Below are 57,671 nucleotides of genomic sequence, written 5' to 3'. Positions count from 1 at the left end.
GGTGGAACTGGGCCCGCTGGGAACGCGAGATCGACGCGATGGCGGTCCACGGCGTCGACATGCCGCTCGCCATGGAGGGGCAGGATTATGTCTGGCGCAAGCTATGGCGCGAACAGGGGCTGAGCGAGGCGCAATTGGCCGCGCATCTCTCCGGCTCCGCCTTCCTGCCATGGCAGCGCATGGGCAATATCGAGGGCTAATCCCATGCACAATGCTACCCTTGCGTCAGCCGCCGGAGTACTCGCCGGTATTGGTGCCCATCAAGCTGGAGTGCGATCGGCAACGGGTGGGTGATATTGGGCGATGATGACCCAGGAACGGACGTTCGGTGGGTCATATTTTTTTCCCAGAAGCGGACGCTCGTTCATCGCGTTCTACAACGACGTCACAGTGGCCGTTGGGCACGTTATCCGCCATTCGACCCCGAGTGACTTTTCTCCACCGAAATTGATTCCGCTAGCAACCGCCACGACAGGCAACGTTCTGCAAGTCTCTGTTCTGAGCAATCTTGCTTAATTACACCAAAGCCCCAGCCACAGAATCGCGCCACCCGCCGGAGAAATGTCTCCGCGTGCCGGCCTAATGATCAGCTGCAGAAGTCGAAACGTCGCCAGGTGTGATACTCCGCTATTGCACCAACGACATGGCGCGGTAGAGTTCCAGCTCAAATTGGGGGATCACGATGCTCGAACTTGCTGGCGTGAGCCACGTATACGCGAACGGGACACGCGCGCTCGACGACGTGTCCCTGTCGGTTCCCACCGGCATGTTCGGCCTCCTCGGCCCGAACGGCGCAGGCAAGTCGACGCTGATGCGGACGGTGGCGACTTTGCAGACGCCGACCGCCGGCAGCATCCGATTCGACGACGTTGACGTGATCGCCCAGCCGGAGCGTCTGCGTGAAACGCTTGGCTATCTGCCGCAGGATTTCGGCGTCTATCCGCGCGTCTCTGCCTATGACATGCTCGATCACATGGCGGTGCTAAAAGGCGTCGCCTCGCCGGCGGATCGGCGTGCGACGGTGGAAACGCTCCTCTCCCAGACCAACCTTTGGCAGCATCGCAAGAAAGCGATCGCCGGTTTCTCGGGCGGGATGCGCCAGCGGTTCGGCATCGCGCAGGCGCTGATCGGCAACCCACGCCTTATCATCGTCGACGAGCCGACCGCCGGTCTCGATCCCGAGGAGCGCAACCGCTTCCTAAACCTCCTAGCCGAGATTGGCGAGAACGTCGTCGTTATCCTATCGACGCACATCGTTGAGGATGTCGCCGACCTGTGCCCGCGCATGGCCGTGCTTGCCGCCGGCCGTATCCAGCTCGAAGGCGCCCCGCTCGAACTGATCGCACGTGCCCGCGGCAGCGTGTGGGCGAAAACGATCGCGCGCGACGACATGGCGGTCGTGCGTAGCACGCACGAGGTCATCTCGACCCGCCTGTTCGCCGGCCGCACCATCGTCCATATCCTCGCCGATCAGGATCCCGGCGACGGCTTCCACCAAACGGATGGCGGGCTGGAGGACGTGTACTTCTCCACGCTCGCCCGTTCGCGCCGCACGCCGGGCGTAGCGCCCGTCCCCTTCCCCGTCGCGGGCTGAGCGATCATGTTCGATGCCATCGCCCGCTTCGAGCTGCGCTACCAGCTCAGGAACCCGGTTTTCTGGGTCGTCTCCATCCTGTTCTTCCTCTTGACCTTCGGGTCGATGACGATTGATCAGATCCAGATTGGCAGCGGTGGCAACGTGCACAAAAACGCAGCCACCGCGCTCGCACGCACGCACATCATCATGTCGCTCTTCTTCATGTTCGTGACGACAGCGTTCGTCTCGAACGTGGTCGTGCGCGACGATGAGAGCGGCTTTGGATCGATGGTCCGCTCGACCCGCGTCACCAAGGCATCTTATCTACTCGCCCGCTTTCTGGGGGCCTTTGCAGCCGCAGCGATCGCCTTCCTGGTGGTGCCGCTTGCGATCTGGCTCGGCTCGATGATGCCGTGGGTCGATCCCGAGACGCTGGGTCCCAATCGGCTCGGCGACTATCTCTATGCCTATGCGCTTCTTGCGCTGCCCAATCTGTTCCTGACCTCATGCGTGTTCTTCGCGGTGGCGACGATCACGCGGTCGATGACCTATAGCTATCTCGCGGTCATCGTCTTCCTAGTCCTATATTTCTCGCTCGTCGGGATCGCGACGGCAAAACCTGAGCTGCGCGAGACGATCGCCTATCTGGAGCCGTTCGGTGTCGGGGCCTTCAGCTGGACTACACGCTACTGGACGGCAGCCGAGGCGAACTCGGCCATGCCCGCCTTCGCCGGCATCCTGGCGGTCAACCGCCTCGTCTGCCTGCTGTTCGGTGCCGTCGCGCTGGCACTGGCCTATGCCCGCTTCTCGTTCAGCGAGCGCGGCGTGTCGAAGCGACGGCTCCGCCGCGAACAGCGCCGCGCCGCCAAGCTCGCCGCGCACAGCCCCTACACCGTATCGGTGCTGCCGCCGGCCACCCCCGCAAGCGCCCGTCGCGCGCAACTGATCGCCCGCACCCGGTTTGAGATGGCGCTGATCTTCCGCAGCCCCGGCTTCGTCATTATGGTGCCGATCGGCCTCGCCAATGTGATCGCACGACTATTATTCTCCGGCGAACGTTACGGTACGCCGACCTGGCCGCTGACATTCTCGATCATCGACCTGCTGACTGGCGCGTTCGCGGTCATGCCGCTCATCATCGCCATATATTATGCAGGTGAACTGGTGTGGCGCGATCGCGAACGCGGCATGAACGAGATCATCGATGCGACGGCGTTGCCCGGCTGGGCCTATATGCTGCCCAAGACGCTGGCGATCACCGCCGTGCTCGCGACGACCTTGGTCCTGTCCGCGCTGGTCGCGATCGCCGTGCAGCTGTCCCGTGGCGTCACCGACGTGCATACTGGCGAATATCTTGCCTGGTATATCGCACCCCTGGCGGTCGATTTCGGGCTGATCGCGGTACTTTCGGTCTTTGTGCAGGCGCTCAGTCCCAACAAATATATCGGTTGGGCGGTCATGGTCGTCTATTTCGTCGCGACCAGCATCTTCACCACCATCGGCTGGGATCACCCGCTCTATCTGTACGGCTCGACCGGAACGATGCGGCTGTCAGACATGAACGGCGACCAGATTGGCGGCGCGCGCGGCTGGTGGCTTAGGCTGTACTGGGCCGGCTGGGCGCTGGTCCTGGGCGTCTGCGCGCATCTGCTCTGGCGGCGCGGCACCGACGTGAAGCTCGGCCACCGCCTCCGCCTCGTGCCGCGGCGGTTGGCCGGCGGGCCGGGTATTCTGCTGGTGACGGCACTGGTCGTGATCGTCGCGACCGGCACCTTTGCCTATCGCCAGATGGACATCCTCAACACCTATCGCAGCGAACCCGCGCAGGAGGCGCGTCAGGCTGCGTATGAGCGAAAATATTATCGATATGCGTCGCTGCGCCAGCCGACGCTCACCGCGATCCGCCTCGATGTCGCGCTCCACCCCGCCGAGCGGCGGATGACGACGACGGGGCGTTACGCCTTCATCAATGACACCGGGGCGCCCTTGCGCGACGTCCATCTGCGGATGCAGGACGACAAGACCCGTCTGGTCGCGGTCGTCGTGCCGGGCGCACGGCCGGTGATGGTCGACGACGATTTCCAGTACCGCATCTACCGGTTCGACCGGCCGCTCGCACCGGGCGCGACCGGCACGATAGACTTCCGTACCGCGCGGGCAGTTCGCGGCTTCACCGCCAACGACGACGATGTCCGCCTCGTTGGCAATGGCAGCTTCCTCAACAACCGCGAATTCGCGCCCGTGATCGGCATGGACCGGACCGGGCTGCTCCAGGACCGCACCAAGCGCCGCAAGCAGGGCCTCCCCGCCGAACTCCGGCTGGCGAAGCTCGAGGATCGCTCGGCGCAGTGGCGCAACTATGTCCACGCTGACTGGGTCCGCTCAGACATCACGCTGTCGACCGACGCCGATCAGGTACCGATCGCGCCGGGCCGTAAACTCTCCGACGTCACGATCGGCCAGCGTCGAACCGCGCGCTTCGTCTCGGATACGCCGATCCTTGCCTTCTTCTCGGTCCAGTCGGCGCGCTATGCGGAAAAGGCGAAGATGGCTGACGGAGTGCGGCTGTCGGTTCATTACGATCCGAAGCACGCCTTCAACGTCGATCGGATGCTTGCCGCTATGCAGGCCGCGCTCGGCTATTACCACGCGAATTTCGGCCCTTACCAGTTCGACTATGCCCGCATCGTCGAATATCCCGGCTACTCCACCTATGCACAAGCGTTCGCCGGCACGATCCCCTATTCGGAGAAGATCGGCTTCATCGCCGATGCCCGTAGCCAGGACCGCATCGACTATGTCACCTACGTCACAGCGCACGAACTGGCGCACCAATATTGGGCACACCAGATCATCAGCGCCGACATGCAAGGCGGCACGATGTGGGTGGAGACGATGGCGCAATATTCCGCGCTGATGGTGATGAAGCGGCTCTACGGCCCCGAGAAGATCCGCCGTTTCCTCAAATACGAACTCGACGACTATCTGCGCGGGCGTCGTGCCGAGGCGGTGGAGGAGCTGCCGCTGGAGCGCGTGGAGAACCAGGCATATATCCACTATAACAAGGGCTCGCTGGCGCTCTATCTGCTGCAGGACCGGCTCGGCGAGGATCGCGTCAACGCGATGCTCGCGGGGCTTCTCGACCGCTACCGCTTCCGTGGCCGCCCCTATCCACGATCAACCGATCTCGTTGCCAGCTTTGCCGCGCTCGCGCGCACGCCAGAGGAACGGACGCTGGTCGCCGACCTGTTCGAGCGCATCACCCTTTGGGACTTGAAGGCGAAGGGCGCCACGACGCGACGCCTGCCCGATGGCCGCTGGGAGACGTTGCTATCCGTCGACGCAGCCAAGTTTGTCGCAGATGGCAAGGGTAACGAGACATTGGTCCCGCTCGCTGGCCGTTTCGATATCGGTGCCTTCGTCGCGCGTCCGGGTTTCGGCGATTTCTCGCGCGCCGACGTACTTGCCATAGAACGGCGCCCGATCCGGGGCGGCATCCAGCAGGTACGGATCATGACCGCCCGTAAGCCTATGTTCGTCGGCATCGACCCCTATAACAAATATATCGATCGTAACGGCGATGACAATGTCGTGAGCGTAACGGGATGACGTTTGTAAAAACTCACAAAAGCGTTGTCTTATCAGCACGGCGGCCGATTTGACCCAGGACCAGCCATTAGACACGTGCCGATCGTGTCCAGGTTTCTGCCGTTCGTTCACATTGGCACGTGCTGATCCCCTTTTCCGTGACTGCCCCCTCAGTGCTCAATGTTTTAACGCGGCCAACGTCCTGGCGATGGCGGCCTTATCGCGCATTTCCCGCTCGACATTCTGTTCAAGCTCGCCAGCCAATGTTTGCGTGACCTCTCGCGCGTCGGGAAACTCCTCGCCTAGGGCGGCCAGCACCTTGAAGGTGCGTATCGCGACCTCCTCCTCACCCGAGCCCTCTCGGATGATCGGCGCGAAGCCGGCTCGAACCAGGTCTTCTACCGACGGGCGCTGTACATATACTGGCGGCAGATCACCGTCCAAGGCCACCTCTTTCGCAGGCAATTCGTTCAGGGTGCGAAAGATCGCATTGAGTACCTCTATTGCAGTACCGGGATCGTTGGTGGCGGGGGCAAGCGCTCGTCCTGCGATCTCTCCCAATGCGATGAGGCCAAGCCGGGGATCATGATCGAAATCGCGGTGCCGCTCGATCATGAAGGCCTGCGCCAATTCGCAATCCTGTTCGTCCTCATCGCGCCCGACCACATGAAGGAGCGGCCGCCCAGTGTGCACCAACGTGCCTGGAATGGCCGCTACATGAATGACCATGCCGGAGCGCCGCGCCAGCGCCGCAAGACGGTCGAAGTCGATATGCGTCACATAGCCGATCGTATCGGACAGGACCGGTCGTGCGTCGTTCGGGATTGGTATCGCCGGTCTTCCCCCGCCATGGGGGTTTTTGGCAAAAGCCATCATCGCAGAGCGCGCCGCATCCTCGACCCGGTCGATCACGTCCGACATCCGGCCGAAGGCCGCGAGATGGGCAATCCAGCGTAATAAGGTCACGACCACCAGCGCCACGAGGAGAACGGTGGCGATCAGCAACAGCACGCGCCCCTGCCCGCCGTACAACCGCGTCTGCAAGCCGATGATGCCGACAATCGCGAAGATGAACGCGCCGAGAAACGTCGAAAGCGCATTTTGCGACATGCGGTCGGAGATCAGCAATTGCGTCGCACGCGGGGTAGCCAATTGGGTAGCCGACGAATAGGCGCTGACCATCGCCGTCAGCGAGAAGGTGGTGACAGCCAGCATCGACGAGGCGATGATCTCCAGTACCGTGCCGACCGCATCCTGCCCGATGTCGCCGGTAAAGTGGTACGGCACCGCGCGCGCGACGATCCCTGCAAAGGCAGCCACCAAGACGCTGGCGGCGCTGATAAGCGCTGCCCGGAACCAGATTTTTCGGGCGACACGCCGGACGAGCCAGCTGATGCGAGCCTTGGAGATCACCGGGCCTTTCCGTCCTTTTTGCAATCGATAGGACCTAAATCGAAGACGATCGTTATGGGTCCTTCACCCGGACACGGGCATCCAAATCGATTGAGGCACGGGGGCATGACGTGGGGGTGAACGGAGCGACCAGCAGGCGTCAGCGGGCGGACTCCTCGAATGTGCTGCGCTGGTCGGTTCTTTCGTGGCGGACGGTGCGCAGCGGCATGCGCGACGACTTCGGCATCGCGGCCAGCTCGATCGCTTTTGCCGCTTTCCTCGCAATGATCCCGTTGATCGGCCTGATCGCTGGCGCTTACGGCTTTTTCGTCCCCGCCGAGACGGTCGCGCGCAATCTGTCGACATTGACCGCGATCATGCCGGTGGATGCGCGGCCGATCGTGTCCAGGGGCCTGCACAACGCACTGGCGCCCAACCGGGGGTCGGTCGCGGCCTTCCTCCTGTCGATCGGCATCGCGCTGTTCAGTGCGCGTCGCGCCGGACGGTCGCTGCTCCACGGCATCAATCTCGCCTATTGCGTTGAACGGGAGCGCCAGGGCTTGCGCCGGCAGCTCGTGTCGACGGCGCTGGTGCTCTGCTGCTCAGCGCTCACGTTGACCGCCTTGGTGTCGCTGTCCGTGCTAGCGTTCCTGCAAAGCTATGTGCCCGATGGCCTGCCGGGCGCGCGTCTCGTCTCCACTATCACACTCTTCGGCTCGCTGACCCTGGGTGCGGGCGCAGGGCTGATCCTGATCTATCGTTATGCCCCTGCAGCGGACCAGAGGATCCCGTGGCGCCGCGTCTTGCCGGGCACGATCGCCGGCGTGACGATGTGGCTAGTCGCGACGACACTGTTCCGTACCTATGTCGCGCATGTTGCGCGGTTCGACGACACTTACGGTTCGCTTGCCGCCGTGGTGGTGCTGATGCTGTGGCTGATGGTCTCGGCATGGGCGCTGCTGCTCGGCGCGCGGCTCAACGCGGAGGCGATGGCTGCCTCCGGTATCAGCATCGAGGAACGACGCGAATGACCCAGGATCCGGTACAGGACCGCTACCGCCAGCGTATGCTGACGATCATCGTCGCGATCCTGCTGATCGGAGCGCTCCGGGCAGGCTTCGCCGTCATTATGCCGATCGCCTTCGCCGCGATCATTGTCGCCGCCTTGTGGCCGCTCAAGCGCTGGTTGGCGCGCTTCATGCCGTCGTGGATCGCCTATACGCTGACGCTCCTGTCGCTGATCGCCATCCTCGTCGCTTTCGCGGCGGCGGTGTACCTGTCGATCGGGCAGGTCATCGGGGCGATGTCGGCGCAGTGGGCGGGGCTCGAAAAAGTCTATACGCGGCTCGCGGCCTGGGCCGCCGATCGCGGTGTGCCGATCGCCGGGACGCTCAATCGCCAGCGCATCACGGCGATGCTGCAGATGCTGGCGAGCGGTGCCTATGCCTTCGTGACCTATGTCGGGTTCATCGGCATCGTCGTGATGCTCGGCCTGCCCGAGGTGCCGCGGCTGCGGCGTCGCTTGTACGAGATGTGCGAAGGTCGTGCGCGCCGCGACATGTTGGAGGTGAGCGAGGAGATATCGGGTCAGGTCCGCCGGTATCTCAGCACGACCCTGGCCACCAGTATCCTGACCGGTGTCGCCTCCGCCCTATGGTCGTGGATGACCGGGCTGGAGCTCGCGCTGGTATGGGGTATCCTCAACTTCCTCCTCAATTTCGTGCCCGTAATCGGCAACATTGTCGGCATCGTGCCGCCCGTGCTGTTCGCCTTCGTGCAGTTCGGCGGGTGGCAGATGCCGGCCTTGGTCTTCGTCGGCTTCGTCGTCCTGCAGATGACGATCAGCAACGTGATCTACCCGCTGCTTCAAGGCAAGCAGCTGTCGCTGTCACCGCTGGCGATCATCATCGCGATGACGTTCTGGAGCTGGGTCTGGGGTATCGCCGGCGCATTGATCGCGGTGCCGCTCACCGCCGCGATCGTCATCATCTGCGGCCAGTTCGATCGCAGCCGATGGATCACGAAATTGCTGTCTGCTTAAATTAAACGACGAGGGCGGTGGCGCCAGAGACTCAATTCCGAGCGTTCGCAGCGAGCAGGTGGTTTTCCTAAAGTGGGCGTTCGTTCGTCGGGCATTCCTGGAATCTAGCCTAGGCTATTTGGCGCCGTCAGACGCTCCCAGTTTACGAAGGCGAGACCACGGCGCGCCGTGTCGTCCAGGTCGACGGTCTCGAGGAAGCGACGTGGCTCGCCGCCCGGTCGGTACTGGTATGGGAAATCGGTCGAGAACAGCAGACGATCGGGGCCGACGATATCCAGGCACTGCCGCAGATAGGCTTCACTCCACATGCCGCTGCCGGTAACGTAAAGGTTGCGGCGGGCATATTCATTCAGCGATTGCTCAAGTTCGAGGGCTCGGCCCATCACAGCCGACGTCCGCTCGAGGTAGAACAGCACCACCTCGCCCCAATGACCAAGGATGATCTGCAACGTCGGCAGCTCGTCGAAGACACCCGCCGCCGCCAGTCTGACCCATTCCAAGCCTGCCTCATAATGCCAGCCAAGTCCAAAGGCGGCGAGTGCCAGATCCGCCATCTCATTGATCCCGGAATAGTTGGACGCGCGTACCTCCGGTGTCGGCGTTTGGGGATGGATGAATAGAGGAACGCCCAGTTCTGCAGCTTTCGCCAGCATGGCCCGCAGCACGATATGATCGAGATGCCGATCGCGTGTACGGCCGCAGAGCAGCGCGCCCTTCAGCCCTAGCTCTTTCACGGCGCGCTCCAGCTCGCGGGGGGCGGCATCTGGATCGGATGTCGGAAGAGCCGCGAATCCCCGGAAGCGCGTAGGATGACGCGCGCATGCATCGGCAATCAGATCATTGACGCGTCGAGCAGACTCGACCGCTGGTACAGGCTCGAGGTTGTGTAGACCCGGCGTGGTAAGGGACAGCACTTGGACATCGACGCCCTGCTCGTCCATCAGCGCCAAGCGACCCTCTCCAAGGTCCGCCAGACGCTCGCCCGTTACACCCCCGTCTGCGATAACGGATACAGGGTCATGTGGAGGCGGTGCTGACGCCCAAGCGTCACGAACATCGTGCGGCAGGACATGTTCTTCGATGGCGATCAGGCGCATGGACGTCTCGCATATGCTCGAGGGCAACCGTTAAATCCGCTGCTCGGTTTCCTGATGCAATACCGCTTATTGAACGGGATGATGAGCCCGGCTGCACAGGAGGTCGCCCAACGCCTGGATTGACCCATATGTCGGCCATTCAACGGCGCGCGGCCCCCTCCCGAAAGCGGACGCTCAATAATTGCAGCCTGGCCGCTGCTTGCTCAGCTAGCGTCACCTCACCGATCTGCATTCGTCAGACCTTTGATGACGATCGCTGTCCCCTTTGGAGGCCGGGGGGATACATTGTGCGTGGTCCTGCGAAAGAGACTCGACGCGAGATGATTGGCGAGCCGTAGCTCCAGCCGTGGCATTGACAAGTCGTCGAACCACGACCGATCAAATCCGGAAAATGGCCTTGAGAACGGCATGACGGCGCCATCCATCAGGCCGCCGTGGTACCGCAGAGCTGACCGCCAACCCTAGCCTGCCTCAACGACCGGCCTGATCGACGCGTGACAGGCTCGTTGCAAATCGCTTGCAAGTCAGACAGCTAGGCTCATACATTACGATTTAATGACATTTACCATCCCCGACACCTCACGGGACCGTCGGATAGAGGATCCGACAAATCTCTGGATTGTTCATCCAGCGGCACGCTTTCTTGTGCCTTGGTTCATCGCGCGCGGAATCTCGGCCAATGCCGTTTCCCTGGCCGGGCTGGCTTTGGGCACATCGGCCGCGCTGGCCTACAGCCAGTGGGAAATATGGCCTTTTGCCGTTGTCGGCTTGCTGCTGTCCGTCTGCTGGCTTGTCGCCGACGGAATGGATGGGATGATCGCGCGGGCCACAGGCACCGCCAGTCCGCTCGGACGCGCGCTGGATGGGTTGTGCGATCATGGCGTTTTCGTCCTGATCTATGTTTCGCTGGCCTTCTCCATCGGCACGTTGGAGGCTTGGGCCTTGGCGGTCGCCGCAGGCATCGCACATATGGTCCAATCCAATATGTACGAGAGCGAGCGAGCCCGCTTTCACCGGCGCCGGGATGCGGTGGCAAAGATCGTCAGCCCTACACCGAGCCGCAATCCGCTTGTCCAACTTTATGATCATTGCTGGGGATTATTGGATCGCGTTGCGGCGCGGTTCGACCACGCGCTGGGGCAGCACCAAGCTCCCTCTGAGCTCGCGGCGACATATGCCACCCTCGCCGTCAGGCCCATGCGGCTGATGAGCCTGCTATCCGCCAATGTGCGGGTCTATGCCATTTTCCTTGCCTGTCTTTTTGGTAATCCACGCCTGTTCTGGTGGTTTGAGCTTATCCCACTGAACATCATCCTCATCCTTGGACTTTTCCAGCATCGCACCGTCGAAAATCGCCTCACAGTGCCGGAAAATTATTTCCCAGACATAGAAGGAAGCAAAAGGTAATGCCGGCCATTAATATTGCCATTGTTGGGGTAGGCAACTGCGCCAGCTCTCTCGTGCAGGGGCTTTCCTATTATCGCGAGGGTGCAAACGAAACGGTCGGTCTCATGCATTGGGACTTGGGCGGGTATAGGCCGACCGATATCCAAGTCGTTGCAGCTTGGGATATTGACCAACGAAAAGTCGGCAAGGACGTAGCAGAGGCAATCTTCGCCAAGCCCAATTGCACCACCGTCTTTTGCGAAACCGTGCCTCCCACGGGGACCAAGGTGCAGATGGGGCATGTTCTTGACGGCGTCGCCGAACATATGTCGGATTATGACGATCATCGGACATTCCTGCTCGCGCATGAAAAGGAGGCGTCCAAAGCGGAAGTGGTCGCTGCCCTGCGCGAGACCAAGACCGATGTGCTGATGAACTATCTGCCGGTGGGTTCGCAGGCCGCCAGTGAGTTCTACGCCGAATGCGCGCTCGAGGCGGGTGTGGCGTTTGTGAACAACATTCCCGTATTCATCGCCAGTGACCCCATATGGGCGGACCGCTTCACCGAGGCTGGTGTCCCGATCATCGGCGACGACATTAAGGCGCAGCTCGGCGCCACCATCGTTCACCGCGTGCTCACCGATCTGTTCGCCAAGCGGGGCGTCAAGCTGGAGCGGACCTATCAGCTTAATACCGGCGGCAACACCGACTTCCTCAACATGTCCAATCATCGCCGCCTTGCCTCGAAGAAAATCTCGAAGACCGAGGCGGTGCAGTCCGTCGCTGCGGAGCGGCTGCACGACGACAATGTTCATATCGGCCCGTCCGACTATGTACCCTGGCAGAATGACAACAAGATCTGCTTTCTGCGGATGGAAGGGACGATGTTCGGCGGTGTGCCGATGAACATCGAGTTGCGCCTGTCCGTCGAGGACAGCCCGAACAGTGCGGGCGTCGCCATCGATATGATCCGGTGCGCCAAGCTGGCGAAGGATCGCGGCTTGGCCGGGCCGATCGACGCGGCCTCGGCGTATTTCTGCAAGCATCCGCGTATTCAGATGACCGATGACCTTGCGGCGCAGGCGGTCGACGAGTTCATTGCCGTAGCGGCTGAATGATCGAAACCGGTATTGTTCTCGCGGCAGGCGAAGGATCCCGCCTTCGCGCTGTCGCCCCGCTCAAGCCGCTCTGCCGCGTGGGCGGGCGGACACTGCTTGCCCATGCCGTGTCCGGCATGGCGCAGGCGGGGCTGGCTCGGACGGTCGTGGTCGTCGGTTATGAGGCCGAGACGATCGAGGCCTATGTCGCGGCGGAAAATTGGCCGATCACAGTCGAAACCGTCCGGGTAGAAGATCATCGCTATCCCAACGGCTCGTCGTTGCTCGCAGCGGAACCATTGCTGTACGGTGAGGAGGCGATCCTCGCGATGTGCGACCATCTCGTCGAACCGGAATTTTATCGGCGAATGGCTCATGCCGATACGGGGGGCGGCGCATCGCTCGGGATCGATCGTCGGATCGATCACGATTGGATCGATCTTGACGATGTGACGTGCGCTCAGACGGATGGCGAACGCTTGATCGGCATTGGCAAGGGTCTCGCGGTATATGATTGCTTCGATACGGGTGTCTTCGCTGTGGGCAAGGGTCTGTTCGACGCACTCCGGGGATTGGACAAGCCCTCTCTAACCGAAGGAATGCGGCGCCTGGCATCCGACCGTACTGCTGGCATCCGCGATTGCAGCGATCTTGGATGGATCGATGTTGACGATGAGCGGGCATGGCGCATTGCAGAAACGTGGCTCACCACAAGTCGTCGCAGCACAGGCAACGCTTAAAATAAGCACAAATAGCGGTCCCGCCAAGCCGCCTGCCGCATTCGGGCTAAAACGAAAGTACAAATGAAGCACTATCGCAGGACATTCAGATAGTCTGTCCCGATCATCGAAGCTGGGATTGTCTATCTAGTCGCAAAGTTTGGGGCTCTTTTAATGCAGGGGTCAGGGGACGTTCGGATGGCAGCTTCCATCAGATTCAGACGTTCGGCCCGGCATATGTGAACGACAGCATCTGGTTGTAAGCTGCCGTGACTGAAATGCCGAAAGCATGACCCAATTTCAGTCATGCACGGCCGCTGAACGACGTGCCTAAATCTGCCGTTCGTTCATCCCAATTTGACGAACTCGCAGCTCGATCAGCGCATCCCGTTACGATCTACTTTTTTGTCGCTGTTATCAGGCGTTCCCAGTTCGCGAATGCGAGGCTACGGCGCATCGCCTCATCGATAGCCACGGTTTCCAGAAAACGTCGCGGCTCGCCACCCTCGCGATATTGATATGGGAAGTCTGTCGAGAACAGCAGGCGCTCGGGACCGACAATATCTAGGCACTGCTGAAGATAGGTAGCACTCCACATACCGCTGCCGGTGACATAGAGGTTGCGGCGTGCATATTCGATCAGCGACTGATCGAGATCGAGAGCGCGCTCCATGACGGCGGATGTGCGCTCAAGGTAGAACAGCACCACCTCGCCCCAATGGCCAAGGATGATCTGCAGCTCCGGCAGTGCGTCGAAGACGCCGGCCGCGGCAAGGCGGATCCATTCCAACCCCGCCTCATAATGCCAACCAAGGCCAAAGGCGGCGAGCGCGAGATCGGCCCGCTCGCCGATCCCCGCATACTGGGCCGCACGCACCGACGGTGCCGGTGTCTGGGGGTGGATGAAAAGCGGCACGCTGAGTTCCGCGGCCTTGGCGAGCATGGGCCGCAGCGCCGGATGGTCGAGGTGACGGTCCCGGGTGCGCCCACACAGCATAGCACCCTTGAGGCCGAGGTCATTCACCGCGCGCTCGAGCTCGCGCGGAGCGGCATCGGAATCAGCCGTCGGCAGGGCTGCAAAACCCTGGAAGCGGGTGGAATGGCGAGCGCACGCATCGGCAATTCGGTCGTTCACGCGCTGCGCCGTCTCGACAGCCGGTCCTGCCTCCAGATTGTGAAGACCGGGCGTGGTCAATGAAAGCACTTGGACGTCGACGCCCTGCTCATCCATCAAGGCGAGACGACCTTCACCAAGGTCCGCCAGACGTTCGCCCGTGATCCCGCCATCGGCGATGTCCGATACGGGATCATGTGGTGGAGGAGCGAACGCCCAGGCGTTCCGGACAAACTAGGGCAAGACATGTTCTTCGATGGCGATCAGGCGCATGGACTACCCACATCAGCTATGGTGGCGAACATCGCGGTCGTGTCAGCTTCTCGGTAGCGCGTAGGCGAGCGTGTAATCGCCGTACCGGGTACCCAGAGCGCCGTGTCCGCCCGCGGTGATCACGACATATTGCCGCCCGTCGCGCCCGCGATAGGTCATCGGCGTCGCCTGCGCGCCCGCTGGCAGCCGCGCTTTCCAAACCACCTCGCCTGTGTTGAGGTCGTAAGCACGGAGATACTGGTCCGTCGTCGCCCCGATGAACGCTAGGCCACCCGCGGTGATGATCGACCCGCCGAGGTTCGGCACGCCGGTCTTGATCGGCACGCCAAGGTGGGATCCGAACAACCCGGTATCGCGCGCGGTGCCAAGCACCTTCTTCCACAAGATGCGGCGCGTGTTCAGATCGACTGCGGTCAGATGGCCCCAAGGCGGCGCTACGCAGGGCGCCCCGAAGATTCCCACCCATGCCTTTACTACCGCGACGTAGGGGGTGTTGTACTGGGTTTGCAGCTGCGCCTGCATGGCGTTCTCACCGCCCTGCTTCTGCTTCATCATCGGTGCCACGCGCGGATCGTCGCGGCGCATCAGCCACAGCTTGAACGGCATCTCCATGGTGTTGACGGTCATCACCCCGCGGACGGGATCGACCGCAGCGCCGCCCCAGTCGGTCACCCCGTCGAATGCCGGATGTCCGATGATCGGGTTCAGCCCCATCGGCTGGTAGATGCCGGTGCCCTGCGCGCGGCGGATGTCGATGCGGCAGAACAGCTGGTCGATCGGCGTCGCGCCCCAGGTCGCGGTTTCGGTCGGTGCCGCCGGGGTGAAGCTCGGCATGCCGGTCGAGAAGGGCTGGGTCGGTGAGACCCGCACGCCCGGGGTGGCACCGTCAGTGCGCACCGGCCGTTCGGTGATCGCAGCGAGCGGCGCGCCGGTCAGGCGGTTGAGGAAGAACACCTGCCCCATCTTGGTGGTCTGGATCAGCGCGGGGATGACCTGTCCGTTCGGAGCGCGGTAATCGAACAGTGAGGGCCCGATCGGCAGATCCATGTCCCACATGTCGCGGTGAACGAGCTGCCGCGTCCAGCGCAGCTTGCCGGTCGCGACGTCAAGCGCGACGATCGACGAGCCGAACCGGTCATCGAACGGCCGGCGATAGCCGATCCAGTAATCGGGCGAGGCATTGCCCGTCCCCAAATAGACGAGGCCGTTGGCGGCATCGGCGGTGATTGCTCCCCACACATTCGGCGTGCCGCGGGTATAGGTCTGTCCTGCCCGCAGCGGCGCGATCGCATCCTGCGAACGGCCGACGTCCCAGGCCCAGACCGGCGCGCCCGACACCGGATCATAGGCGCGCACGACGCCCGATGGGATATCGCGATTGACGTTGTCGATGATCCGCTCGCCGATGATCAGGCGATTGTTGACCACCACGGGGGGTGTCGTACCGATCTGATCCGACGGCTTCGAGGTCCCCATGTTGGTGCGCAGGTCGATCGCACCGCCATTGGCGAAGCTCGGGCACGGCCGTCCGGTATCGGCATCGAGCGCGACCAACCTTGCGTTGAATGTGGGCGCGAAGATGCGGCGCGGGCACGGCGTTCCCATCGGCGCTTCGAAATAGGTGACCCCGCGGCAGACCAGATAGTTGTTGCCAGCGATGGCTGCGTCCTCGTGCCAGCTCCACTTCGTCTTGCCGGTGGTCGCGTCGATCGCCTGGACGAAGGAGTGCGGCGTGCAGGTATAGAGCGTGTCGCCGATGTGGATCGGCGTCGCCTCGGAATGATACTCTCGCTTATGTTCCTGGGTCTCAGCCGCCATCGGCAGGTCGCCGGTGCGCTGCGTCCAGGCTAGCTGCAGCCGCCCGACATTCTGAGGCGTGATATCGGCCAGCGCGGAGTAGCGGCGCCCTGACAACGTGCCGCCGTAATCGCGCCAGTCGCCGTCGGCTTCGCCGATCGGCGCCGGCGCGATCGAGGGTACGGCTGGTGCGTTCTGCGCTTCCACGCCGTCACCATGCAACACCAGCCCAGCTAGGCCTGCCACGACCAGCGCCGCTGCGACCGCGGGCACGGCATGCGCGCGTGATCGCCAGGACCGCGCTCGCCAGCCCGTCAGCAGCACAAGAATCAGCAGCACCGTCGGCGCGACTACGCGAGGCACCAGCTGTAGCCCGTCGAGCCCGACCTCCCACAGCGCCCAGACCAGCGTCGCGACCCAGATGGCGATGAATAGCCAGCGCCCCAGCGGGCTGCCCCGCCCAAGCAGCGCACCGCTTGCCACCATCGCGATGCCGACGATGAGGTAATAGGGCGACCCGCCGATCGATGCGAGGACGGCGCCCGCCACCGCAAAGAAACCGCCGAGCAGGGCGATCACCCATGCCAGCACCACCCGATAGACCCGCGCCATCTTCTTCCCCTTCACGTCGTCTTGGCTGAACGCGTAGAACGGGCGGAAGTCTCAGAGGGAGAGCCCCGGCACGTGGCCATCCTTGCTCATTGTGCGGCTCCCGGCTCCATGATCCAGCTTCAGTATCTGCGCTGGATCGAGCGATGGCGTTGGCGATCGTGAACCTACGAACGCAACCGGCTAGATGACCCAGAAACGGCCGCTTAAGGCTGCCAAGCCGCTTCCCGCTTTCTGCCATTTGTTCATCTCGCGATAGCCGATCACTCACATCAAGGCTGGATGCTTGAATGTCCTCAAATGTTAAGAGCGGGCAGTTCACCTGCGGGTACGCAGATGGCGCTAGCCGATGTCGCGGCGGACCGCCTTTGCCAAAAACCATGGTTGAGCGGGAAGCCGCTAGGCTTCCCGAAACCTCCCCTGGCAGGGGAAATGGGAAGGGTAGACGTGTTTCAGTGTGGGGCGACTGTCCTACATCGAATGAACAGCTAGGCTATCTGCTGGAGCCTCGATACGATCGAGCATCCCGTAATCGCGGACGACGCTGGCGACCCGCAGCCGATAGTTCGTGAAGATGCCTGCTCGCCCTTGCGCCTGCGTGGCACGGTGCGCGAACGTGTTTCGCCACTGTTGAACAGCCTGCTCGTCCCGAAAGAACGAGAGCGACACCATCCTGTTTGGCGTGGACATACTTTGAAAGCGCTCGACTGACAGGAAGCCGTCGATCGTTTCCAACTCGCCGCGCAATGCAGCGGCGAGCGCAAGATACTGGTCCGTTCGCCCCTCGGCCAAATCGACCTCGAAGATGACAGCGATCATGGTTTTACCAGCGGCGCATGGGGCGTCGAGGCAAGTCTGAGGAACATCCGATCCTCGTGCAGGATGAAGCGTTCCCGCTTCGCGAACTCGTAGTTGCTTCGGCCAAGGGGATCATCGCGCAGTCGCGCACGGTAACCCTCGTAGGCGGCGAGGTTTTCGATGTTGTAGAGGCCATAGGCTGTGGTCGCCGACCCCTCATGAGGGGCGAAATAGCCGATCAGATCGGCCCCGCAACGCGGGATTGCTTGCCCCCAGTTGCAGGCATATTCCTCGAACGCATCGACACGAAAGGGGTCGATTTCATAGCGGATAAAACACGTAATCATGAATGGCCTTCCGGTGTTGCCGTGACCGGGCCTTCATAGATCGCGGGCTTTGGGCGATGCTTCGATCGGCATCGAACCATTACGGAAGCCGCATATGCGAGGACGTGTGCAACGAAACCCGCTTCGGGTGAGAGATAAATGCTGACTACGACCGGAATTGCCGAAATCGCCGCCCTGATCGGCGATCCTGCCCGAAGCGCGATGCTGGTGACGCTGATGGACGGGCGCGCGCTGACGGCGACCGAGCTGGCCGACGTTGCGGGGATCACCCCCCAGACGGCGAGCAGTCACTTGGGGCGGATGACGGAGGCGGGGCTGCTGGCGGTCGAACGGCAGGGACGCCACCGGTATCATCGGCTCGCCTCGGTGACCGTCGCCACCATGATCGAAAGCATCATGGCGGTCGCGGCCGAACCCGCGAACCTTGCAAACCGCAAAGTAAGGACAGGCCCTCGCGATGCCGCAATGCGACGCGCCCGCTCCTGCTACGACCATCTAGCTGGCAGCATCGCCGTAGCTGTCGCTGATCGCATGGGTGAGCGAGGCTACATCACCGATCTGGCTGATGGAGGCGAGCTATCCGCCGAAGGAATCATGTTCTTCCGATCGATCGGTGTTGATATCGATACGGCACTGAACCGCACGACGGCGCGCAGGCTGTTTTGCCGCCCCTGCCTCGATTGGAGCGAACGCCGCCCGCACATCGCCGGGACGGTCGGTGCAGCCCTCCTGAATGCGTGCATCGAACAGGGCTGGATGCGACGCAACGATCGCTCGCGGATTATCTCGATCACGAGGGCCGGAGCGCTGGCGCTCAACGTCAACTTCGGTATCAAACTAACCGAACAATAACCGGCTGTGTCGTTCCCGTTTGGGAACGACCAACAAGACGGCCTGCGCCGTCTCGTTTGGGATGGTTTTTCGAAAATGCAGAGGCAATGGAATATGTGGGCGCCGCCTGTCGGCTGGCGCAGCATTCTGATGTTGCAAAGGAGCTTTTGCGAATGCGCGTTGAGCCGGTCCACCCCTCTGATCCGATGGCGCTACTGAACCGCTCCGGGTTTGCCGGAGGCCATTGGATGTGAGTCACGCTGCCATATCGATGATGTTGGCGGCAGCATAGAATTGCTCTTCGGCTTCGGCAGGCGGGATGTTGCCGATGGGTTCTAGCAGCCGGCGATGGTTGAACCAGTCGACCCATTCCAGCGTGGCGTATTCGACGGCCTCGAAGCTGCGCCAGGGTCCGCGCTTGTGGATCACCTCGGCCTTGTAGAGGCCGTTGATGGTCTCGGCCAAAGCGTTGTCGTAGCTGTCTCCGACGCTTCCGACCGACGGCTCGATGCCCGCTTCGGTGAGGCGCTCGGTGTACTTGATGGACACATACTGGCTGCCGCGGTCGGAGTGGTGGACGAGGCCGCCACCCCGAAGTGGCCGACGGTCGTGCAGTGCCTGCTCAAGCGCATCAAGGACGAAGCCGGCATGCGCGCTCTGGCTGGCGCGCCAGCCGACGATCCGGCGGGCATAGGTGTCAATGACGAAGGCGACGTAGACAAAGCCTGCCCAGGTCGCGACGTAGGTGAAGTCCGACACCCAGAGCATGTTCGGCGCCGGCGCACGGAATTGCCGGTTTACCCGGTCGAGCGGGCATGACGCCGTCCTGTCGCTGACAGTGGTGCGCACCGGCTTGCCGCGGATCACGCCGGCCAAGCCCATCGTCCGCATCAGGCGGGCAACGGTGCAGCGGGCGATGTCGAACCCCTCCCGCCGCAGCTGGCGCCAGACCTTGCGCACGCCGTAGACGCGGAAGTTCTCCTCGAACACGCGGCGCACCTCCAGCCCGAGCGCATCATCACGCCGAGCCCGAGCCGACCTCCTGGTCGGCTCAATCCTTCTGGCTGCATGCGCATGGTAGGTGGATGGGGCGATCGGCAGAACCCGGCAGATCGGCTCGACCCCGTACACCTCACGATGCGCGTCGATGAACGACACCATCACCTCGCTCGGCGGTCGAGCTCCGCCATCGCAAAATACGCCGACGCTTTCCTGAGTATCTCGTTGGCCTGGCGCAGCTCCCGGTTCTCGCGTTCCAACGCCTTCATCCGGTCGGCAACATCGCTCGGCACGCCGACACGCGTGCCGCTATCGACCTCGGCCTTCTTCACCCACTCGTGCAGAGTTTGGCCGGCACAGCCAATCTTCGCTGCAATCGACACCACCGTTGCCCAGCGCGACGGGTGATCCTTCTCGTGATCCAGCACCATCCGCACGGCGCGCGCGCGCACCTCAGGCGAAAACTTGTTCGTGGTCTTGCTCGTCATAGCCCCTTCCTCTCAGGAGTTGGAGCCTCCGACAAACCCGGCGCGGTTCACTACAGCTACTCGATCAACTTTCGGTCACGCTGGCTGGTATAACCGGAGATAGCGGGAGATCGTCATTCGACCCCTACGATGTAGAGGGAGCCGGGGCCTCGTTTGTACTGGCGTATGACGCACAGGGTAACGCTCTGGGGTGCGGGGCATATCGACCGCTTCAGAAGGGCGTGGCGGAGTTAAAGCGGATGTTCGCCATTCCGGCAAGTAAAGGGGTGGGATCAGCTATTCTAAACGATCTTGAAAGGAGAGCAGAAGCCGATGGCTATCGCGAGTTGTGGCTGGAAACACGATTGGTAAACAGCCGCGCCGTTAAGTTCTACGAGAGGAACGGCTACCATCGCATTCCCAACTTTGGCAAATATGTTGGACGGCCTGAGGCAGTCTGCTTTTCGAAGACCTTGGGACGGGAAAGCGTTATGACGGCATAAAGCGCCAACTGGACACATCCTATGGTGATGCCATGCCGATCGTCACTCTCGACTGGGAACCCGTGACGGGAATCCCGCAGCGCCGATCGGGCTGACGGCCGCCTGCGGGGCCCACTTTCCCGAAATCTATTCGAATGCATTTTCCCGAAACTATAGGGCGAAGGCGGAGTAACGGGAAAGCCGCTCCCCATCCCAAGCAGTGCGTTTCGAGAACGCAATCGACGCGGTGAGCGACCAAGATCGTCCATGTCGCGATCACTCGCTCAACCGCTGTGAAGACCCACATCCGGTCATTCGCGCCGTCTTCATCGCTTCCCAACTTCAGACGTTCGTTCATGTTCGGAGCGGGAGTCTTGCAGCCAGCATCAGCGCGGGCCAGGCGGTCGTGAGCTGTCCCGAAAAGGATGGTGAAATGGGAAGGCGGGCAATTCTGATCCTCTCCCGTTGTACGCTTGGCGTACAACGGGAGAGGATATGTCGTTAGGACTGATGCAGAACTACGTCGAATCCTTCCTCGGGCGCTGGCGGGACGAAATGCTTAGTGAATAAGGCGAAGTCGTCATCGCTCACGGTAAATTCGTGCGTACCGTCGCTATTTCGCTGACTTAGCCGGGATTTGCAGACTTCATCGGGCACGTCGAGATAGTGGAGTTGATGCCGGCACCCCGCATCTTCAAACAAGGATTGCATCCACGCCCGGCTTGCAGGTGTGTTAGCGGGGAAGTCCAAGACAACCGAAAGACCTGACCGTAGTAGGTCAACAAGATGCGCGCTCATTGCTTCTCGCAGACGTGTCGCGTTGCGAACATAATCAGCGAGGCTATTTTGCTCGTCGGGGTACAAGCGAGCCAACCAGTGATCTTCCTTCACAACGACCGTATGGGCCTGCTCCCCCAAGGCACTCGTAAGCGTGGATTTCCCAGCAGCGATTTTACCGCACACAAGGTGCAGGGTTGGTTGTTCCCAAGACATATTTCCAAAAACCTTCGCGGATGCATGCAGCATCATTAAATTCACAAGCGGATAGACCCGGCCCGACGCATCAAGCCGGGTGGTTAATTCGTCCGCTGTTCGCAATGGCGATGTGAATCACGAAAGGCATTGCATGAAGATGCCAGTCCTTATGGCGGTAGTCCAGCGTGGAACGGCATCCGAGGTCGCTGGTCGCCCCCACCATGTTGCGGCTCCCGATTGGGAACGGCGATCGAGACCGGCGAGGCTTTCCCATTGGGATCGGGAAATGGGAAGGGCCAAAGCCCCCCCCACATCGTCGATTGTCGCACAAATCAGCTCAAATCCACGATCCGCGTCAGCAAGCCTTCCCTGATCGTCATGAATGATGCACCTCGCATGGCGACCGGTTCACCGGCCTTCATAGAGTCAAGATCGACAGCCGGGGTGCCGGTCCAATCCACCTCCATTGCGACACGATCACCATCAACAACTGCGTTGGTGATGGTCTGATGGCGGGTCGCGAACATCGTGGCCGCTTGTTCCGCAAGTTCGGCGAAGGCTGCCCGACCCTTGATCTTCATGCTTTGTCCCGAGTTTGATACGTTTTCGAACACAACATCGTCGCCGACACATGCCACCAGCGCGGCTGCGTCCTTACGATTGTACGCATCGATGTAGCGTTGGATGATTGCAGGTAGCGTCACAGCTATCGCCCTTCTTCCAGGAGCGCGGAGCCTGTCGCCATTACGTTTGGCAAGGCAGCTCCCGCTTCAAACTGACAATGCCTGTCGGCATCGGTTCACTCGGACGGACCCGACCTGACGTATCAGGCCGGGTTATTAAATCGTCCGCTGGTCGCTACCGCGATGTGAACAACGAAGGTCATGCGAGCAGTATGCCTGTCTTTATGAGATTGTCGAGCCGGCAACGTAACCGACTGCCCTTCCCGATTGGGAACGGCGATCGAGACCGGAGAGGCTTTCCCATTGGGATCGAATATCGGGAATTGCCTGTCCGCCTAATTCGGCAGCGGGTTCGAACGAGAGTGCTTCTCCCTAGACGCCCATGAACTTAGCAGCAGAACAATGACGCCGATTGAGATCATACAGTCCGCTACGTTGAAAATCGCGAACGGTCGCCACCCACCGAAGTGAAGATCAAGAAAGTCAACAACATGACCGAGGCGGGTTCGATCTGCTATGTTACCGAGGGCGCCGCCAAGAATTAGACCTAAGCCGACCCCATTGATTGGATCGCAGTTCATCAAGAGCCATATGGCGACGCCACCCGCAATAACGCTTGTGAACGCAACAAGCGCCCAGCGTGCAAGGTCGCTATCAGCTTGAAGATAGCTTAACGAAACGCCGTAGTTCTCGGCCCATCGTAGGCTAAAGAATGGGATAAGATCGATGACTTCGCGCGAACGAAGCGCGGCAGGATACGTTACTAGCCACTTTGAAATTTGGTCAAGGAGGAATGCCGCTACCGCAACGGACATTCCTACAAAACGTGTGCTGACAGCCCGCCCCGTATTCATTTGTTCACCCAGCAGCCGCGTGTGCGCTTTTACGAAAAAGGTATGGCGTCATAGCTCAAGCTCAACGGGCCGTCATCCACCCCAAAACGAACGACCAACGAGACGGCCGGCACCGTCTCGCATGGGATCGAGAATTGGGAATGGCGTGAAAGCCTATCTGACGCCAAAAAGGGGCCAGCGTCACGTACTGAGGCAGTAACAGTGTTGGCATTTATGGTTTGGGTTTTGCTAGCGGCCTCGGACCCAGCAGGGGCCAGCCTGACTATCGACGCGAATAGCCGTAGCATCAGAAAGGATGCCCGCCCTCTGTTGCCGCATATAGGTGGCCGGGTTGCTACCTCGCCACAGGAGTTTCCCACCCCAAAGGATTCATGGGCATATTATCACCAGTGGCCTGCTGTATATTGGGAGGCGGCCTTCGTCGGCGATAAATTGTTGCTAAAATTCGACGATGACAAAAATGAGTATCGGCTGACGATTGATGGCACCGCATTTCGATCGATCCCGCAGCCCGGCCGGGTGGAGCTTCTAGTCAAAGGGCTGGGGCCGGGACGCCACCATGTGCGTCTCGATAAATTGACGGAAAGCGTCGATTTTGTGCGCGCATTCAACGGATTCTTTATCCCGCGCAATGAAACGGCTCTACCACCGCCCAATCCACGCCCCCGACAGATCGAGTTCATCGGGGACTCGGGAATGACTGGGTATGGTGTCCGATCCGATACGCGTGCCTGCACGAAAGAGGAAGTTCGGTTACGTTCAGATAGTTCGGCGGCTTGGCCTTCGATCGTCGCGCATTCGATTGACGCAGATTATCAGGTGAATGCCATATCCGGCATCGGTCTAGTGCGCGATTTCAGCGGCGTTACGCCGAAGCGGGTCATGTCGGCGCTTTATCCCCGCACGCTGCCAAATGCCCCGCAAGAATGGCTCGACCCTTCATGGCGTCCCCAAGTCGTGGTTATCATGCTCTTCAATGACTTTGGGACTGAACTACGTCCGGGCGAGCATTGGCCGGATCGGGCTGCCTTGGTTGCGGACTACGTTCAGGCCTACCGACATCTCATTGATACAATCCATCGGCGCTCCCCTAGGACGACCTTTATACTCCCGTGGCCAAATTTAGACAAAATTACCGATATAACGACGAAGCAATTCAGCGCCAGCGCGCAGGCTGACATCCGCTCCGCAGCGATCAACGCTGGCGCAACGCACATCGACTTCCCAATATTGCCTGATTTTGAGCCGGAAAACTCTGCGTGTGATTATCACGGAAGCCGCAACGATCATCGGCGTCTAGCACAGTGGATGACCGCATGGTTGAATGATCGGCCAGAATTGTGGAGAACTTCCAACTTTCATTGACGTAGCAGACAGCCCTACAAGTCATCCGGCTGAATAAGGGCATTCCCGTTTGGGAACCCGTGACGGGAACCCTGCCGCGCCGGTCGTGCTGACGGACGCCTTCGGGCTCCACTTTCCCGAAATCTGTTCCCGAATGCATTTTCCCAAAACTGCCCTGTGAGGACGGAGAAATGGGAATGCCGCAACCGCCCCAAGCGGGGCGTTTCGGAAGCGCGATCGGCACGGTGGGCGGCTAAGGTCGACCACACCGCCATCGGTGGCTCAGCCGCTACGAAAGACCCAGTTGCAGACGCTTAAGGCACCTCTTCCCGTCCCCAGCTTCGGACGCCCGTTCAGCTTGCGGTGTCGGGAGGGATGCTAGCGGAAAGGCCGTGCTTCGCTTATATATGATACAAGGAGAATCGAGGGTCATGGCTAAGGGTCAACACGTCGTCCCAAACGCGGGTGGTTGGGGAGTAAAGAAGGCGGGCGCGTCGCGCGCGTCGAGCGTTCACACGACGCAAGCCGAAGCGATCGCAGCAGCTACGCAGATTGCACGCAACCAGAAGACCGAACTATACATTCACGGCCGTGACGGACGAATCCGCGAGCGCAATTCCTATGGAAACGATCCCCGTCCGCCTAAGGGCTGATCGTGCCGCCTTTTGACCGGTCGGTCTTTGTAAATTGCCCCTTCGACGACGATTTCGCTCCAATCCTGCAGGCGATTGCCTTCTGCATAACCGATTTGGGTTTCTATCCCCGTCTCGCCCCTGAGAACGCGGACAATGCCGCTAACCGGCTAGATCGCATCTTAGAACTCGTCCGTGGCTCGAAGTACGGCATCCATGATCTGAGCCGCTGTAAATCGACCAAGGTCGACGAGTACGCGCGGCTAAATATGCCATTCGAACTCGGCATTGATCACGGATGCCGGAAGTTCGGTGGAGGTCAGCTTACCGGTAAAGCCATCCTTATTCTGGAGGCGACCCGTTACGATTATCAAAAGGGCCTTTCCGACATCGCCGGATGGGACATCCACCCGCATGGCGGCGACTACATCGAAGCCGTTCGAAGCGTCCGGACATGGCTTGTGCGGCAGGCCGGAGCAGTTGCCGTTGGTGCATCCCGCATCCTCGGAAATTACGCTGCCTTCCAAGAATGGTATTGGGAGCGCGAACTAGCGCTCGGCGCTTCAGAAGATGACATCAAGGCTTATCCAACCGTGCAGATGGTTGAAGCGATGCGCGAATGGGTCGACGCAGGCCGCCCTGTCTGAGGTCGTTCAACCTACGGTTTAGCTTGTTCCTGGCTCACTCGCCGCCGCAGCCACCACGACCCAATTCCGGCCACTCGACCTACCTTGACTGCGTCCGACTTTCGGCCATTCGTTCATACCCGAGTTTGGCGGTACCCCAATCAAGGCGCCTCCGCAGGTCGAGCAAGCTGATGCGGGCGCCAGTCCTAAAATCACAGCATGTTGATTTGCCTGAGCCACAGTTCAACCAGCTCCGGCCACTTGCCGACAGGCTCGTTCGGGTGGCGGAGCGCGAAGGCGTGGCCGCCATGCGCGAACAGATGCAATTCGGTGGGGACGCCCGCCTTGTCGAGTGCGGAGGCATACATCAGGCTGTTGCAGACGGGGTCCGTCTCGTCGTTCCAGGCTTGAACGATGAATTGCGGGGGCGCGGCTTTCGTTACGGGCAGCTTCGGATCGAATGAACCGTCGTCCCTGCAGATATGGCCGGGATAGAGCGCGATGCCGAAGTCCGGACGGCTACTGATCGTGTCGATCGCATCGACGGGGCGATAGGTCGGCGCGAGGATGTTGCTGGTCTGCGCTACCAGATAGCCGCCGGCCGACATGCCCAGAACACCGATACGGTTGGCATCGATGCCGAGCTCAGCCGCCTTGGACCGTACCAACCTTATGGTACGCTGGGCATCCTGCAGAGCGCGTGGAATTTTCGGCGTAATCTGGCGCTGCGTCACCGGGTCCCAAAAGTCGTTGCCGCCCGGCGTACGGTATTTCGAGACGATGCAGGTGACGCCCCGGGCTACCAGCCAATCGCAAATTTCCGTGCCTTCCAGCCCGACGAACACCTTCTGGAAGCCGCCCCCTGGAAAGACGATAACCGCTGTCTTCGTTCTCGGCTCTTTCGCGGGCATGATGGTCATCGTCGGAACCGCGACGTTCATGACCACCTGTGACCGGCCGCTTGCCACGCCGGGGTCCCGATACGTCCTGACCGTTTCGCCGGACTGCGGCCTGAACGTCCCGTCGGGCGCAGCGCCCGGCCAGATATTCATCTGGCGCGATCCTGTGGGCGCTCGCCAGATCTCGACCTTCTCGAGCGTATCGTCAGGGGGAGAAGCAGGCTTGCCTTGCTCGGCGGCCGTCGAACCACCGCAAGCGCAAAGAGCCGCCGTTACCGCAAAAAGCCATACCATCTTCGATCGGGTCACGCGCGATCTCCTCATCATGGTGAATGGAAACGGCCTCTGCACGGGATGGGCGCAGAAACCTCATGGCTACATGTCTTGTCGGCGCCGGCGGAAGTATATGTTCGGCCTGTTCGAGCCGACAAAGGATATTAAATCCCGGCAGGCCATAGTTTATCTCATGGCCAATATTGCGGAGCCTTCGAACCGCCGGATCGACGCGGCCACCGTTTGCGAATGGCCGGTCCGATGACCTCGACGCGGTCAGTCCAGATCAGGCCGCCGAAGCCGTCCGGTACCTTGGCAAGTTCGTCGACCGTGTCCAGCCGCGTGAAGTCATTGGAACCCAGGCCGGACACCGACCCGACCAGCATGACATCGGTACTGGCGTTGGCCATGCGCGCAAGAAAGCGGTTGGGCCAGCCCCAGGCCAACCCCCGCATGTTCATCGCGGCGAGAACCGTCCCGTCTCTACACGCCTTTGGAACGTAACCTGTCCAGCCCAGTGCAGCATAGGTGAGCGTGCATTTCGCGCCGCGTCTGTCATGGACCACCGGCAGTTGCGGTCGAAGTCTCTTGGCTGCCTCCGTGGCAGGCGTGTCGCCGAACAGGGCGATGCGGCCCCAAGCCTCGGGATGCCGCTTGTCGATGTACAGGATAAGGTTCGTGCCCGACGACGCGCCGTCCTTCAACTGGACGAGGAAGCGCTGCTTCGGAAAGGCGCGCAACGCTTCGTCCAGCGTGGTCATCAGCCCCCGCCCCTGACCCCGGAGCGGGTAGGTCTTGCCGCCGTCCGCCGTGTAGCCATAGCCGACATCCAGGGACTTCATGTCCGCGAAGGTCGTCCGATTGACCGCACCTGCTCCGTCCGTCCGGCATTCCAGGCCGAAATCATGGAAGAGGACAAACTCTCCATCGGCCGCCTCCCTGACATCGACCTCGACGACATCCGCGCCGGCATCGATGGCGGCGCGGATCGAGGGTAACGTGTTCTCGATCAGGCGATGGCGTGGCGGCAGAATATGCCTGGCCTTGCAATCCTGGGGATTATCCGAGCTCCCCTCGAAAAGCTGATGTACGCCGCGTTGAGCAATTAGTATCGGCCGCCCTGTCGGTAGCTTTGCCAGCCAAGAAGCGTTCGCCAGATACAGGGGCACCAAGATCACACCTGCGCCTATAGCCGCCAAATATCGACATTTCATGAGTCCCCCATTGTTCAACGCGGTGGTTCATAGGGCGTGAACGTCGTCATTCATTCAAGCGGCGTACCCCAGTGGATCGCTAGCGAACAGGAGGATGCCTAATCGGCAAGAACTACCGGTAATAATGCGATTGCCGGCGCTCACAACCGATCTCCTGCCTTTTAACCGCTCTGTTGCATATACGGCTATCTATTGCTGTGTACCGTGCCCTCTTTCCCAACCATTAGACAGTGGTGTTCAGGTGCATTGCAGCTTTGCGATCGCGGTGACCCACAACACGACATTCAGCGGTCTTTTTGCGCTCCCCAACTTCGGACATTCATTCATGTTCGCTCGTGACGTTCCCCCTGCTTTTCATCCATGTTGAGTGAGAGTTTTCCGGCCTTTGAAGCCTCGGGCAAGGAGCCAGGACATGAAGAAGTCGAGGTATACGGAAGAGCAGATCGCCTGCGCGCTGAAGCAGGCGGAAACGGGCACGCCGGTGGCGGAGGTCATCCGCCGTATGGGCGTATCGGAGCAGACCTTCTATCGCTGGAAGAAGGTGTACGGCGGGCTGGTGTCGGTGAGCTGTGGCGGGTGAAGCAGCTCGAGGACGAGAACCGGAAGCTGAAGCAGCCGGTCGCGGATCTGAGCTTGGACAAGCACATCCTTCAGGACGTCCTGTCAACAAAGCTTTGACGCCTGACTGGTAGAGCTTTGGGGAGCGCGTCACGCGGCATGCTCTGTCCAGTGAGCAGGATGAACTGCACCTGATCCGGAGCACGACGCCATTGTCTAAGCGGACGGACTCCGGCTAGTCCCTCAAAACGTTTGGTAACGGAGATGGCATGCAGGGTACCTGGCTTCGTGAGCCGACCGCCGGCCGCGCTATCATCTTCGTGCATGGTCTCTGGTCGAACAACCACTCCGCGTGGTCGAGCGCGGACACAAGCTGGCCCGAGCTGGTATTCGCAGATCCGCAACTCGACGGTTATGGGATCTACCTGTTCGACTACCAGACTACCACGAGTTCGAGGCTGTACGGCGCGGGGGACGCGGCCAAGTCGCTGACGGCTCTCATGCGGTCGGACGGGCTTGTCGATCTGAGCGAAATCGTCTTCGTATGTCACAGCCAAGGCGGGATCGTCGTACGGCACCATCTGGTGAGGGAGCAGCGCGAGTACGAGCGGCAACGAACGCGGGTCGGGCTGCTGCTTGTGGCGTCTCCGTCGCTGGGCTCGCACTACGCGAGCCTGGGTGCCTTCCTCTTCCACCATGTCCAGCTGCGAGGGCTTCGCTTCTCGCAAGACAACAAGTGGCTGAACGAGCTCGACGCCGATTTCATCGACATGAAGGAGAAGGACCTCTTCCCCTTGTTCGGCAAGGAGCTTGTCGAGGAACACCCGATGTTCCTGCGAGGTTTGTTGTCCGGATGGCAGATCGTGGCGCCACATTCTGCTGCCAAGTACTTCGCCAAGTCACGCATCATCGCAAACACCGACCATGGCTCCATCGCCAAGCCGACGTCGCTCGAAAGCGAGCAGCAACGCGAGCTCGTGCTGCTCGCGCAGTCGACCAGCCTTCCTTCCGATGCCGACTTCGTGGAGGCGCAGCAGGCCGCCTCGATGCAGCTGCGCAGGATCTTTGTCGATCCAGCCGCAGCCCGTTCGATCGCGGGGCCGTCGCCGGCCCTTCTCGCCGCCGCGCCCCCTGTAGCGCGCCTCTCGCTGCGCGAAGCTGGGGAGACTTGGTGGAATGGCGATCAGCAGGTTCTCGTCCAGCTGGGTAGCGAGGGCATGGGGAAGACGTGGGGGGCGCTTGATCTTCTGCGGGTACTGAGCGCAAGGTCGAACGGTCCTCTGCCGGTGATCCTCACCGCACAGCATGCGGCCGGGAGCAAGGACGGATTGGAGGCGGTGCTTTCCGCGCTGTCGGACGTGGGCGAGCACGCAGGCCTGCGTGGCGGAGGGACGAGAAAGATTTGGCTTGAGCGGCTTGCGCGCTGGGCGACCGCCGCTCCGGAGTTGCGGCTGCGGCTGCTCATCCTCGTGGACGGGCTCGACGAGGTCGATCCATTCAGGTGGGACACTTGGATCGCCCCGCTTCTGACCGAGCAGTGGTCCGGCTTGTTCCGGCTGGTCCTGACCTGCCGGGAGGACGACTGGCGCCACAGGGTAGGTCTGGACGAGGTCTTGCCCGTCGGGACTGAGCAGGGATCGGTGACGCGCTTCAGCACCGACGAGCGGGACGAGTATCTGAGAAGCCGTCACGTCGATCTCGCGGCCGTCTCCGAGCACGTGCTGGAAGCCGCTCTGCACCCACGAACGGCTTTCCATCTTACGCGCCTCGCCGCGGAGCTCGGCGACATGACCAGGATCACGCGAGAGCAGCTCCTGCTCCGTGACTTCCAAAACCGACAAGTCGTGAAGGGCGGTCTCCTCACTCCCGACGGCTTCAAGGCGCTAGTGATTACACAAGCCGCCGCAGCTCAGGCGGCGGCGCTGGCACAGCAGTCGTACCGCGTCACCCCGGGTGCGCTCGTCGACGCCGCGGCCGACATTAGCGGCTATGATCGCGGGCAGATGAGAACCGTACTGAGCGATCTAATATCAGGCGATTGGCTTCAGAGAGACCCAACGTCGGCTCACCTGCTCGTCTTAAGCGACAGTTCGCTGCCGGACGCGGTCGGGTTCGCGCTGGCCGATCTCGTACGGGGGAGCGGACCTGAAGCCGCGCTACCGGAGATCGACCGATTCCTGGAGCCTTGGGGCGCGGACGATCTCGTGGAGAAGGTTCTGCGGACCTGCGCCACCGCCCTGATCGTCGATCCGAGCAACGGCGACGACTTGTGCGAAGCAGTCATGGAGCGTTGGGAGCGCAGCCCGGCGCATGGCAGTGCCGGTCAGGACTTCTGGCGACGCCTTCACGTATTCCGGCCGGAGCTCTTCCTCGACTATTGCGCTAGGCACGCACGCGGCGCCTTCAACTGGCTGCTGCCCTGGGCAATCGCGTGCCTCTGGGAGGATCACCCGTCGCTTCGTCCGCGGGTGGAACGAAAGGTGGGCGAATGGCTTTCGGTGGTTCCGCTCCCCGAGGATCACGAAAGCGACCAGCCGGGCTACGATGCCCTCGTCAATCGCGACAGGCGGACGCAGCGTGAGCGTCTGGCCGACCTCGAGCTGTCGGAACCAGGCCGCTGGACGTCGCGCATTGGTCAGCCTGCCGGCACATGGCCGGCTGCGGCGGCCCGCACCGCCGCGCAGGTCATCGGCTTCCTGCCCCGACTGGCCTTCGTGCCCGCCTTTGCCGACTGGGCGGAGAACCACGCCGCAGCAGGGCATGTCTCACACGATTGGGAGATCGCTACGCTCCTCCGGCACAACGATTTGGACCACGAGGCTACCCTGAACGCCGTCCGAGCGGAAGCGGATCGCCTCTCCTCGATCCACGGACATGGTTCAATCGCCGCGGCGCACCTGCTGCGCGCCACGGGCGAGCCCGAGGACGCCGAACGCGCCGAGACGCTGGATCCTAAGCGTGGAAGGGTGGGCCGGTCATGGGTCGAGCGGATGCCAAGGACGGACGTCCTGCGCCTGACCTCTACGCTTCCGCGCCCCGGCATGGTGATCGACGTGCTTGCAGACTTCGCAGCCGATCCGACGATCACGCTCGATCCTTCGCTCGCCGAAGCCCTGCGCGTCCATGTGGAAGGCTTGTCGTCGACGGACCTTCCGGGTCTCTTCGACCACGGCGGAGCGAAGTTGGCGGTGGTGCTCCGCTGGCAGCCGGAGACGCTTGTCGCTCTCTATCGCAAGTTTCTTAGCAATCCGGTCGCTATGCCCGCATCTCACGGAGCATCGCAGCATGAGCGCGCCGAAGACGCCTATGCCGACGCGGACTTTCGTCGTCACGCGCTGGGCGCGCTACCGTTCCTCTCGCCGGATGAGTGCGCCGCCCTCGCTGAGCTGGTCGACGGGCGAGCGGCACCGGACGGCGCCGGCCGGGACGCGGCCAACGCCTTGAGGCTCGCGCATCGCCCTTTATTCGAGCAGATCGCTCTGCTCGAGGGTACGCCGAGTAGTTCGTGGCCGCGCGACTACCGATACTTGTTGAACGAGCCGGTCGGCAGCGAGGCCGTGGATTTGGTCGCCCGCGTCGACCTTTCGGCACCCGCCGGCGAGCTGACGCCGATGCTGAGGCTCTTGAAGACGCTGGTGATGCGGTTCGGCGTCAGCTGCGCGCGCGACTGGCGCGCCGGCCTGGATCATCCGGATGAGGACGTCCGTCTGATCACTCTCCAGACTGCGACATACTCCGATGGCGAGAGCGCGGCCGCGCAGCTCCTGACGATCACGGGGGCGGGATCGATCGTCGGTGTAGATCCGCTCGGCTTCGACACGTCCGCTCTGCTCCTCAAGACGTCCGACGACGTGCTGCGGCCGCTGCTGCATCGCCTTCACCCCGAAGCGCTCGTCCAGAGCTACCTGCACCGTCCCCAGCTTCAATCCGAGATCTCGCCACGCATCCGCGCCTGGGCGGAGGCGAAGCTGCTTACCCCTCGGACCTCCCGATCGTTCGGCGGAAGCTACAGCTACTTCGCCCAGCGCGACGAGGCCTTTGCGGCATACGTAGCCGACGAACATGACCCCATGACCCGCCTCCTTCGAACCGCGTGGGAAGATCGGGCCATGCGCGACAACATCCGCTGGGAGCACGGCGAAGGTCCCGCCTGGGCGCTGATCAAGGCCCTCGCCACGCGGGAACCGGAGCTGGTCAAGACCATCTGGCGGGAATGCGTCGGCGACGGCGGTAGCATCTGGGTAGGCTCGATCGAGGAGTTCCCCTGCGACCTTCCGGCAGGTCGCCTGTTCGACGACCTTCGAGCCGAAATGCTTGGCCGCGCGAACAATGACGAAAGGCTCTTCACCGCGGTGCGCGGGCTGGAACGGCACGGACACCGCGAGTTCCTGCTGAACTGGATCGCCGCGAGCCTCACGGGCGGTCGGGCGCTCATGCGCGCCAGGGGGCTGACCGCAGCCGGGTTCCTCGTCGCGAGCGACGACGCGATCAGCTTCTGGGAAGGCCTTGACGCCGACGCGGCTCCTTCCGGCTGGCTGGGAGAGGTTCGTTCGAGCGCGAGATCGTGGTTTAGTCGCGTTCAAGCCGCGAGCCATTGGTACCGAAATCTTCGAAGCGCGGCATCCGAGGAGGAGGCATATCGCGCTTTCTGGCTCTTCAATCGGACGAGCGATCTCAGATACTCGCTCTACTTCCAAGAAAAGCCGTACCGTGTCTCTCCTGCGAGCTGGCGCGCGCAATGGCTCGACTTCTTCGGGAATGCGATGAAGACCGCACGGAACGACGCCTCTGTCACTCTCAAGCACACGCACGTGTCAGGCGCTACGGTCGGAAACATCATCAACGGTGCCTGAGCGGGGCGGTGCAAGGCGGACGGCCTCCGCAGTATCGCGGTTGACGATGGCTCCTACCTGAAGAGAGGCGCGGTGCGTTCGCGCGGCACTGGTGGGACACGTACTGGACGGTTACCGGGGACAACGAGACTTACGCCGCATGGACCTTGCTGCTCGCATGCATCGACCGGCGCGGCCACGTGTGGATGCGAATCCCGATGACGCCGACAGCCGCGTGCAGCGGCGCCTAGGGGCTATCAATCGACAGCAGAAACCGTTCGTCCTGCGTTTGAAAAACGCTACGCATCGTCCCCACTATTATCAGTTTCGCCCGCCATATCATCCGCCAGAGTCTCGCGCCATTTTTCAACCAGCTTCTCCAAGCGCTCCTGAAAAACTTCGACATGGGACAAGATCGCGCGGCGCTCGCCTTCCAGATCAATCGAGACTTCTTCACTCTGCCCTGACGGTGCTGGTTGGTCTTTCAGTGACTCGAAGTCACCGTTGATCAATTTTTCGTAGAGACTCTTCAAATCTGCCTTGTTGGGCACCGGTGTTGCAAAGAATGCCCGCCAGCGCTCAAAAAAGGCAACAAGCTCTCGCTCTTCATCGGTAAGCGCTTGCCATTCCGCATTGTCGATCGCGCGGATCTCAGGGCCGCGGGTTAGGAGCAGGCCGCTCATCACCAGATGTACCAGCGCAGCGTACATCTCGCGCAGCAGATCGTCACTCGTCTCCCTGCGGCCATATATCCGCCAGGGATCGCCACCGGGCACCATAGAGGCGAGAACTTTGATGGCCGGGCCATATCCCGCCAAGGGGTCAGCCGGGATTGGGAGAGCTCGGCGATTCGTCCAGAGCTTTAGAATGAGGTCGACAGCGCGATCCTCCGCCGACTTACGTTCGTTCCCATCGCTTCGCTCGGCGATCTCGATCAACTGGGCGAGATGATGTGCCATCCATCGTGTCGGAAGTTCGCCGCGGGCATCAAGCTGAAGTTGCCGAACGATCTCCCGTCCAACGCCCAATATATCCTTCGGCGACGTGGAATCTCCCAGCCCCGTCGAAGCGGTAGACTCTGTCGTACGCCGCCTCGGGGGTTTGATCTTCCGCGTCATAGCTTCGTCGACTGTTACGTCCTTCACGTCTGATCTCCACTTCGATCACCAGCTCGAGACCCTCGGCTGCCAGAAATTCCCGCAATTGCTCGCGCTCAACCAAAAGCCGACGGCCGGCCACGAATTGTTGCGCCTGATAGCGTTCTTCGTCGCGCTCATTCTCTCCCCAAACCTCGTAGAGGAACATGGGCGGCTTGCCGGGCGTGGACCAAGAGATCCTGCCTTCATCGTTTCGGGCCAGGCCGTGCGCTCCGGACACGCGACGGCCCGGCGTCCAGTCGATCAGGCTGGCATTCCCGCGCAGCGGATCGAGCTCATCGATATCGCCAACCGCCGAGATCGTGCGAAGCCATGGAATCATTTGGTATGGGCCGTGTTCGGCCTCGTCATGATCCGACTCGTCTCCGTCTCGCGGGAGCCCATAGTCCCAGGCACTCTCCATCGTCTGGAGCGTGCGCAGCAGCGATGGTGCGAGCTCCGGGTCCACAAGCGCGCTCGAAAACGCAACTGTCTCGGAACGTTCGTAGGTGGCGATCCGCCAACCGCCGGCAACCAGCAGATACTCCGGGCGATCCGCCGGCATTAGCTCACTACGCATCTTGGCTTCCGTTACTTGATCGACCCACGTGCCCAGAGGCTCGCTGGGCTGGCGCCAGAAGTCCTCGCAAAGCGGCACGGGTTGCCGAATGTCCGTGGCCCAGTGCGGCGGCTGGGTAAGCATTTCGCCCGACACCCTCCGAGCCATGGCATCCCAATCGCTATCGGGGATTGCCGCGAGTGGCTCGGTTTTCATCAATTGACCGACCGCGCACCATAAGGCGTGCCACTCGAGATGCGTGTTGAGCCTTTCCAGTGTCGGGTTCGCCCCATGCCCATTGCTGGCGAGCGACCATTCCCGCTCCGAGAACCGGTGACCGCGGCGTTCGGCTTCATAGGAGCGGATTTTTCCGTCATAGCCCCAGCGGTCGATGATCCAGTTTTCCGCTTCGGCAAGCAGCTGCGCCTGAGAAACATCGGCAAAGGCATCGAGCACGCGATCGTACCAATAGGGTATGGTGTCCATCGGATCGAAATCGAAGCGTCGTTCCTTGTCGACCGAAAGGGGGTTTCGCGTGCGTGCAGACCAATCCGGACGTTCGACCGGTTCGAGGGTCGATTTGCCCACGCATTCGAGAGCGTGCCGGGTGTCCTTATCAAGCGGAAGCACGCTCGCCGCGGCCAGCTTGAGACAAGCGTCGCGCGCGAAGCTTGTCAGGAGAATGTGCGGGAAATCCTGATCCAATGCTGTGCGCAGAAGTTCCGTGCCGGCGAGCGTGGCGACCTGCGGCACCTCGCCCGCAATGCGATCGAACGCGATGACGAACCACATCCGCGCGGCGATCCAGTAAAAATCGAGAGCGGGCGAACGAAATACGGTCTCGGTCTTGCGGCCATGCTCGCGAGTCAGCGCTTGCAGCTCCGCGGTTGCGCCGAGCCTCGCCAGACGCCGCATCGCGTGTGCGGCACGCCATCGGACTCGGACATCGTAATCGCCCATGCATGCATACAAGAAGCGGGCAACGGCCTCGGGGATGCCAACAGGCACATCTTCCGACGCCCAGATTTGGTCGCGGTCTTCGAGGTCGATACGGTCTGCCAGTCTTCGCGCATACCAGGTCGCCGTGCCAGCCGCCGATTGCGATCCGAGATGGCCCGCAATCAACACTGCCAGGGCAAAGACTTGGTCACCGCTGAATGCTTGCCCGTGCACTTCCACCCCGCGGAGGATAAGATCGACGACCGAAGCGGAGGCCATCCCGGTCCATTCGATCGCCGTGGGGAGCGACGTCTCGCCGTGCGCGATGTAGCGAATGAAATCCGGGAGCCGGCGGGTAATCACGCCCGGAAGTTTTGACGATGCCCAATGCCGAATTGCCGGGGAATCCCATTGCGGCAACAGGGTCAAAAGCCGCTCGACGACTTCACCGCCTACGCCAATCTTCACGCCGGTCAGGGCGTCCAGAAAAGCGGTGCGATCCCGCAGGTCAACATTGCAAGCGGCCCATCCGACAACCTCGGAGGCAGAGATATAATTCTTGCTCGCACGCGCGACGTTGAGCGCCGCTTTGATCTCTTGTTCGAGCTTTTCGGTGTCGAGCAGGACATCCCGCGCCCAGCTAGGCCGGGGCGTTGTCGCCTTGGAGGTCCTGTCGATACCTCCCAATCCGCCGGAGGCGCGACCCCGCTTTACCTCCGGCAACTTAGCGAGGAACGCGCCGCGTTGGAGCAGCGCATTCCCCATGAATCCCGGCGATTGCACCTTTTCAACACGCGCGATTAGCTTACCGTTGTCACGGTGATTGTGCCGGATGAGCGCATCCCAGGCGGCTTCTTCCAGAAACGACGCAAGGGGGGCATCGGAGGGGAGATGATGCAACGATGCTTCGACGACGCCGTGATCGCCCTGCATCATCAGCGCGAGTGCCATAGCGACAGACGGCGAAACCAGGCCGGTCGCCAAACCTGATTTCAGGACAGGCTCGAGCGTCTCTCGAAAACTTGCGAGGTTTGCGTCTTCCCATTTGGCGGCATTGGCCAGGGCGACTGGAAGGTCGAGTTGGGCAAGGGCGTCCATCACGGAATCCCATGGAAGCTCTCCCTCTCCGTCCAGGCGGATCGCGGCGTCGGCCAGCACTTCGGAGAGCTCGCGTGCGGCTGTACGTCGATCCGCCACATCGGCGCACCCCTGCTTGAACAGCACCGCCAGCAGTTTCAGCTGTCCAATGATCTCCCGATCCAATTGGCTCGCCGCCTCCACTGCGCTCTGGAAGATCGCGCTGGCATCGTCGGGACTGATCGGCACCAACAGACGCGCATAAGCGAGCAGCGCCTTTGATTTTTCGTCCGCACCGATACGATGTCCGCGAATGGCCACGACCGATTTGGTGATATAGGCGAGCATGTCGGTGTGCAGTTCCGAGCGAAGCGCGATGCGCTCTCCGAATGCGAGATCGGGGGCAAGGTCTCCGGTTCCCCATCGTCCATGCACGCGCCGCGCCGTGGACAGCAGCAGGTTGGAATCGGCGCCGCGCGCGGCCAGAAGCATCATGGTGCGCGCCGCCGCCTGGGCGAGCGCGCTTCCGCTCAAATCGCGCGCCAGACGCCAACTATTGTCTTCGCGCTTCCTGGCTGCCGCTTCCAGCATTTCCGCGAGGGCGGCCGGTTCAGAAGCGACGACCAGCGCCGTTGCAGTGGCCGCGTAGATCGGGAAGATCGCGTTTGTGAGTTCGTTGAGCTTGCGGTCCGCATCGTTCTCGCGCCAAGCACGGCGCTCTTTCTCTTCCTTCGTTTCCGGCTCGGGACGCGGGACATATAGGTCGGTCGATACCGGCGTCGCCTTAGCACGGGCAGCACGGAGTGCATGCGCACGAAAGAGCAAGTCCAGACTTGCGGTCGCGCTGATGAACTGATTCTCGATCCGTCTGTTGGCAGGCCGCAAAATGGCGTCGAGAAAGTCATCCACCATGGTCTTCGCCGCGGCCTCGGTGGCCAGCAGCTCGCACCCCGACATGATGATATCGATAATCCAGCCACGCAGATCCGTCGTCGATGTCTGAGCCGACAGGAAGCGTCCTATGTCGAGCCGACGCCGCAGCAGAGCGGCGATTCCTGCCGCGAGGCGGCTCGGATCGACAGTCTCGCCAGCTATCGTCATCGGCACGAGTAGGAACGGCTCTTCCCAAAGTTTCAGTACACCGGTTGCAAGAATCCGATGAAGGAGATCGCCCTCGCCCTGCGCAAGAAGGCGGGGCACGAGCTGCCTTGCGACCTTCAGCCGCAGCCGCCTCGGTCGCCAGGTGCCAAGTGCTTCCAGTGCCTCTGCTGGCCCCTTTGCGCGTAGCACGGTCTCGATGTTCGCCGTGACATCGGAAACGTCGACTCGCCAGTCGCGCCGGTCGCGCTCGGCTGTGCTGTCCTGGCGCTCGGCCATCCATGCGCGGATCAGACGCCTGCCTTCGCGGAGCGAGACGTGATCGCCCGCAATGGCATCGACGACCTGCTTCTGGATCAGAAAGGCGCCATGATAGGCGATCTGCTCAGGGTCGGTTAGGATCAGCCGCCCGGCTGTCTCCGGCGCAAAGCGCACGGCAAGATCAGGATTGTTTGCGAGCAGCGCACGGAGTGCGCGCTCGGTCTTCAACCCCTCGCCGCCGATCAACACGAATCGCATCGCGCGCGCAGCATCGCCCGCCTTGCGACAAGCGAGGATCGCAAGACGCAGGCGGGTAAGCTCGGCTTCGCGGCGCTCCACGGGATCGAGGATCACGGGCGGGGACGGCTCTTCCTCGACCAAGTTCAGCAGATCGGCGCCGCGGTCCGCAGACAGGAGCGCGCCCGCGACGTGCTGCGCGGCATAGGCATCGCTCTTGCACCGCGCGAATAGCCATTCGGCGGTTCGGCGCGTAATCTCGTTAAGTGTCGACGCGCCCTCTTTGCGCACGAAATGCTCAAAGTCCTCGTCGGCAAACCCGACCTGGCCGTCGCGCAAACGGATCGCCGGTGCCATGTCGGTACAGATGTCGATCAGCGCTGGGACGGGGATATCGAGGACGCCACTCAAGTCCGTCAGCGGTACAGGGCGGGCAAGCGCAATCAGTCCTGCACAATATTTCGCGACGTCAGCCGGATTGCCGCTCTTGCCGAGCGCCAGCCGGAATTGTTCGCGGAATACCTGATCCAGCGACCGGCCGCCGGGCAGGAGGCGGTCGATGGCGAGTTCTGGCGCAGCCACGCCCAGGTCCAAGGCATAGGCCTGGACGCGCGGCACGCCGTGCGTCAGCTCATGGAAAAGATCGAGCCACTCGGCCGGCGCGTTCCAGACCGAACGCACATGGGCTTCGGTCTCGGCACGACTGAACGGCCGGAGCTCCATCGGCACATAATTGCCAGGCAGAGCGATCTCCGGCAACCGGCCGGTGCGCGCGGTGACGACGAACCGCACATTTGCTGGCAGCTCGCCCAGTTCGAGAAAATCCCGAATGAAACTCTGTTCTGCCGGCTTGCGGGCGGCGGCGGCGGTGACGGAATTGTCCGCCGCGTCGACTGCGATCACGATTAGGCCATCAGGATATTCGGCCGCATGCGCCTTGGCGGCATGGCAAAGACGATTCCAGAACAGCCGTGCCGGGTCGCTGAACTGATGCCGCCCGAGTAGGATGGGCAATCGAAGCCGGGTCGCAAGCTCGTTGCTTAGCTGCAGAAAAGCGTCGATCGGGCGATGCCGCAGCGCAGCCGCGTCGAGATAGGTGCCGCCACCATAGCAATCGAAGGTGACCATGACCGAATGATCCGGGAGGGTCGCCTCGATCTGCTGGAGCGCAGTCGTCTTGCCGATTCCGCCGACACCGTGAAGGCAGATGCGCTGCTCGCCGGCGAGAAGTTTCGAGGCCGCGTCGGCTACGCTTGCCCGCGGCACCCGGTTCGCGACCGACTTTAGTTCCGCGGGACATGGAAACAGCGCGCCGATGTCCGCGACGCCCAACCCGATGAGTATCTTCTCCTTGGTGATCACCTCCCCCGCGAACTCCGGCCGCATGCGATGGCGGATGAACTGCCGCAGTTTGGCGACCGCAGTTTGCATCTCGAGATCGGTCCAGCCGGCCATGTCGCCGAGCAGTTTGTCCTCAATGGCGAAGCGAGACCCCGTGCTGCCGTCGAAGCGGAGCGCGCCGGCGAAGAGCGGCAAATCTTTTTTGGCCAAGCCAGAAGCGTAGGCCAGCTTGATTTCGTCCGTGGCCTGCCCCTTCGGACGGTCGCGAGGCACCGCGACATCGCCGGTCGCGACCTTCACCGTCGCGGCAGCCAAGGCCTCGGCAATGGGCTGGTTGGTGACCAGCGATACCTCGATCGGGCCCTTGGGCTTCAAACTCCGGATTCCTGACCAGGCTTTCGCCAAGCGATGGAGCACGCTGTCCTCGCGCTTTTCGCCTTGCCAAATCCGCGCGACAGTCCAGCTGGCCGTAGGATTGGCCGCCGAATATTTGAGCTGTTCGATTACGATGCGATCGGCGTCCGACGCGCTGCGCCCACCTTCGTAGAGCGCGCAATCGACACCATCCCAAGTCGAATCTACCACACCGGTCGCGTCGGTCGGGACGATGCCCTCGACCGTCATTGCCTGTAACGGATCGCGGTCATCTAGGAGCCGCATCGCATGCCGTGCGGCCCAGAGTTCATGGAAATCGTCGCCGGTATTGGACCCCCGGGCGCCTGTAAAATCGCTCACCTGTTCTATCCTGCCCGTTTGATCCGGATCGGTTCTATTCGTCCTGCCGTTCTCGCTTTCGAAAGTAGTGCTGATCCCAAAATATCTTTGGGACGGCTCACTTACTCAAACGACGATGGAGAGCGTTCTCTATAGGTTCCTTTCGGCAACTACAACGGTACGCTCGCGGCGTATGATTGACGCTCTGACGTGACCCCAATCTCTCATCCAGCGGCAACCAGAGACCGACCGGTGTTTGACGGTCCCCCTGTTTTTCATCCGGGCATGATGCGAGTTTCCGGTTTGCATCCGTCGGGGTTAACCCCGACGGATGCAGCATATTCGGCTGGCGTGAGCCAGCCAAGCGCCGTGTGAGGACGGCTATCGTTATAGTCCCGGCGCCAGACCTCGATCTTGGCACGAGCTTCCGCCAGCGACAGGAACCAGTGGCTGTTCAGGCACTCGTCGCGAAGCCGGCCGTTGAAGCTCTCGACGAAGGCGTTGTCGGTCGGTTTGCCCGGCCGCGAGAAATCAAGCGTGACGCCGTTCTCATACGCCCATCGGTCGAGCGCCTTCGGGATGAACTCCGGGCCGTTGTCGACCCGAATGGTCTTCGGCGCACCACGTACTGACGCGATCCGCGTCACCGCCGCGACAACCTGGTCGCCCTTGATGCCCTGATCGACGTCGATCGCCAGCGCCTCGCGGGTGAACGCATCGACCACCGTCAGTGCCCGCAGCCGCCGGCCATCGAACAAGGCATCCGAGACAAAGTCCATCGACCACATCTCGTTGGGCGCCGAGGCCGCAGGCTGGCGTTCGCGGTTCGCCGCGCTGACGCCCTCGACGGGGGCGCTTGAGCCGAAGGCTCAACCCGTCCTCCCGGTAGAGCCGGTAAACCCGCTTATGGTTCACCAGCCAGCCCTCCCTGCGTAGCAGGATGTAGATCCGGAAAAAGCCATAGCGCACCCGTGCTGCCGCCAGATCGTGGATGCGCAGCCGCAGCGGCGCCTGGTCAGGCTTATGCGACACGTAGCGCACCGATGAGCGGTCGACCCCGAGCGCGAGGCAACTGCGCCGCTCGCTGACGCCGTGGGACGCCTGGACGTGCGCGACGATCTCGCGCCGTCGCCCAGGCGTCAGAGCTTTTTTGCCAGGACATTCTGCAGAATATGCTTGTCCAGGCTCAGATCCGCGACGAGCTGCTTCAGCTTGCGGTTCTCGTCCTCGAGCTGCTTCACCCGCCGCAGCTCGCCGACGCCCAGCCCGCCATACACCTTCTTCCAGCGATAGAAGGTCTGCTCCGATACGCCCATACGGCGGATGACCTCCGCCACCGGCGTGCCCGGCTCCGCTTGCTTCAGCGCAAAGGCGATCTGCTCTTCCGTGTACCTCGACTTCTTCATGTCCCAGCTCCTTGCCCACAGGCTTCAAAGGGCCGGAAAACTCTCACCCAGCTTGGATGAAAAAACAGGGAGGACGTCAGCTCCTCTTCAATGTACACGGCCAACGCTATAGCCGTTGCGCCGGCACGAAACGGATATCCGCTTTCGGGTGCTCAGCGGACAGACTTAGATGACCGGAATTAGGGCGCAAAGCGGTCGCTGCCTGTCCGGTCAACGAACGTCTGATTTCGCGGTGTGCACGTCCGGAACCGGACGGGCCGCTTCCCTGAAGAGTTTCGGATGCCGGCAGGCGTACGAAAGTCTTGGAAGCCCGAACCCGCGGGCCGCAAGCGGTGCGCTATGGGGTTTTCGGTTTCCGGCCTGCTGGGGTGCGCAGCAACACGGCATATGTGGACGCGCCCCTGAAGGTGGACCGTCCGGAATCGGGTGAGCAGGATGGGTTCACCGGCGGGGACAGCCCGGTAACAGTCGACGTGGCCAGCGCTCTGGCGGCGGTCGGCGCGGATGGCACCGTCTCCGCGAGCACCGGCGCTGCGGGGTATGTTGCTCTCGGGCCGTGCCGGGTCACGACGCCTGCATCCCGGATAGAAGAGCATGGGCCGGCGGAGCGCGGGGCTGGCATTGGCGCTCGAAGGTTTCGACGACGACCATACGCCCGCCGCAACACGGGCATGGCGGTCGGATGTCGTCCGGTTCGACCGGAGCATCGGGCGCGACAGGCTGCACAACCCCAAGCAGTTCGCGGGCACGTTCGAGATGCGCCTTGCGGGTGGCGCCGGCGAGCAGGCCGTAGTGGCGGATGCGGTGGAAGCCCTTGGGCAGGACGTGGAGCAGGAACCGACGGATGAACTCCTCGGCGGCCAGCGTCATGACCTGCTGTCGTTCAGCACCACCCCGGCGGTAATCCTTGTAGCGGAAGGTGACGCCGGTCTCGTCTAAGCGCAGCAGCCGACTGTTCGAGATCGCAACGCGGTGGGTGTAGCGCGACAGATAGGCGAGCACCGTCTCCGGTCCGGCAAACGGCGGCTTGGCGTAGACCACCCAGCGCTTCTTCCGGATCGGTGCCATGTGGCGCAGGAACGCCCGCCGGTCGGCGAGGTGCGCGAGGCTGCCATGGAAGGCGAGCCGCCCGGCGTCGTGCAGGGCCATCAGCCGGGTCAGGAACAGGCGGCGGAAGAGCTTTCCCAGCACGCGCACCGGCAGCAGAAACGCCGGGCGTGACGACACCCAGCGGCTGCCGTCCGGCGACAGCCCGCCACCCGGCACAATCATGTGGATGTGCGGATGATGGGTCATCGCCGAGCCCCACGTATGGAGCACCGCGGTGATGCCGATACGGGCACCCAGATGCTTCGGGTCCGCAGCGATGGTCGTCATCGTCCCGGACGCCGCCTGGAACAGCAGCCCATAGACCGCCGCCTTGTTCTGGAGCGCAATGTCGGCGACCTCGGCCGGCAGCGTGAAGACGACATGGAAATAGCCGACCGGCAGCAGGTCGGCTTCGCGCTCGGCAAGCCACGTCCGCGCGGCCGCGCCCTGGCATCGCGGGCAGTGCCGGTTGCGGCAGGAGTTATAGGCAACCCGCCAGTGCCCGCAGTCGGTACAGGCTTCGACGTGCCCGCCCATGACGGCGGTGCGGCAATGTTCGATGGCCGACATGACCTTGAGCTGGTCGAGGCTCAGATGCCCGGCGCGGGCAGCCCGGTACGCAGGACCTGCGGCACGGAAGATGTCGGCGACCTCGATGGAGGCGCGCATGCCCGCTCAGCCGCTCGACGCCCTTGCTTCTCTGGCGGTTGCCGCCAGCCGGTCGAATGGGCTGGTGACGTTGCGCAACACCCGGGTGGCGACCTGCGTGTAATAGGCGGTGGTCTCCAGCTTCGCGTGCCCCAGCAGCGTCTGGATGATGCGGACGTCGATACCATCCTCGAGAAGATGCGTGGCGAAGCAGTGCCGCAGCGTGTGCGGCCCAACCCGCTTGCCGATGCCCGCCGCCACGCTCGCCTCGACGACGATACGGTGCAACTGCCGGGTGCTGACTGGCTTGAGATAGTGCTGGCCGGGGAACAGCCAGCCATCGACGTGCAACACACCCTCCCGCCGACCGACCCGCCACCATTCCCGCAGCAACGCCAGCAGCCCGGCCGGGAGCATGGCGTTCCGGTACCGTCCGCCCTTGCCGCGCTCGACCCGGAGCAGCATGCGCTCGCTGTCGATGTCGCGGACCTTGAGCGCGGCGATCTCGGACGCGCGCAACCCCGCGCCATAGGCGACGGACAACGCCGCCTGATGCTTCAGGCACGTGGTCGCCGCGAGCAGCCGCGCCACCTCGTCCTGGCTCAGCACCACCGGCAGCTTGCGCACGTGCCGCATGCGGACCAGCTTGCGCGCCAGGTCCGGCCGGTCGAGCGTCTGCGTGAAGAAGAACCGCAGCGCCGACACGATGGCGTTCATGGTCGGTGCCGGCACGCCCAGGTCACATTGCTCGATCTGGAAGCGCCGGACATCCTCCGCCGTTGCCGTGTCCGGCGGGCGCCCGAGGAACGTGGCGAACCGGCCGACATCGCGGATGTAGTTACGCTGCGTCTCGTGACCGAAACGGCGCATATCCATCTCGTCGATGAGACGCTGGCGTAGCGGGCTGACGGCAACAACCGGGGCAATAATGGTCATGGCAGGGCTCCTTTCGTGGAACCCCGATGCTCTGCCTCTCGCCCGCAGGGCTCAACCGGCGCGCAACGCCCGTTGTATCACCTCAACCATGCCCCGCACGCCCCTCCCGCGCAGCGGGTTCGTGCTCCCACCAGAGTTCCGACGTGCTGGGTCGCGGCCCAGGATTTGAATGCGGTGCAGACGGTCGCCCATTCGGCATGTTTCGGTCGCTGGCCTTCATCAGGGCGAACGGCAGCTACTGCCGGGACCAGACGTTCGCCGGAGTGAACGCGAACGACCGGGTCTGGTCGACACCTGCCGCGGTCGCAATACCCAATTACTGTCACGCGGAGGAGACTCTCAAACCTCCGGCTTCCTCTGACCGCTCTCACGCAGCCTACGATCGTCGCGTACAACGGCGTTGCCCGGAAGGTGCCTTTACGGCTCGCTTCGGCTGAACCGGGACTTCGAGTTCAGCTGCCACCCCCGCCTTCTCCGCTAACTGGATGATCTCACGCTCCCACTTGAGGAACCAGGCTGCCTTTTCCTCTTCGAGCTCATATCCATCGTAAATCCGTTCCATTCCAACCTTCAGGTGGTTCAGCATCGCTTCGGCCGTCTCGAAGTCGACCTTCAGCCGCTTGGTGTTGCTCCGCGCCGTTCGTCGAAAATCGTGCGGGCAAAAGCGATCAACGGGCCTGTCGGCGATCTTCTCCATTCGGGCCAGCACGCGATCCCTGGCCTTGTACCAGCCGGTGGTACGCGGCCCTTCCACCCTCTCGGCGGGAAAAACCCACTCGTGATTACTCGCAAATAGCCGCTGCCCCCAACGGCCCCAGGGCGATGGCATGCGCGGTCGAGTTCTTGGATCGGGCGGCGGGGATCGTCCACACGCCATTCTCGATCTCGGAGCTACGAGCCTTGACCAGTTCGCTGATCCTCGTTGCGGTCAGGAGGGACAGGATCAGGCCACGCCGGAAGTCGCGTTTCTCCGGCGCGACGGCCTGCAGGAACCAGCGGATCTCATCGAGGTCGAGCTTTCGCGTCCGACGTGTTTCAACGAACTTCAGATCACCCAGCCGCCGGGACGGGTCGTTTTCCAGGCCGACGACCAGTCCGCGCAAGCCCGCCGCCCAGCCGAAGAAGACCTTCAGTTCGGCGGCCAGCCGGTTTGCCCGGACCTTGGCGGTTTCGCCCTTCTTCGAGACCAGTTTGATCAGGTCTTTCTCGGTCACTTCGTAGATGATCTTCGCACCCAATGTGGGTGCGATATCGCGATCGTAGATGTCCTGCTTGTCCTTGATCGTGCGCGGCTTGTTCAGGCGCTTGGCCCGCGACGCGCGCCCTTCCCGCGCGGCCGTCATATAGAGGGCGTGCGCGCGGGCGACGGTCATCTCCGCCCGTGCCGCCGCCTCGCGAAGCGCCTCGCGCGGGTCGATGCCGGTCTCGACGTCACTATTAAGTTCCCGCGCCCATTCGCGGGCATCGCCGATCCGGTACGCAGGATAGCTGCCCAGCGTCATCTTCACCGTCACATCCTGATCCGGGAGGCGACGGCGATACTTCCAGGTCTTCTTACCGCGGGCACCGACCTCGATGATGAGGCCGGGCGTCTGCGGATCGGTGAGCGAGCCGGACCTCAGATTGTCCAGGCTGGCCGGGGTGAAAGGCTGTCTCGATGCCACGTTTCGAATCCCTCACGGGCTGCGAAGCGACACAAAAACGCGGGCACAAATCGGGCACAATACGCGTCCGCATGAGGCCATTTCAGGCCGCATCCGTCCGCATCCAAGTTTTGCTGAACCGCGCTCAAGGTATTCACTTTACAGCCGAATCGAGTGATTCTGCTGGCTGGGGCGGCAGGATTCGAACCTGCGTATGACGGTACCAAAAACCGTTGCCTTACCGCTTGGCGACGCCCCAGTGGAGAGGCGCGCCTTATACCGGGCGCGCCGCTCTTGAAAAGCCCTTATCGGCTTGAAATTATCAGCCCAGGCGGCGCATCCAGCCATGGGGGTCGGGGGCCTGGCCGCGTTGGATCGCGACCAACTGCTCGCGCAAGGTGGTGGTCAGCTGGCCGGGGCCGCCGGTGCCGATGGTGAAGCGGCCCGCGGGTTCCGCGACGCTGCCGATCGGGGTGACGACGGCGGCGGTGCCGCAGGCGAAGGCCTCGACCAGGCGGCCGCTGGCGGCATCGGCGCGCCACTGGTCGATGGCATAGGGTTCCTCGCGCACGGTCAGTCCTTGCGCCCGCGCGATGGTCAGGATCGAATCGCGGGTGATGCCGGGCAGGATCGTGCCGGTCAGCGGCGGGGTCACGAGGCTGCCGTCGTCGAACACGAAGAAGACGTTCATGCCGCCAAGCTCCTCGACCCAGCGGCGCTCGACCGCGTCGAGGAAGACCACCTGGTCGCAACCATTGGCGATCGCTTCCTTCTGCGCGAGCAGGCTGGCGGCATAGTTGCCGCCGCACTTGGCCGCGCCGGTCCCGCCGGGGGCCGCGCGGGTATAGCCCTGGCTCACCCAGATCGACACGGCGGGCGCACCGCCCTTGAAGTACGCGCCCACCGACGAGGCGATGACCATGTAGAGATATTCTGCCGAGGGCTTCACGCCCAGGAACACCTCGCTGGCGAACATGAAGGGGCGGAGGTACAGCGCGCCGCCATCCTGTTCGGGGATCCAGTTGCGCTCGATCTCGACCAGCCGCTCGACGGACTCCAGGAACAGCGTCTCGGGCAGCTCGGGCATCGCCATGCGCCGCGCCGAATCCTGGAAGCGGCGGGCATTCGCCTCGGGCCGGAACAGCGCGGTGCCGCCATCGGCCAGGCGATAGGCCTTCATGCCCTCGAAGATTTCCTGCGCATAGTGCAGGACCGAAGCGGCCGGATCGACCTGAAGCGGCGCGCGGGCGGTGATCTGCGCGTCATGCCAGCCCTTGTCGTCACTATAGCGGATCAGCGCCATGTGATCGGTGAACACACGCCCGAAGCCTGGATCTACCAGACGCGCCGCCCGCTCGCTCGCCGCGACGGGAGTCGCGGACGGATCGAAACGAAACGTAAGGGCTTGGGGCGCTTCCATGGTCATCTCTCTGTTTTGGGTTGCCGTGGCCTAGGGCGTGTGAGTAGACGGGTCAACATGGCTGCCTCTAACCAGTCCGCATCGGCACAGTTTCTCCGCGAACCAGAACTCCGCAGGGGTATGGAATTGCTGTATTTCGGCAATAGCCATCTCGTGCGCTCGATCGATCGCGGTCTTGCCGCGCAGGGGTTGGGCCGTGCCCATCACCGCGCCCTTTATTTCATGGCGCGCAAGCCCGACATGACGGTCAGCGAGCTGTTGTCGCTGCTGGCGATCACCAAGCAATCGCTGGGCCGCGTGCTCAACGAACTGGCGAGCCGTGACCTCATCGAGACGCGGCCCGGCGATCGCGACCGTCGGCAAAGGCTGCTCCGACTAACGCCCACGGGCGCGGCGATGGAGGCCGAGTTGTTCGACGCGCTGCGCGAAAAGCTGTCCAAGGCCTATGCGCGGGCGGGGCAGCAGGCGGTGACGGGGTTCTGGACCGTGCTGGAGGGGTTCATCCCCGAGAATGAGCGCGCCCGGATCGAGGATTTGCGGTCCAACGACGGCTGACGTTTGTTCGCCCAGATAAATTCCCGTACTTTCCTCCCCTGTAAGGGGAGGTGGCAGGCGTAGCCTGACGGAGGGGTGTCCAGCTACCGAGAGGGCGACACCCCTCCACCATGCTGCGCATGGTCCCCCTCCCCTTACAGGGGAGGAATATGCAGCCTACCTGTCTCTACGACCGATGTCACCGTCGCGCGGCGGCGGCCATTTCGCGATTGCGGCGTTCCGAAGCGGTCAGCGTTTCGGCCATCAACCGCTTGAGCGCATCATCCGCGTCCAGGACGTTCAGCCCCTCGCGGGTCGAACCACCCGGGCTGGCCACACGATCCGCCAGCACAGCGGGCGGGGCGTCTGCTGCGATCGCCATGGCCCCTGCCCCGTCGACGGTGGCCAATGCCAGTTGCTGCGCCAATTCGGGGGACAGGCCCAGCCCCATCCCGGCCTGCGCCAGCGCGTCGATGAAGCGGAACACGAAGGCAGGCCCGCATCCCGCCAGCGCGGTGACCGCGTCGAACCGCGCTTCGTCCTCCACCCAGGGGGCCAGACCCAGCGGCCGGGCCAATGCCTCGGCGGTCTCACGCACGACCGGGTCGGTGGAGCGGGTGTAGAGCGCCGTCACCCCCTGCCCGATCGCGACCGGCAGGTTGGGCATCATCCGCACCACCGCGCCCGCCGGAATATGGCTGGCGAGCGTCTGTTCCTCGACTCCGGCCAGGATCGACAGCAGGATCGCGGGGTTCAGATGCGCCAGCGCCGGGGCGATGCCGCCCAGTTGCTGCGGCTTGAACCCCAGCATCAGGATCGCAGGCGTCTCATCGACCGGCAGCGTGGTCAGCGAGCGGACGCCCTCGGGCGCGCGCGTGCCACTGCGGGTGATGACGGTGACTTGCGCGGGGTCCAGCCCTTCGGCCAGCCAGCGGCGGAGCATCGCCCCCGCCATGTTGCCGCACCCGATCAGCCAGATCGGCCCGGACGGAAAACTCACGCTTCGCCCTGGGTTTCGATCAGCGCCGCGGCCAGCGCCTCGCGCGGGGTCTTGCCGCCCCACAGGACGAACTGAAAGACGGGATAGAAGCGCTCGCACTCCTCGATCGCCGATTCGACCAGCAATTCGGTCGCGGAGAGCGAGATGGTGCCGTCCTCGCCGCCATCGACCATCGCGGCATGACGATAGAGAAGAATGCCGCTGTTCGACCACAGCTCGAAATGGCCGATCCACAGCTGTTCGTTGACCAGCGCCAGCGCCTCATAGATGCTGGACCGGCGGTCTTCCGTCACCTTGATGTCGGGAAAAGCCAGGAATTGCAGGACGCTGTCGTCGTCGCGCCAGAGCGCGCGGAGTTCGTAGCTGGCCCAGCTGCCCTTGACCGTCGCGACGATTTCCTCGTCGTGGCGCTCATGTTCCCATCCATGCGCGGCGAAATAGGCCTCCAGCATGTCGATGGGGGCCGATTCTTCGGCTTCATGATCGGTCGATTCAAGCATCACAGGCCTTTGCGAACAAACCCAGACCAGCGCAGGTTGCACTGCGCGGGGGCAGGCCGCAAGCCATCCGATGCCGAAATCTGTGGATAGCTGTCCGGCCGGGCGGGCCGGACAGGCTCCGTTCAGATATCAGGTCGGTCAGGATTGCGCCCCGGTCGTCGTACCGTTGAGGCGCGCTTCCAGCGCATCCAGACGCGCCTTCAGCGCATCTGCCTCGTCCCGAGCGGCGACGGCCATCGCCTTGGCGACCTCGAACTCTTCGCGGCTGACGAAGTCCAGCCCGCCGATCCATTCGCGTGCGCGCGACCGGGCGCTCGCCTCGGCCTCACGACCCATGCCCGCCACGGTGCCTGCCAGGCCGTTCATCACCTTGGCGAAATCGTCGAACAGCTTGTTGTCGGCCTGCATATCAAATTCCCAAAAGTCGTTTCACAGCATTTGGGAGGTCTGCGCCCCCGGCACAAGCCTTTCCGCATCGGGATTGAGCTGGTCGATCCGCCAGTTGAGCACGCCTGCAAAGGACAGCCACACCAGATAGGGCACCATTAGCCACGCCGCGCCCTTGCGAATGCGCGAGAAGGCGACCGTGGTGGCGATCGCCAGGAGCAGGATGACGATGATGACGAACAGCGCCAGCTGCACCTTGTGCCCACCGAAGAACAGCGGCGTCCAGGACAGGTTGAGCAGGAACTGGACAGCGAACAGGCCGATCGCGACCCCGCGCCCCCTGGCCCCGCGCGCATGGACGATCATCGCCAACGCCAGGCCGATCAGGACGTAGAGCGTGGACCACACGACTGGAAACACCCAGCCCGGCGGGTTCAGTTCGGGCTTGGTCAGCGCGACGTACCAGCTATTCTCGCTCCCCGACGGCACCACCCGCCCCGACGCGAAGCCGAGCAACAGGATCAGCGGAACGATCACGACCGCCCAGCGCAGGAATGACATGCGCAACTGCCCCTTAGACGCGATCGTGCCCACTCGTTCCTCTTTCGCCATGATGCCCGTCGATCTGCCCCAGGGTCGGGGCACAGTAAACGGAAAGGTCAACGCCGTTCGGTCCCCACCCGTTCAATTTCGGGATGCGGCCACCAAAAACTCGATATTCCCCTCGGGTCCGGTGATCGGACTTTGTGTCACGCCCGCCACCTGCCAGCCGCTGTCGGTCAGCCACGCGACGACTTGATCGCAGACCCGCTGGTGGACCGCCGGATCGCGGACCACCCCGCCCTTGCCGACCTCTTCACGCCCCGCCTCGAACTGCGGCTTGATCAGTGCGAGCAAGCGTGCGCCGGACTTAGCGAAGCTCAACGGCCGTTCCAGCACCTTGGCCAGCCCGATGAAGCTGGCGTCACACACGATGATATCGACCGGTTCGGGAATATGCGCCTCGGTCAGGATGCGGGCGCTGGTCTGTTCATGGACGATGACGCGCGGGTCCTGGCGGAGCGACCACGCCAGCTGGTTGGTGCCGCTGTCGACCGCATAGACCTTCGCCGCGCCCTTTTGCAGCAGCACGTCGGTAAAGCCGCCGGTCGAGCTGCCGACATCGATCGCGACCGCGTCGGTCACGTCCCAGCCGAAATGCTCCAGCCCATGCGCGAGCTTGATCCCGCCGCGCGACACCCAGGGGTGATCGCGCCCGCGCACGTCGAGCACGGCGTCCTCGGCCAGCTGCTGGCCGGGCTTGGCGATCTTCGTCTCGCCCGAAAAGACGAGGCCCGCCATCACCAGCGCCTGCGCGCGGGACCGGGATTCCACGAGTCCGCGATCCACGAGCATCTGGTCGACACGCTGCTTGGCCATCGCCCGCCCCTACAAGCCGCCTCGGCCCGTCGCAAGCCGTCATCCGCCGGGCGCATCGCCTATTGCCTATTAGATTGGTAGGAATATGTTCTTCGGCAGGATCGGGAGTCGACCCGGCCCTATCGAGGAGATGCCATATGGGTTCGTTCGCATCCTATGAGGCCCGCAAGCCTACGGTCCTCACCGTTCCCGGTCTCGGCGGCTCGGGCCGCTCGCACTGGCAGTCCCTATGGGAAGAGGCGCGGCCCGATACGATCCGCGTCGAACTGGGCATGTGGTCGACCCCGCATCGCAATGCCTGGGTCACGCGGCTGGACCAGGCGATCCGGCAGGCGCAGGCGCCGGTGATCCTGGCGGCACATTCGCTGGGCTGTCTGGCGGTCGCCTGGTGGGCGGAATTGTCGCCACAGCCCTATGGCTGGCCGGTCGCGGGCGCCCTGCTGGTCGCGCCCGCCGATGTCGACCGGGCCGACGCGCCCGAGGCTCTGAAGGCGTTCTCGCCCTCGCCCCGCACGCCGCTGCCCTTCCCCTCGATCCTCGTCGCCAGCCAGGACGATCCGTGGATCTCGATCGACCGCGCGCACAGCCTGGCGGTCGACTGGGGCAGCCATTTCGTCGATGCGGGGCATCAGGGACATATCAACGCCGCCAGCGGCCTGGGCTGGTGGCAGGAAGGGCAGGAATTGCTCGGCCGGGTGATCGCCGCGAGCGGCATGGACCGGCCCTCGCCGTCCGGGCCCCTGTCGCCCAGCGAAGCGCGGGCGGTGCTGGCGGTAAACGCGACCGACGCGGCGCAGGCTCATTATCTGGGGCGGTGAGGTCAGATTAATTAATGTGGGGGCGTGCGCTTCGACATCGCTCAGCGTGAACGGAGGTGGGGTGGCATTACCCCCCAGCCTCCGTTCTGCCTGAGCGAAGTCGAAGGCCAAGGGAAAACCTCTTCCCTCTCGTTCCCCGGCGAAGGCCGGGGTCCAGTTTCGGTGAGGCCGAGAGTGAATAGGGGCATTGAGTGGGAGGCCAAACCGGCCGGTGGGTAGGGCCTCCCACGCCGATTCACCGCGCCATCGCAATTGCGCCGAAACTGGGCCCCGGCCTTCGCCGGGGAACAGGTTCTGCCTAGGTGCGCGCGTGGCCTTCGACTTCGCTCAGGCTGAACGGGGGTTGGGGGGTTTGGTCGGACTCGATCGCTTCCCGCTCCGCTTCCGCCTTCGCCGCCGCCGTGGTCTGCTTCATCCGCCTCCACATGCGCACGTTCAGCCCGACCATCATGACCACCGCCAGCGTCGTGAAGACGATGACGGCGGTCCAGCCACGGATCACGCCCGCGCGCCTTCCGTGACGTTGGCACTGTTATGGCGCAGCGCCTTCAGCACCGTCTCGACGATCGCATCGGCGTCGAGACCGGCCTGCGCATATTGCACCTCGGGCTTGTCCTGATCCTGGAAGATGTCGGGCAGGCGCATCGTGCGCAGCTTGAGGCCGCCGTCGATCAGCCCTTCGTCCGACGCCATGGTCAGGACGTGCGCGCCCAGACCGCCGATCGCATTCTCCTCGATCGTCACCGCCACTTCATGCGTAGTCAGCATCCGGCGGATCAACGCCTCGTCGAGCGGCTTGGCGAAGCGCAGGTCGGCGACCGAGGTCGACAGCCCCTTGGCCTCCAGCGTGTCGGCGGCGCGCAACGCCTCGGCCAGGCGGGTGCCGAGCGAGAGGATCGCGACCTTCTTGCCCTCACGCACCACGCGGCCCTTGCCGATCTCCAGCAGTTCCGGCGTCTCGGGCAGCGCGACGCCGACGCCGTTGCCGCGCGGATAGCGGACCGCGATCGGGCCGCTGTCGTGGTTGACGCAGGTATGGACCATATGGACCAGCTCCGCCTCGTCGGCGGCCGCCATCACGACCATGTTGGGCAGGCTGGCCAGATAGGTGACGTCGAACGACCCCGCATGGGTCGCCCCGTCCGCGCCGACCAGACCAGCGCGGTCGATCGCGAAGCGGACCGGCAGATTCTGGATCGCGACGTCATGGACCACCTGGTCATAGGCGCGCTGAAGGAAGGTCGAATAGATGGCGCAGAAGGGCCGCATCCCCTGCGCCGCGAGCCCTGCGGCAAAGGTGACGGCGTGCTGCTCGGCGATGCCGACGTCGAAGAAGCGCTCCGGATGCGCGTTCGCGAAGCGGTCCAGCCCCGTGCCCGACGGCATCGCCGCCGTGATGGCGCAGATGCGCGGATCGCTGTCGGCTTCCTTGGCCAGCGTCTCGCCGAATACGTTCTGGTATGCGGGCGGCCCCGGCGGTGCCTTGGCCTGGGCGCCGGTGATGACGTCGAACTTCTGTACGCCGTGATATTTGTCCGCCGCCGCCTCGGCCGGGGCATAGCCCTTGCCCTTCTTGGTGACGACATGGATCAGGATCGGCCCCTGCTCGGCGTCGCGGACATTCTCCAGCACCGGGATCAGATGGTCGAGATTGTGGCCGTCGATCGGGCCGACATAATAAAAGCCCAATTCTTCGAACAGCGTGCCACCCATGGTCATGCCGCGCGCGAATTCGTCGGTCCTCTGCGCCGCCTTCTGGATCGGGCGCGGGAAACGCTTGGCGAGCTTCTTGAGCACGTCGCGCACGCCCAGGAACTCCCGGCTCGACACCATGCGCGACAGATAGGCAGACAGGCCGCCCACCGGCGGGGCGATCGACATGTCGTTGTCGTTGAGGATGACGACCAGGCGATTGCCCGCCTGCTCGGCATTGTTCATCGCCTCATAGGCCATGCCCGCCGACATCGCGCCGTCGCCGATCACGGCGATGCCCTTGCCCGGCGTGCCCGCCAGCTTGTTGGCGACCGCAAAGCCAAGCGCCGCCGAGATCGAGGTCGAGCTGTGCGCCGCGCCGAACGGGTCGTATTCGCTTTCCGACCGCTTGGTGAAGCCCGACAGGCCACCGCCCTGGCGGATGGTGCGGATACGCTCGCGCCGCCCGGTCAGGATCTTGTGCGGATAGCATTGGTGCCCGACGTCCCAGATCAGCCGGTCGTCGGGCGTGTTGAAGACATAATGGAGGGCGACGGTCAGCTCGACGACGCCCAGCCCCGAGCCCAAATGGCCGCCGGTGGTGCCGACGGCCGAGATCGTCTCGGTCCGCAATTCGTCGGCGAGTTGCCGCAACTGCTCGGGGGCCAAGCGACGAAGGTCGTCGGGGGTGTGCACCGTGTCGAGCAGCGGGGTCTGAGGAATGTCTGCCATTTGACCGGCTTATCCCAGCAAATCGATGGTGTCGATTGCAACTGTTCACGGGATCGTCATTGTCCGGGGACAGAATGGCTTGCAAAAGACGCATCCCTAACGATTGTGGCGCCTCTCCTCTTTATCCCGCGACCTGGGTGTGGAGACGCGGAAACACCTGCTCCAAGGTCTTGGTATCGGGCAGGATATAGACATAGCCGCCCTTCTTGCGGAAAGTCGGGCGCAGTTGCCGGGTGTAAAAGGCCTGGGGCACGTTGATACAGCCGAAGGTGATGCGATTGTCGTCCGGCGTCGGCGACAGCATCCGTTCGCGGCGCTTTTCCTTCGCCCCCGCATCCTTGGGGATCGGGTGAAGCGCGACCGAGGTGGCATAATCGACCCACAGCACCCGCTCCCCCGCGACCGGAAGGCCGAACTTGGCGAGATAGCGCCCAGCGGGCGTCGTCTTTTCGGCGGGGCCGAGCGAGGCCAGCGTCTTGGTGCCGACGCCAGGGCTGGCATCATCGCCCGGCATGATGCCGATCAGCACCGGCTCGGCGGCGAGCGGCTTGCCGTCGGGGGCGAACAGGAAGATCGTCGCGTTGACCTTGTCGACGACCGCCCAGGGCAGGCCGCGATTGTCGTGATCGCCCATCACCCAGTTGATGACCCGCTGCGCGGCGGGGGACGGGATGACGGGGGGCGGCGCCTCTGCCACGACCTTCGGCTTCGCCTTCGCCTTGGCCTTGGCCTTGGATTTCGATTTGGCGGCTGTCGCTTTGGGCGGGCTAGCGGGAGCCGCGGCCGGGAGAAGCAAGGTCAGCGCGACCAGCGGCGCCATCAGGAATTTCATCGGGGGAGCTTACTCACGGAAAAGGCCGGCCCCTCCCCGGCAAGGGGAAGGACCGGCACGGCAGATCACAATCGTCTATTGCCTGGGACGCGTCGGCATCAATGCCGCGGACGCCGGGCGGGCTTCTGCTCCTGAACGGTCAGGCGCTGTTCGACGCCATCGACGCGGCCGCCGAGCTGATCGAGCCGCTGGCCGTTCTGCTGTGCCTGACCCGATGCGGCCTGCGCCTCCGCCAAGGCCTGCTTGGCCGTGCCGTCGGTCTGCTGGAGCCGTGATTCGAGCGAGTCGACGCGCTGGCTTACCGGGGCGATCTGTTCGCGCACAAAGGATTTCGTCGCACATCCACCAAGGCTGACGGCACCCGCCAAGGTTACCACGGCGAGAAGGGATTTAGATGCATAAGCCGACATAACAGTTCTTCCAGTCGTTAACCAACCGCAACAACGAAGCCGAGCGGAAAAAGTTCGACAATCCTGTTTCTGTTCGACCGTGCCGGTTTTTCGACCAAACGTTACTGTGCGACTATTTGCACAAAGGCACATCATGTTAAGATGCGGTTCAGCTTTCAACGCTTGCGCGCCGCGCCTTTGGCGAAGGGATCGCGCGGAATACCGTCCATCGCATCATCGGAACGGGTCGCCTTGGCGGGCTTCGCCTGTCGCGCGGTGACGCAATCGCGCAGCGCCGCGATCGCCGCTCCGCTACCCGCCAGCGACAGCCGCTCGACCGGCACATCGCCGCGCGCGATGTTCAGCGCCTGCGACCGTGCGAGATAGGTCGGGAACGGCTTTTCGAAGCTGGTGACAAAACCCTGCTGGTCATCCGAGGCCAGCCCGACCGCGAAATGCCTGGGATAGCTGCCCCCCGTCAGCGTGAAGTCGAGCGCCAGCCGCTCCTTCGGCTTGATCGACCAGTTGGCGTTGAGGACCGTCAGATGGTTCGATCCGTCCCGGTCCAGCCCGAGCAGCAACGTCGTGCTCCCCGGCCGGTCGTAGATGCGGGTCAGGAAGCACCCATCGCCATCCTCGCTGACCGCCAACGTCCAGTCACCGATCTTGCGCGGCAGGGCATCCTTATCGGCAGCGCTCGCCCCGGTCGGCGATAGCATCGCAACCATACCAAGCAGCGACAGGACGGACAGGGAACGTGACAGGTTCATGGGCATCTTCCTCCGCCACGGACCCTATCCGCTCCAACGACGATTGGCCAAGCCTCGGAGGAATAGAGGACCGTTACGCCATCCGCTCGCGCACCACGCGCTCCAGCACGTCGAGCGGCATCGCACCCAGCGTCAGGACGCGGTGGAACGCCTTGGGGTCCCATGTCGCGCCCGCCTTGGCCTTGGCCTCGTCGCGCAGGCGGGTCCAGACGGTGTGCCCGATCTTGTAGCTGCACGCCTGACCCGGCCAGACCGTGTAACGGTCGATCTCCCCCTGGCTGCGCCCGCGCGCGATGCCGGTGGTGGCGATCAGATAGTCGGTCGCCTTCTCCCGGCTCCAGCGCTTAGCATGCATCCCCGAATCGACGACGAGGCGCGTGGCGCGGAACAGCAGCGATTGCAGATAGCCGACCTGGCCCAGCGGATTGCCATCGTACATCCCCATCTCGTCGGCGAGCTGTTCGGAATAGAGCGCCCACCCCTCCGAATAGCCCGAATAGAAGCCGCGCCTGCGGATCAGCGGAATGTCCTGGCTCTCCAGCGCCGACATGACCTGCAGGTGATGGCCCGGCACCGCTTCGTGATAGGTCA

Annotated in this window: 46 protein-coding genes, 1 tRNA gene, 2 pseudogenes and 1 other annotated feature (2 of these 50 cut by a window edge); of the genes and pseudogenes, 17 read left to right on the top strand and 32 right to left on the bottom strand. The window is 63.0% G+C overall.

The genetic code is table 11. The annotated features are described in order from the left end of the window. The 3 genes from KV697_RS19560 to KV697_RS19550 form a co-directional block, all read left to right on the top strand. Window positions 1-200, top strand: partial view of an alpha-N-acetylglucosaminidase TIM-barrel domain-containing protein gene (locus KV697_RS19560; RefSeq protein ID WP_219019590.1) — the final stretch only. 226 nt of this gene lie to the left of the window's left edge; the window shows 200 of its 426 coding nt (coding positions 227-426); its start codon lies off the left edge, out of view; its stop codon occupies window positions 198-200. Window positions 201-682: 482 nt separating this feature from the next. After that, a complete protein-coding gene (locus KV697_RS19555) occupies window positions 683-1,594 on the top strand; it encodes an ABC transporter ATP-binding protein (RefSeq protein ID WP_219019589.1) in 912 nt (303 codons plus the stop codon). A gap of 6 nt (window positions 1,595-1,600) precedes the next feature. Continuing rightward, a complete protein-coding gene (locus KV697_RS19550; RefSeq protein ID WP_219019588.1) occupies window positions 1,601-5,185 on the top strand; it encodes an ABC transporter permease/M1 family aminopeptidase in 3,585 nt (1,194 codons plus the stop codon). 156 nt (window positions 5,186-5,341) lie between these two features. On the opposite strand, the gene KV697_RS19545 is transcribed toward KV697_RS19550, so the two are convergent. Beyond that, window positions 5,342-6,577, bottom strand: a complete 1,236-nt coding sequence (locus KV697_RS19545) for a DUF2254 domain-containing protein (protein WP_257575457.1) — start codon at window positions 6,575-6,577, stop codon at window positions 5,342-5,344. A gap of 116 nt (window positions 6,578-6,693) precedes the next feature. Between KV697_RS19545 and KV697_RS19540 the strand changes: the two genes are divergently transcribed. Together KV697_RS19540 and KV697_RS19535 are read left to right on the top strand one after the other, a co-directional pair. Next, complete coding sequence (locus KV697_RS19540; protein ID WP_219019587.1) at window positions 6,694-7,587, top strand: YihY/virulence factor BrkB family protein; 894 nt, start codon at window positions 6,694-6,696, stop codon at window positions 7,585-7,587. After that, window positions 7,584-8,597, top strand: coding sequence for an AI-2E family transporter (locus KV697_RS19535; protein WP_219019586.1), 1,014 nt, complete (start codon window positions 7,584-7,586; stop codon window positions 8,595-8,597). The genes KV697_RS19540 and KV697_RS19535 overlap by 4 nt, the downstream gene beginning before the upstream one ends. A gap of 104 nt (window positions 8,598-8,701) precedes the next feature. On the opposite strand, the gene KV697_RS19530 is transcribed toward KV697_RS19535, so the two are convergent. Further along, on the bottom strand, window positions 8,702-9,694 hold the full coding sequence (locus KV697_RS19530) for an amidohydrolase family protein (RefSeq protein ID WP_219019585.1): 993 nt from the start codon (window positions 9,692-9,694) through the stop codon (window positions 8,702-8,704). A 555-nt stretch (window positions 9,695-10,249) separates the two neighbouring features. On the opposite strand from KV697_RS19530, the gene KV697_RS19525 reads away from it, so the two are divergent. From KV697_RS19525 to KV697_RS19515, 3 genes are read left to right on the top strand one after another with little or no spacing between them, the layout of a single operon-like run. Continuing rightward, window positions 10,250-11,101 carry a CDP-alcohol phosphatidyltransferase family protein gene (locus KV697_RS19525; protein WP_257575456.1) on the top strand — a complete coding sequence of 284 codons (852 nt, stop codon included), beginning with the start codon at window positions 10,250-10,252 and terminating at the stop codon, window positions 11,099-11,101. Further along, complete coding sequence (locus KV697_RS19520; protein WP_219019584.1) at window positions 11,101-12,198, top strand: inositol-3-phosphate synthase; 1,098 nt, start codon at window positions 11,101-11,103, stop codon at window positions 12,196-12,198. The genes KV697_RS19525 and KV697_RS19520 overlap by 1 nt, the downstream gene beginning before the upstream one ends. Further along, window positions 12,195-12,917 carry a phosphocholine cytidylyltransferase family protein gene (locus KV697_RS19515; RefSeq protein WP_219019583.1) on the top strand — a complete coding sequence of 241 codons (723 nt, stop codon included), beginning with the start codon at window positions 12,195-12,197 and terminating at the stop codon, window positions 12,915-12,917. The genes KV697_RS19520 and KV697_RS19515 overlap by 4 nt, the downstream gene beginning before the upstream one ends. Before the next feature lie 376 nt (window positions 12,918-13,293). Here KV697_RS19515 and KV697_RS19510 read toward each other — a convergent pair whose 3' ends face one another. The 4 genes from KV697_RS19510 to KV697_RS19495 all read right to left on the bottom strand — a co-directional run bounded on the left by KV697_RS19510 (window position 13,294) and on the right by KV697_RS19495 (window position 17,834). After that, the gene (locus tag KV697_RS19510) at window positions 13,294-14,127 is read right to left on the bottom strand and encodes an amidohydrolase family protein (RefSeq protein WP_219019582.1); all 834 of its coding nucleotides are present in this window, start codon (window positions 14,125-14,127) and stop codon (window positions 13,294-13,296) included. A gap of 198 nt (window positions 14,128-14,325) precedes the next feature. After that, window positions 14,326-16,692, bottom strand: coding sequence for a membrane-bound PQQ-dependent dehydrogenase, glucose/quinate/shikimate family (locus tag KV697_RS19505; RefSeq protein WP_219019581.1), 2,367 nt, complete (start codon window positions 16,690-16,692; stop codon window positions 14,326-14,328). A 468-nt stretch (window positions 16,693-17,160) separates the two neighbouring features. Next, window positions 17,161-17,508, bottom strand: coding sequence for an antibiotic biosynthesis monooxygenase family protein (locus KV697_RS19500; protein WP_219019580.1), 348 nt, complete (start codon window positions 17,506-17,508; stop codon window positions 17,161-17,163). Then, the gene (locus tag KV697_RS19495) at window positions 17,505-17,834 is read right to left on the bottom strand and encodes an NIPSNAP family protein (RefSeq protein ID WP_219019579.1); all 330 of its coding nucleotides are present in this window, start codon (window positions 17,832-17,834) and stop codon (window positions 17,505-17,507) included. Before KV697_RS19495 ends, KV697_RS19500 begins: the two co-directional genes overlap by 4 nt. Window positions 17,835-17,972: 138 nt before the next feature. Between KV697_RS19495 and KV697_RS19490 the strand changes: the two genes are divergently transcribed. Further along, window positions 17,973-18,686 carry an ArsR/SmtB family transcription factor gene (locus KV697_RS19490; RefSeq protein ID WP_219019578.1) on the top strand — a complete coding sequence of 238 codons (714 nt, stop codon included), beginning with the start codon at window positions 17,973-17,975 and terminating at the stop codon, window positions 18,684-18,686. A 234-nt stretch (window positions 18,687-18,920) separates the two neighbouring features. On the opposite strand, the gene KV697_RS19485 is transcribed toward KV697_RS19490, so the two are convergent. After that, a protein-coding gene (locus KV697_RS19485) for an IS3 family transposase (RefSeq protein ID WP_219018235.1) occupies window positions 18,921-20,152 on the bottom strand; the annotation gives its coding sequence in 2 pieces (ribosomal slippage) (window positions 18,921-19,861 and window positions 19,861-20,152; 1,233 coding nt in all). Then, window positions 19,752-19,868 (bottom strand) — a sequence feature (AL1L pseudoknot). It overlaps the preceding gene by 117 nt. A gap of 80 nt (window positions 20,153-20,232) precedes the next feature. Here KV697_RS19485 and KV697_RS19480 point away from each other — a divergent pair. Then, window positions 20,233-20,634 (top strand): GNAT family N-acetyltransferase, encoded by a 402-nt coding sequence (locus KV697_RS19480; RefSeq protein WP_219021524.1) that lies wholly within the window; start codon window positions 20,233-20,235, stop codon window positions 20,632-20,634. A 480-nt stretch (window positions 20,635-21,114) separates the two neighbouring features. On the opposite strand, the gene KV697_RS19475 is transcribed toward KV697_RS19480, so the two are convergent. From KV697_RS19475 to lspA, 3 genes are all read right to left on the bottom strand, one after another. Beyond that, complete coding sequence (locus tag KV697_RS19475) at window positions 21,115-21,639, bottom strand: AAA family ATPase (RefSeq protein WP_219019577.1); 525 nt, start codon at window positions 21,637-21,639, stop codon at window positions 21,115-21,117. A 281-nt stretch (window positions 21,640-21,920) separates the two neighbouring features. Further along, window positions 21,921-22,292, bottom strand: coding sequence for a nuclear transport factor 2 family protein (locus KV697_RS19470; protein WP_219019576.1), 372 nt, complete (start codon window positions 22,290-22,292; stop codon window positions 21,921-21,923). A gap of 314 nt (window positions 22,293-22,606) precedes the next feature. After that, the gene (lspA, locus tag KV697_RS19465; protein WP_306822667.1) at window positions 22,607-23,086 is read right to left on the bottom strand and encodes a signal peptidase II; all 480 of its coding nucleotides are present in this window, start codon (window positions 23,084-23,086) and stop codon (window positions 22,607-22,609) included. Between the two features lie 348 nt (window positions 23,087-23,434). On the opposite strand from lspA, the gene KV697_RS19460 reads away from it, so the two are divergent. From KV697_RS19460 to KV697_RS19450, 3 genes are all read left to right on the top strand, one after another. Further along, window positions 23,435-24,490 carry a GDSL-type esterase/lipase family protein gene (locus KV697_RS19460; RefSeq protein ID WP_219019574.1) on the top strand — a complete coding sequence of 352 codons (1,056 nt, stop codon included), beginning with the start codon at window positions 23,435-23,437 and terminating at the stop codon, window positions 24,488-24,490. Between the two features lie 386 nt (window positions 24,491-24,876). After that, complete coding sequence (locus KV697_RS19455; protein ID WP_306822666.1) at window positions 24,877-25,122, top strand: DUF2188 domain-containing protein; 246 nt, start codon at window positions 24,877-24,879, stop codon at window positions 25,120-25,122. A gap of 2 nt (window positions 25,123-25,124) precedes the next feature. Next, window positions 25,125-25,748: a hypothetical protein gene (locus KV697_RS19450; RefSeq protein ID WP_219019572.1), complete on the top strand. Its 624-nt coding sequence runs from the start codon at window positions 25,125-25,127 to the stop codon at window positions 25,746-25,748. Between the two features lie 191 nt (window positions 25,749-25,939). Here the strand turns inward: KV697_RS19450 and KV697_RS19445 are convergent, their stop codons facing one another. Together KV697_RS19445 and KV697_RS19440 are read right to left on the bottom strand one after the other, a co-directional pair. After that, entirely contained in the window at window positions 25,940-26,935 is a 996-nt protein-coding gene (locus KV697_RS19445; protein ID WP_219019571.1) for an alpha/beta hydrolase, read from the bottom strand. A 155-nt stretch (window positions 26,936-27,090) separates the two neighbouring features. Continuing rightward, window positions 27,091-28,068 (bottom strand): glycerophosphodiester phosphodiesterase family protein, encoded by a 978-nt coding sequence (locus tag KV697_RS19440; RefSeq protein ID WP_219019570.1) that lies wholly within the window; start codon window positions 28,066-28,068, stop codon window positions 27,091-27,093. Window positions 28,069-28,525: 457 nt separating this feature from the next. Between KV697_RS19440 and KV697_RS19435 the strand changes: the two are divergent. Together KV697_RS19435 and KV697_RS19430 are read left to right on the top strand one after the other, a co-directional pair. Continuing rightward, window positions 28,526-28,785: pseudogene (locus KV697_RS19435) on the top strand (transposase); the annotation flags it as partial. A gap of 155 nt (window positions 28,786-28,940) precedes the next feature. After that, window positions 28,941-33,524 (top strand): putative lipase, encoded by a 4,584-nt coding sequence (locus KV697_RS19430; RefSeq protein ID WP_219019569.1) that lies wholly within the window; start codon window positions 28,941-28,943, stop codon window positions 33,522-33,524. A gap of 278 nt (window positions 33,525-33,802) precedes the next feature. Here the strand turns inward: KV697_RS19430 and KV697_RS19425 are convergent, their stop codons facing one another. From KV697_RS19425 to KV697_RS19385, 9 genes and pseudogenes are all read right to left on the bottom strand, one after another. Beyond that, window positions 33,803-34,462 (bottom strand): hypothetical protein, encoded by a 660-nt coding sequence (locus tag KV697_RS19425; protein ID WP_219019568.1) that lies wholly within the window; start codon window positions 34,460-34,462, stop codon window positions 33,803-33,805. A 28-nt stretch (window positions 34,463-34,490) separates the two neighbouring features. After that, on the bottom strand, window positions 34,491-40,886 hold the full coding sequence (locus KV697_RS19420; RefSeq protein WP_219019567.1) for a hypothetical protein: 6,396 nt from the start codon (window positions 40,884-40,886) through the stop codon (window positions 34,491-34,493). A gap of 254 nt (window positions 40,887-41,140) precedes the next feature. Then, a pseudogene (locus KV697_RS19415) lies at window positions 41,141-42,271 on the bottom strand (IS3 family transposase). 564 nt (window positions 42,272-42,835) lie between these two features. Continuing rightward, window positions 42,836-44,029: an IS91 family transposase gene (locus tag KV697_RS19410; protein WP_058734536.1), complete on the bottom strand. Its 1,194-nt coding sequence runs from the start codon at window positions 44,027-44,029 to the stop codon at window positions 42,836-42,838. Window positions 44,030-44,035: 6 nt separating this feature from the next. After that, window positions 44,036-44,944 carry a tyrosine-type recombinase/integrase gene (locus KV697_RS19405; RefSeq protein WP_219019162.1) on the bottom strand — a complete coding sequence of 303 codons (909 nt, stop codon included), beginning with the start codon at window positions 44,942-44,944 and terminating at the stop codon, window positions 44,036-44,038. 376 nt (window positions 44,945-45,320) lie between these two features. After that, window positions 45,321-45,641, bottom strand: a complete 321-nt coding sequence (locus KV697_RS19400; protein WP_219019566.1) for a hypothetical protein — start codon at window positions 45,639-45,641, stop codon at window positions 45,321-45,323. 85 nt (window positions 45,642-45,726) lie between these two features. Then, window positions 45,727-46,608, bottom strand: a complete 882-nt coding sequence (locus KV697_RS19395; RefSeq protein ID WP_219019565.1) for a tyrosine-type recombinase/integrase — start codon at window positions 46,606-46,608, stop codon at window positions 45,727-45,729. Between the two features lie 163 nt (window positions 46,609-46,771). After that, a tRNA-Gln gene (locus KV697_RS19390) sits at window positions 46,772-46,846 on the bottom strand. Between the two features lie 63 nt (window positions 46,847-46,909). Beyond that, window positions 46,910-48,007: a branched-chain amino acid aminotransferase gene (locus KV697_RS19385; RefSeq protein ID WP_219019564.1), complete on the bottom strand. Its 1,098-nt coding sequence runs from the start codon at window positions 48,005-48,007 to the stop codon at window positions 46,910-46,912. Window positions 48,008-48,064: 57 nt separating this feature from the next. Here KV697_RS19385 and KV697_RS19380 point away from each other — a divergent pair, with 57 nt between their 5' ends. Beyond that, window positions 48,065-48,562, top strand: a complete 498-nt coding sequence (locus KV697_RS19380) for a MarR family transcriptional regulator (protein WP_056439560.1) — start codon at window positions 48,065-48,067, stop codon at window positions 48,560-48,562. 178 nt (window positions 48,563-48,740) lie between these two features. Here KV697_RS19380 and KV697_RS19375 read toward each other — a convergent pair whose 3' ends face one another. The 5 genes from KV697_RS19375 to KV697_RS19355 form a co-directional block, all read right to left on the bottom strand. Then, complete coding sequence (locus KV697_RS19375; protein ID WP_219021523.1) at window positions 48,741-49,496, bottom strand: pyrroline-5-carboxylate reductase family protein; 756 nt, start codon at window positions 49,494-49,496, stop codon at window positions 48,741-48,743. Window positions 49,497-49,537: 41 nt separating this feature from the next. After that, the gene (locus KV697_RS19370) at window positions 49,538-50,041 is read right to left on the bottom strand and encodes a YbjN domain-containing protein (RefSeq protein WP_219019563.1); all 504 of its coding nucleotides are present in this window, start codon (window positions 50,039-50,041) and stop codon (window positions 49,538-49,540) included. 138 nt (window positions 50,042-50,179) lie between these two features. After that, window positions 50,180-50,449 carry an accessory factor UbiK family protein gene (locus tag KV697_RS19365; RefSeq protein ID WP_219019562.1) on the bottom strand — a complete coding sequence of 90 codons (270 nt, stop codon included), beginning with the start codon at window positions 50,447-50,449 and terminating at the stop codon, window positions 50,180-50,182. A 21-nt stretch (window positions 50,450-50,470) separates the two neighbouring features. After that, window positions 50,471-50,989: a TspO/MBR family protein gene (locus tag KV697_RS19360; RefSeq protein WP_219019561.1), complete on the bottom strand. Its 519-nt coding sequence runs from the start codon at window positions 50,987-50,989 to the stop codon at window positions 50,471-50,473. A 123-nt stretch (window positions 50,990-51,112) separates the two neighbouring features. Next, a complete protein-coding gene (locus KV697_RS19355) occupies window positions 51,113-51,847 on the bottom strand; it encodes a TlyA family RNA methyltransferase (RefSeq protein WP_219019560.1) in 735 nt (244 codons plus the stop codon). 137 nt (window positions 51,848-51,984) lie between these two features. Between KV697_RS19355 and KV697_RS19350 the strand changes: the two genes are divergently transcribed. Further along, on the top strand, window positions 51,985-52,665 hold the full coding sequence (locus KV697_RS19350) for an RBBP9/YdeN family alpha/beta hydrolase (RefSeq protein ID WP_219019559.1): 681 nt from the start codon (window positions 51,985-51,987) through the stop codon (window positions 52,663-52,665). A 298-nt stretch (window positions 52,666-52,963) separates the two neighbouring features. On the opposite strand, the gene KV697_RS19345 is transcribed toward KV697_RS19350, so the two are convergent. From KV697_RS19345 to KV697_RS19320, 6 genes are all read right to left on the bottom strand, one after another. Next, entirely contained in the window at window positions 52,964-53,167 is a 204-nt protein-coding gene (locus tag KV697_RS19345; RefSeq protein WP_219019558.1) for a hypothetical protein, read from the bottom strand. Next, window positions 53,164-55,089, bottom strand: a complete 1,926-nt coding sequence (dxs, locus tag KV697_RS19340) for a 1-deoxy-D-xylulose-5-phosphate synthase (protein ID WP_219019557.1) — start codon at window positions 55,087-55,089, stop codon at window positions 53,164-53,166. The genes KV697_RS19345 and dxs overlap by 4 nt, the downstream gene beginning before the upstream one ends. Window positions 55,090-55,210: 121 nt before the next feature. Beyond that, window positions 55,211-55,921 (bottom strand): hypothetical protein, encoded by a 711-nt coding sequence (locus KV697_RS19335; RefSeq protein WP_219019556.1) that lies wholly within the window; start codon window positions 55,919-55,921, stop codon window positions 55,211-55,213. Window positions 55,922-56,019: 98 nt separating this feature from the next. Further along, window positions 56,020-56,331, bottom strand: coding sequence for a hypothetical protein (locus tag KV697_RS20225; protein WP_056439582.1), 312 nt, complete (start codon window positions 56,329-56,331; stop codon window positions 56,020-56,022). Between the two features lie 155 nt (window positions 56,332-56,486). Continuing rightward, window positions 56,487-57,080 (bottom strand): hypothetical protein, encoded by a 594-nt coding sequence (locus KV697_RS19325; protein ID WP_219019554.1) that lies wholly within the window; start codon window positions 57,078-57,080, stop codon window positions 56,487-56,489. A gap of 73 nt (window positions 57,081-57,153) precedes the next feature. Then, window positions 57,154-57,671, bottom strand: partial view of a DUF885 domain-containing protein gene (locus KV697_RS19320; protein ID WP_219019553.1) — the 3' end only. It continues 1,294 nt past the right edge of the window; 518 of the gene's 1,812 nt are visible here — the last part of the coding sequence; the start codon falls outside the window, past its right edge; the stop codon is at window positions 57,154-57,156.

The sequence above is a fragment of the Sphingomonas sanguinis genome (genome assembly GCF_019297835.1).
Classification (GTDB): Bacteria; Pseudomonadota; Alphaproteobacteria; order Sphingomonadales; family Sphingomonadaceae; genus Sphingomonas; species Sphingomonas sanguinis_D.
Note: the sequence above shows the minus strand (reverse complement) of the source record. Positions and strands in the feature narration are given on the sequence as shown.

Excerpts from the sequence above, each read along its gene's own strand:
- KV697_RS19555 (WP_219019589.1), top strand. The coding sequence starts at position 683 with ATGCTCGAACTTGCTGGCGTGAGCCACGTATACGCGAACGGGACACGC.
- KV697_RS19550 (WP_219019588.1), top strand. The coding sequence starts at position 1,601 with ATGTTCGATGCCATCGCCCGCTTCGAGCTGCGCTACCAGCTCAGGAAC.
- KV697_RS19535 (WP_219019586.1), top strand. The coding sequence starts at position 7,584 with ATGACCCAGGATCCGGTACAGGACCGCTACCGCCAGCGTATGCTGACG.
- KV697_RS19530 (WP_219019585.1), bottom strand. The coding sequence starts at position 9,694 with ATGCGCCTGATCGCCATCGAAGAACATGTCCTGCCGCACGATGTTCGT.
- KV697_RS19525 (WP_257575456.1), top strand. The coding sequence starts at position 10,250 with ATGACATTTACCATCCCCGACACCTCACGGGACCGTCGGATAGAGGAT.
- KV697_RS19520 (WP_219019584.1), top strand. The coding sequence starts at position 11,101 with ATGCCGGCCATTAATATTGCCATTGTTGGGGTAGGCAACTGCGCCAGC.
- KV697_RS19515 (WP_219019583.1), top strand. The coding sequence starts at position 12,195 with ATGATCGAAACCGGTATTGTTCTCGCGGCAGGCGAAGGATCCCGCCTT.
- KV697_RS19510 (WP_219019582.1), bottom strand. The coding sequence starts at position 14,127 with ATGGATGAGCAGGGCGTCGACGTCCAAGTGCTTTCATTGACCACGCCC.
- KV697_RS19505 (WP_219019581.1), bottom strand. The coding sequence starts at position 16,692 with ATGGCGCGGGTCTATCGGGTGGTGCTGGCATGGGTGATCGCCCTGCTC.
- KV697_RS19500 (WP_219019580.1), bottom strand. The coding sequence starts at position 17,508 with ATGATCGCTGTCATCTTCGAGGTCGATTTGGCCGAGGGGCGAACGGAC.
- KV697_RS19495 (WP_219019579.1), bottom strand. The coding sequence starts at position 17,834 with ATGATTACGTGTTTTATCCGCTATGAAATCGACCCCTTTCGTGTCGAT.
- KV697_RS19490 (WP_219019578.1), top strand. The coding sequence starts at position 17,973 with ATGCTGACTACGACCGGAATTGCCGAAATCGCCGCCCTGATCGGCGAT.
- KV697_RS19475 (WP_219019577.1), bottom strand. The coding sequence starts at position 21,639 with ATGCTGCATGCATCCGCGAAGGTTTTTGGAAATATGTCTTGGGAACAA.
- lspA (WP_306822667.1), bottom strand. The coding sequence starts at position 23,086 with ATGTCCGTTGCGGTAGCGGCATTCCTCCTTGACCAAATTTCAAAGTGG.
- KV697_RS19455 (WP_306822666.1), top strand. The coding sequence starts at position 24,877 with ATGATACAAGGAGAATCGAGGGTCATGGCTAAGGGTCAACACGTCGTC.
- KV697_RS19430 (WP_219019569.1), top strand. The coding sequence starts at position 28,941 with ATGCAGGGTACCTGGCTTCGTGAGCCGACCGCCGGCCGCGCTATCATC.
- KV697_RS19425 (WP_219019568.1), bottom strand. The coding sequence starts at position 34,462 with ATGGCACATCATCTCGCCCAGTTGATCGAGATCGCCGAGCGAAGCGAT.
- KV697_RS19410 (WP_058734536.1), bottom strand. The coding sequence starts at position 44,029 with ATGCGCGCCTCCATCGAGGTCGCCGACATCTTCCGTGCCGCAGGTCCT.
- KV697_RS19405 (WP_219019162.1), bottom strand. The coding sequence starts at position 44,944 with ATGACCATTATTGCCCCGGTTGTTGCCGTCAGCCCGCTACGCCAGCGT.
- KV697_RS19400 (WP_219019566.1), bottom strand. The coding sequence starts at position 45,641 with ATGGAGAAGATCGCCGACAGGCCCGTTGATCGCTTTTGCCCGCACGAT.
- KV697_RS19385 (WP_219019564.1), bottom strand. The coding sequence starts at position 48,007 with ATGGAAGCGCCCCAAGCCCTTACGTTTCGTTTCGATCCGTCCGCGACT.
- KV697_RS19380 (WP_056439560.1), top strand. The coding sequence starts at position 48,065 with ATGGCTGCCTCTAACCAGTCCGCATCGGCACAGTTTCTCCGCGAACCA.
- KV697_RS19375 (WP_219021523.1), bottom strand. The coding sequence starts at position 49,496 with ATGGCGGGGGCGATGCTCCGCCGCTGGCTGGCCGAAGGGCTGGACCCC.
- KV697_RS19370 (WP_219019563.1), bottom strand. The coding sequence starts at position 50,041 with ATGCTTGAATCGACCGATCATGAAGCCGAAGAATCGGCCCCCATCGAC.
- KV697_RS19365 (WP_219019562.1), bottom strand. The coding sequence starts at position 50,449 with ATGCAGGCCGACAACAAGCTGTTCGACGATTTCGCCAAGGTGATGAAC.
- KV697_RS19360 (WP_219019561.1), bottom strand. The coding sequence starts at position 50,989 with ATGTCATTCCTGCGCTGGGCGGTCGTGATCGTTCCGCTGATCCTGTTG.
- KV697_RS19355 (WP_219019560.1), bottom strand. The coding sequence starts at position 51,847 with ATGGCCAAGCAGCGTGTCGACCAGATGCTCGTGGATCGCGGACTCGTG.
- KV697_RS19350 (WP_219019559.1), top strand. The coding sequence starts at position 51,985 with ATGGGTTCGTTCGCATCCTATGAGGCCCGCAAGCCTACGGTCCTCACC.
- dxs (WP_219019557.1), bottom strand. The coding sequence starts at position 55,089 with ATGGCAGACATTCCTCAGACCCCGCTGCTCGACACGGTGCACACCCCC.
- KV697_RS19335 (WP_219019556.1), bottom strand. The coding sequence starts at position 55,921 with ATGAAATTCCTGATGGCGCCGCTGGTCGCGCTGACCTTGCTTCTCCCG.
- KV697_RS20225 (WP_056439582.1), bottom strand. The coding sequence starts at position 56,331 with ATGTCGGCTTATGCATCTAAATCCCTTCTCGCCGTGGTAACCTTGGCG.
- KV697_RS19325 (WP_219019554.1), bottom strand. The coding sequence starts at position 57,080 with ATGAACCTGTCACGTTCCCTGTCCGTCCTGTCGCTGCTTGGTATGGTT.